Source organism: Shewanella frigidimarina (genome assembly GCF_003797125.1).
In the GTDB taxonomy this organism is placed as follows: Bacteria; Pseudomonadota; Gammaproteobacteria; order Enterobacterales; family Shewanellaceae; genus Shewanella; species Shewanella frigidimarina.
The window spans coordinates 57672-109889 of sequence record NZ_RKKE01000008.1; the positions used below are offsets into that span (position 1 = coordinate 57672).

General features: G+C 41.4%; 45 protein-coding genes and 8 tRNA genes (1 of these 53 cut by a window edge). 27 read left to right on the top strand and 26 right to left on the bottom strand.

Annotation, left to right across the window (positions count from 1 at the left end; translation table 11 throughout):
* Positions 1-1920, top strand: partial view of an EAL domain-containing protein gene (locus tag EGC86_RS18610; protein WP_123778540.1) — the end only. It extends 2430 nt beyond the left edge of the window; only the last 1920 of its 4350 coding nucleotides appear in the window; the start codon falls outside the window, past its left edge; the stop codon is at positions 1918-1920.
* A 110-nt stretch (positions 1921-2030) separates the two neighbouring features.
* Positions 2031-2669, top strand: a complete 639-nt coding sequence (locus EGC86_RS18615) for a hypothetical protein (RefSeq protein ID WP_123778541.1) — start codon at positions 2031-2033, stop codon at positions 2667-2669.
* A 236-nt stretch (positions 2670-2905) separates the two neighbouring features.
* On the opposite strand, the gene EGC86_RS18625 is transcribed toward EGC86_RS18615, so the two are convergent.
* From EGC86_RS18625 to fadI, 3 genes are all read right to left on the bottom strand, one after another.
* Entirely contained in the window at positions 2906-3118 is a 213-nt protein-coding gene (locus EGC86_RS18625) for a hypothetical protein (protein WP_011638124.1), read from the bottom strand.
* Positions 3119-3433: 315 nt separating this feature from the next.
* Complete coding sequence (gene fadJ / locus EGC86_RS18630; RefSeq protein ID WP_123778543.1) at positions 3434-5560, bottom strand: fatty acid oxidation complex subunit alpha FadJ; 2127 nt, start codon at positions 5558-5560, stop codon at positions 3434-3436.
* 5 nt (positions 5561-5565) lie between these two features.
* The gene (fadI, locus tag EGC86_RS18635) at positions 5566-6876 is read right to left on the bottom strand and encodes an acetyl-CoA C-acyltransferase FadI (RefSeq protein WP_011638126.1); all 1311 of its coding nucleotides are present in this window, start codon (positions 6874-6876) and stop codon (positions 5566-5568) included.
* Positions 6877-7125: 249 nt separating this feature from the next.
* Between fadI and EGC86_RS18640 the strand changes: the two genes are divergently transcribed.
* From EGC86_RS18640 to EGC86_RS18710, 15 genes are all read left to right on the top strand, one after another.
* Positions 7126-8082 carry an AAA family ATPase gene (locus tag EGC86_RS18640; RefSeq protein WP_123778544.1) on the top strand — a complete coding sequence of 319 codons (957 nt, stop codon included), beginning with the start codon at positions 7126-7128 and terminating at the stop codon, positions 8080-8082.
* A gap of 41 nt (positions 8083-8123) precedes the next feature.
* Positions 8124-9059 (top strand): DUF58 domain-containing protein, encoded by a 936-nt coding sequence (locus tag EGC86_RS18645; protein ID WP_123778545.1) that lies wholly within the window; start codon positions 8124-8126, stop codon positions 9057-9059.
* Positions 9060-9608 carry a DUF4381 domain-containing protein gene (locus tag EGC86_RS18650; RefSeq protein ID WP_102036149.1) on the top strand — a complete coding sequence of 183 codons (549 nt, stop codon included), beginning with the start codon at positions 9060-9062 and terminating at the stop codon, positions 9606-9608. It begins immediately after the preceding gene.
* Complete coding sequence (locus EGC86_RS18655) at positions 9602-10621, top strand: vWA domain-containing protein (protein ID WP_123778546.1); 1020 nt, start codon at positions 9602-9604, stop codon at positions 10619-10621. The genes EGC86_RS18650 and EGC86_RS18655 overlap by 7 nt, the downstream gene beginning before the upstream one ends.
* On the top strand, positions 10621-12726 hold the full coding sequence (locus EGC86_RS18660) for a VWA domain-containing protein (protein ID WP_123778547.1): 2106 nt from the start codon (positions 10621-10623) through the stop codon (positions 12724-12726). The genes EGC86_RS18655 and EGC86_RS18660 overlap by 1 nt, the downstream gene beginning before the upstream one ends.
* The gene (locus EGC86_RS18665) at positions 12720-14354 is read left to right on the top strand and encodes a BatD family protein (RefSeq protein WP_123778548.1); all 1635 of its coding nucleotides are present in this window, start codon (positions 12720-12722) and stop codon (positions 14352-14354) included. Before EGC86_RS18660 ends, EGC86_RS18665 begins: the two co-directional genes overlap by 7 nt.
* Positions 14355-14478: 124 nt before the next feature.
* Positions 14479-15042, top strand: a complete 564-nt coding sequence (locus EGC86_RS18670) for a sigma-70 family RNA polymerase sigma factor (protein ID WP_011638133.1) — start codon at positions 14479-14481, stop codon at positions 15040-15042.
* Complete coding sequence (locus EGC86_RS18675) at positions 15035-15742, top strand: DUF3379 domain-containing protein (RefSeq protein ID WP_011638134.1); 708 nt, start codon at positions 15035-15037, stop codon at positions 15740-15742. Before EGC86_RS18670 ends, EGC86_RS18675 begins: the two co-directional genes overlap by 8 nt.
* A 133-nt stretch (positions 15743-15875) precedes the next feature.
* Entirely contained in the window at positions 15876-17336 is a 1461-nt protein-coding gene (gene putP / locus EGC86_RS18680) for a sodium/proline symporter PutP (RefSeq protein ID WP_123778549.1), read from the top strand.
* 421 nt (positions 17337-17757) lie between these two features.
* Complete coding sequence (locus EGC86_RS18685; RefSeq protein ID WP_011638136.1) at positions 17758-19041, top strand: OmpP1/FadL family transporter; 1284 nt, start codon at positions 17758-17760, stop codon at positions 19039-19041.
* 200 nt (positions 19042-19241) lie between these two features.
* Positions 19242-20303 (top strand): efflux RND transporter periplasmic adaptor subunit, encoded by a 1062-nt coding sequence (locus tag EGC86_RS18690; RefSeq protein ID WP_123778550.1) that lies wholly within the window; start codon positions 19242-19244, stop codon positions 20301-20303.
* 5 nt (positions 20304-20308) lie between these two features.
* Positions 20309-23569, top strand: a complete 3261-nt coding sequence (locus EGC86_RS18695; RefSeq protein WP_123778552.1) for an efflux RND transporter permease subunit — start codon at positions 20309-20311, stop codon at positions 23567-23569.
* Positions 23570-23613: 44 nt separating this feature from the next.
* On the top strand, positions 23614-23826 hold the full coding sequence (locus EGC86_RS18700) for a YgaP family membrane protein (protein ID WP_011638139.1): 213 nt from the start codon (positions 23614-23616) through the stop codon (positions 23824-23826).
* Between the two features lie 13 nt (positions 23827-23839).
* Positions 23840-24217, top strand: coding sequence for a rhodanese-like domain-containing protein (locus tag EGC86_RS18705; protein WP_123778553.1), 378 nt, complete (start codon positions 23840-23842; stop codon positions 24215-24217).
* A 476-nt stretch (positions 24218-24693) separates the two neighbouring features.
* Positions 24694-27138: a S8 family serine peptidase gene (locus EGC86_RS18710; RefSeq protein ID WP_123778556.1), complete on the top strand. Its 2445-nt coding sequence runs from the start codon at positions 24694-24696 to the stop codon at positions 27136-27138.
* Positions 27139-27220: 82 nt separating this feature from the next.
* On the opposite strand, the gene EGC86_RS18715 is transcribed toward EGC86_RS18710, so the two are convergent.
* The 5 genes from EGC86_RS18715 to EGC86_RS18735 form a co-directional block, all read right to left on the bottom strand.
* On the bottom strand, positions 27221-27823 hold the full coding sequence (locus EGC86_RS18715; protein ID WP_165872456.1) for a CBS domain-containing protein: 603 nt from the start codon (positions 27821-27823) through the stop codon (positions 27221-27223).
* A gap of 232 nt (positions 27824-28055) precedes the next feature.
* On the bottom strand, positions 28056-28592 hold the full coding sequence (locus EGC86_RS18720; RefSeq protein ID WP_123778560.1) for a YaeQ family protein: 537 nt from the start codon (positions 28590-28592) through the stop codon (positions 28056-28058).
* A 79-nt stretch (positions 28593-28671) separates the two neighbouring features.
* A complete protein-coding gene (locus EGC86_RS18725) occupies positions 28672-29583 on the bottom strand; it encodes a precorrin-2 dehydrogenase/sirohydrochlorin ferrochelatase family protein (RefSeq protein ID WP_123778562.1) in 912 nt (303 codons plus the stop codon).
* Between the two features lie 8 nt (positions 29584-29591).
* Complete coding sequence (locus tag EGC86_RS18730) at positions 29592-29951, bottom strand: rhodanese-like domain-containing protein (RefSeq protein WP_059744424.1); 360 nt, start codon at positions 29949-29951, stop codon at positions 29592-29594.
* A 389-nt stretch (positions 29952-30340) separates the two neighbouring features.
* A complete protein-coding gene (locus EGC86_RS18735; RefSeq protein ID WP_011638146.1) occupies positions 30341-30661 on the bottom strand; it encodes a putative signal transducing protein in 321 nt (106 codons plus the stop codon).
* Positions 30662-30867: 206 nt separating this feature from the next.
* Here EGC86_RS18735 and EGC86_RS18740 point away from each other — a divergent pair, with 206 nt between their 5' ends.
* Both EGC86_RS18740 and EGC86_RS18745 read left to right on the top strand, forming a co-directional pair.
* On the top strand, positions 30868-31269 hold the full coding sequence (locus tag EGC86_RS18740) for a DUF3224 domain-containing protein (RefSeq protein WP_123778563.1): 402 nt from the start codon (positions 30868-30870) through the stop codon (positions 31267-31269).
* The gene (locus EGC86_RS18745) at positions 31262-31474 is read left to right on the top strand and encodes a hypothetical protein (protein ID WP_123778565.1); all 213 of its coding nucleotides are present in this window, start codon (positions 31262-31264) and stop codon (positions 31472-31474) included. The genes EGC86_RS18740 and EGC86_RS18745 overlap by 8 nt, the downstream gene beginning before the upstream one ends.
* A gap of 62 nt (positions 31475-31536) precedes the next feature.
* Here the strand turns inward: EGC86_RS18745 and secF are convergent, their stop codons facing one another.
* The 6 genes from secF to EGC86_RS18775 all read right to left on the bottom strand — a co-directional run bounded on the left by secF (position 31537) and on the right by EGC86_RS18775 (position 37289).
* Positions 31537-32484, bottom strand: a complete 948-nt coding sequence (secF, locus tag EGC86_RS18750; RefSeq protein ID WP_123778567.1) for a protein translocase subunit SecF — start codon at positions 32482-32484, stop codon at positions 31537-31539.
* A 14-nt stretch (positions 32485-32498) separates the two neighbouring features.
* Positions 32499-34349, bottom strand: a complete 1851-nt coding sequence (gene secD / locus EGC86_RS18755; RefSeq protein WP_011638149.1) for a protein translocase subunit SecD — start codon at positions 34347-34349, stop codon at positions 32499-32501.
* Positions 34350-34366: 17 nt separating this feature from the next.
* Positions 34367-34699, bottom strand: coding sequence for a preprotein translocase subunit YajC (gene yajC / locus EGC86_RS18760; protein WP_011638150.1), 333 nt, complete (start codon positions 34697-34699; stop codon positions 34367-34369).
* 25 nt (positions 34700-34724) lie between these two features.
* A complete protein-coding gene (gene tgt / locus EGC86_RS18765; protein WP_011638151.1) occupies positions 34725-35849 on the bottom strand; it encodes a tRNA guanosine(34) transglycosylase Tgt in 1125 nt (374 codons plus the stop codon).
* A 142-nt stretch (positions 35850-35991) separates the two neighbouring features.
* Complete coding sequence (gene queA, locus EGC86_RS18770; protein ID WP_123778569.1) at positions 35992-37032, bottom strand: tRNA preQ1(34) S-adenosylmethionine ribosyltransferase-isomerase QueA; 1041 nt, start codon at positions 37030-37032, stop codon at positions 35992-35994.
* A 68-nt stretch (positions 37033-37100) separates the two neighbouring features.
* Complete coding sequence (locus EGC86_RS18775; RefSeq protein WP_123778570.1) at positions 37101-37289, bottom strand: hypothetical protein; 189 nt, start codon at positions 37287-37289, stop codon at positions 37101-37103.
* Positions 37290-37483: 194 nt separating this feature from the next.
* Between EGC86_RS18775 and EGC86_RS18780 the strand changes: the two genes are divergently transcribed.
* From EGC86_RS18780 to EGC86_RS18790, 3 genes are all read left to right on the top strand, one after another.
* Complete coding sequence (locus EGC86_RS18780; RefSeq protein WP_123778572.1) at positions 37484-38080, top strand: acyl carrier protein phosphodiesterase; 597 nt, start codon at positions 37484-37486, stop codon at positions 38078-38080.
* A 29-nt stretch (positions 38081-38109) separates the two neighbouring features.
* On the top strand, positions 38110-38691 hold the full coding sequence (locus EGC86_RS18785) for a protein disulfide oxidoreductase (RefSeq protein WP_123778574.1): 582 nt from the start codon (positions 38110-38112) through the stop codon (positions 38689-38691).
* Between the two features lie 151 nt (positions 38692-38842).
* Positions 38843-39496: a pseudouridine synthase gene (locus EGC86_RS18790; RefSeq protein WP_123778575.1), complete on the top strand. Its 654-nt coding sequence runs from the start codon at positions 38843-38845 to the stop codon at positions 39494-39496.
* Between the two features lie 457 nt (positions 39497-39953).
* On the opposite strand, the gene sstT is transcribed toward EGC86_RS18790, so the two are convergent.
* The 6 genes from sstT to EGC86_RS18820 form a co-directional block, all read right to left on the bottom strand.
* The gene (gene sstT / locus EGC86_RS18795; RefSeq protein WP_011638156.1) at positions 39954-41195 is read right to left on the bottom strand and encodes a serine/threonine transporter SstT; all 1242 of its coding nucleotides are present in this window, start codon (positions 41193-41195) and stop codon (positions 39954-39956) included.
* Between the two features lie 504 nt (positions 41196-41699).
* Positions 41700-42590: a chemotaxis protein CheV gene (locus tag EGC86_RS18800; protein ID WP_041413640.1), complete on the bottom strand. Its 891-nt coding sequence runs from the start codon at positions 42588-42590 to the stop codon at positions 41700-41702.
* A gap of 510 nt (positions 42591-43100) precedes the next feature.
* Complete coding sequence (locus EGC86_RS18805; protein ID WP_011638158.1) at positions 43101-43580, bottom strand: protein-tyrosine phosphatase family protein; 480 nt, start codon at positions 43578-43580, stop codon at positions 43101-43103.
* 11 nt (positions 43581-43591) lie between these two features.
* The gene (locus EGC86_RS18810; RefSeq protein ID WP_011638159.1) at positions 43592-44878 is read right to left on the bottom strand and encodes a DEAD/DEAH box helicase; all 1287 of its coding nucleotides are present in this window, start codon (positions 44876-44878) and stop codon (positions 43592-43594) included.
* 72 nt (positions 44879-44950) lie between these two features.
* Complete coding sequence (locus tag EGC86_RS18815; RefSeq protein ID WP_123778577.1) at positions 44951-45502, bottom strand: methylated-DNA--[protein]-cysteine S-methyltransferase; 552 nt, start codon at positions 45500-45502, stop codon at positions 44951-44953.
* Positions 45503-45506: 4 nt separating this feature from the next.
* Positions 45507-47042 carry an AlkA N-terminal domain-containing protein gene (locus tag EGC86_RS18820; protein ID WP_123778579.1) on the bottom strand — a complete coding sequence of 512 codons (1536 nt, stop codon included), beginning with the start codon at positions 47040-47042 and terminating at the stop codon, positions 45507-45509.
* Positions 47043-47254: 212 nt separating this feature from the next.
* Here EGC86_RS18820 and EGC86_RS18825 point away from each other — a divergent pair, with 212 nt between their 5' ends.
* Positions 47255-49084, top strand: a complete 1830-nt coding sequence (locus EGC86_RS18825; protein ID WP_123778581.1) for an ABC transporter ATP-binding protein — start codon at positions 47255-47257, stop codon at positions 49082-49084.
* Positions 49085-49127: 43 nt separating this feature from the next.
* Positions 49128-49322, top strand: coding sequence for a hypothetical protein (locus tag EGC86_RS20920; protein WP_165872457.1), 195 nt, complete (start codon positions 49128-49130; stop codon positions 49320-49322).
* A gap of 41 nt (positions 49323-49363) precedes the next feature.
* Here the strand turns inward: EGC86_RS20920 and EGC86_RS18830 are convergent.
* From EGC86_RS18830 to EGC86_RS18855, 6 genes are all read right to left on the bottom strand, one after another.
* Positions 49364-49439 (bottom strand) — tRNA-Val (locus tag EGC86_RS18830).
* Between the two features lie 34 nt (positions 49440-49473).
* Positions 49474-49549 (bottom strand) — tRNA-Val (locus EGC86_RS18835).
* A 27-nt stretch (positions 49550-49576) separates the two neighbouring features.
* Positions 49577-49652 (bottom strand) — tRNA-Val (locus tag EGC86_RS18840).
* Positions 49653-49693: 41 nt separating this feature from the next.
* Positions 49694-49769: transfer RNA gene (locus EGC86_RS18845), tRNA-Val, on the bottom strand.
* Between the two features lie 32 nt (positions 49770-49801).
* Positions 49802-49877, bottom strand: a tRNA-Val gene (locus tag EGC86_RS18850).
* Between the two features lie 39 nt (positions 49878-49916).
* Positions 49917-49992: transfer RNA gene (locus EGC86_RS18855), tRNA-Val, on the bottom strand.
* A 256-nt stretch (positions 49993-50248) separates the two neighbouring features.
* On the opposite strand from EGC86_RS18855, the gene gltX reads away from it, so the two are divergent.
* The 3 genes from gltX (at position 50249) to EGC86_RS18870 (ending at position 52189) form a co-directional block, all read left to right on the top strand.
* The gene (gene gltX / locus EGC86_RS18860) at positions 50249-51658 is read left to right on the top strand and encodes a glutamate--tRNA ligase (protein WP_011638163.1); all 1410 of its coding nucleotides are present in this window, start codon (positions 50249-50251) and stop codon (positions 51656-51658) included.
* Between the two features lie 104 nt (positions 51659-51762).
* A tRNA-Ala gene (locus EGC86_RS18865) sits at positions 51763-51838 on the top strand.
* A 275-nt stretch (positions 51839-52113) separates the two neighbouring features.
* Positions 52114-52189 (top strand) — tRNA-Glu (locus EGC86_RS18870).
* The last annotated feature ends 29 nt before the right edge of the window (positions 52190-52218 follow it).

Here is a 52218-nt window from a genome sequence, read left to right on the forward strand (position 1 = left end):
CCTGATGAAGAAAGTAATATCCACCCTCTTGATAGAGAGCGAGTGACAAGGGCGTTAAATGATCATTTTAATGCGCTAACCGATCACTTCGAAATTGCTTATCGCGTTAAAGCACGTAATCAACAGTGGGTTTGGATTTTAGACAGAGCCAAGATAGTTGAACGCGATCAAAAAGATGTCCCACTTCGAATGACTGGCACCATTAAAGACATCAATAATATTAAGCAAGCAGAGGAACAATTGCGCTTATTCGCTAGAGCAATTGAAAATATTTCTGAAGGGATGTTTATTCTCAATGAGAAATATCAGTTTGTTGAAGTTAATAATGCCTGTTGCGAACTCGCAGCTTCAACAAAAGAAAAATTTGCTAATGAAATACTCCATTTCAGTCGTTATCCCGCCAGTTATTCTGAACAAATAAGAAACTTGTTAAAGCAGCAAGGTCGTTGGAGCGGTGAAATTGAAGCGAGTAAAGGTAAAGACAGCTATTTCTTAATGGAACTGACCATTGACGCTATATACAATGAACAAGGTGAAACCAGTCATTATGTTGGCGTATTTTCCGATATAACCCGTCGTAAGCAGCAAGAGGAAGAGCTCAGAAAACTCACCAATAATGACTTACTTACTGGTTTACCCAATAGGTCTAGTTTGCAAGTTACACTGAGTAACTTGGTTAAAAAAGATGTTCATCACACCCTAATGGTGCTTGATTTAGATAATTTCAAACGCATTAATGACTCCTTAGGCCATCAAATTGGTGATGACTTATTAATTGGTGTTGCTGAACGTATTAAGTTAGCAATTCCAAAACATGCCAGCTTATACCGTCTAGGCGGTGATGAATTCGCTTTACTCGTCGATCAACACCCTGACATAGGGTCATGTGCAGCCATTGCTACACAAGTAATAAATTGTCTAAAACCAGCTTTCACTCTTAATAATGACTCACTCGTACTCGGTATTAGTATCGGCATTGTGCTTTATCCTGAAGATGAACAAAACGAGCAAGCATTGTTACGCAAAGCGGATATTGCTATGTATCACGCTAAATCTGGTGGTGGTAACCGTTATCAGTTCTATTCAGAGTCATTAAACCAAAATGCTTTACGTCAACTCGAAATAGAAAGCTTAATCAGAGAAGCACTCAAAGACGATTTGTTTGAAGTTTATTACCAACCCAAAATCGACGTTAAGAAAGACCGACTCAACGGAATGGAAGCATTAGTGAGGTTAAATCATCCTAAATTAGGCCTGATTGGACCGAATGAATTTATTCCTCTTGCCGAAGAAAATGGTTTGATCGTTGAAATTGGTGATGTCGTCTTGCGAAAAGCGTGCTTTGCTGCGCAGAAATGGCTCGAACTAGGATTGTTTACAGGCCGTGTAGCTGTCAATTTATCGTCAAGACAATTTGCTCTGCCCGATTTACAGCAACGAATAGAGTCAATTTTACGACTCACAAAATTACCGGCTAAACACTTAGAGCTTGAAATCACTGAAGGGACTGTCATTAAAGATCCCGAACAAGCCATTAAAGTGATGCAACAATTGGCGAAAATGGGCGTCAGCCTTGCTCTTGACGACTTTGGGACAGGTTATTCCTCTTTATCGTATTTAAAACGATTCCCAATTAATTGCTTAAAAATTGATAAAACTTTCGTTGATGACATAGATAAATCTGATCGAGATCTGAAGATGGTCGATTCTATTATTACTATAGCCCACAATATGGGATTGACAGTGGTAGGTGAAGGTGTTGAACAAACTGCACAACTCAATATATTAAAAGCACTTAATTGTGAGGAAATTCAAGGTTATATTTATAGCAAACCGATTAGAGAAGCTGACTTTGAGCTAATGCTTACAGCAGACAAAGTTAAATTTGAAGCATTAAACAGTACCTTAATGAAAAAATAAATATACACCACTTATATTTGGCATGACAAATGCTAATACAAGTCCAGTTGTCAAAATAATATTGTTATTTAACCCTGAACTTGAATTACCAAATATAAGAGAGATAAGAAATGATTAAAGGAATAATTACTGTAGCGGTTTTATCGGCTTTATCTATTGGTAACTATGCAATAGAAGATCCTACCATTACAGAAACAACCAGAGTTCCTGGCGTTAGAGTCCTTGATACCCAAACAGCCAGAGTTCCTGGCGTTAAAGTCCTTGATACCCAAACAGCCAGAGTTCCTGGCGTTAAAGTCCTTGATACCCAAACAGCCAGAGTTCCTGGCGTTAAAGTCCTTGATACCCAAACAGCCAGAGTTCCTGGCGTTAAAGTCCTTGATACCCAAACAGCCAGAGTTCCTGGCGTTAAAGTCCTTGATACCCAAACAGCCAGAGTTCCTGGCGTTAAAGTCCTTGATACCCAAACAGCCAGAGTTCCTGGCGTTAAAGTCCTTGATACCCAAACAGCCAGAGTTCCTGGCGTTAAAGTCCTTGATACCCAAACAGCCAGAGTTCCTGGCGTTAAAGTCCTTGATACCCAAACAGCCAGAGTTCCTGGCGTTAAAGTCCTTGATACCCAAACAGCCAGAGTTCCTGGCGTTAAAGTCCTTGATACCCAAACAGCCAGAGTTCCTGGCGTTAAAGTCCTTGATACCCAAACAGCCAGAGTTCCTGGCGTTAGAGTCTTAGACCCCCAAACAGCTTAAGGAGTACCCTATGTTTACTTCTCTAAAAATAGCACTTGGTTTAGCAAAACCAGTTCGTAAAAAAGTAAAATTGCCTGAAGGTTTAAATCACCTTGAAGTCATCCAAGCTAGAGCTTGGTGGAAGTAATTATTGAGATACTGATGATTAACCATCAGTCATAAAAAAAGGAGCATAAGCTCCTTTTTTGTTGTTTTGAATTTGAATTTGAATTTTGATATAGCAAACTAAAATGAATTTAGCCTTCTATTCTAAAACGGCCATGTCGCCGTACTTTCATATCAGCCAAGCGTTTGTGAGTACTAAACAATGGGTAAGTCAGTGGACCTAATATACAACCGACACATCCCCACCGCTTTACTGCTAATCCATGCTTATAAGCTGCGAAACCAAATAAAAAACCACTACTAATACTCAATAAAACAAGCATGAATAACCAACTGAACTGCATTATCGTTGACTCCAAATAACTCAGCTAACGTAATCCCTACCTATACATCATTACGACTCATCTTTGACTCGCAACTAATCATGTTAACGCCATAAGATCGAAACTATTACAGTTTAATAGCGAAATATCATCCTCATCGTTTACGCTATCATCCTTAACTTATCATACTAAACAACGGGTATTATACCGTAAGGAAGCATATATCTGATTAAAAACCAGGCAAAAGTATACCTTCATTAAATAAAAAAGCGGCAATATATTGCCGCTTTTTTTACAACTTGATAACCTTTTAGTTATCAATAATAAACACTAGGTTTACTTTTTATAAAATTGGCTGCCATCGCTAGCCATTTTGACTAACGTATCGCACGGTGCGAAACGGTCTCCGTACAGTGATTGATAACCTTGCAAAGTCGCGACTAAATTACTTGCACCTAAGGTGTCGATATAACGGAACGGACCACCTAAGAATGGCGGGAAGCCAATACCGAATATAGCACCGATGTCACCATCTCTTGCCGAGGCAATAATGCCCTCTTCAAGACAACGAACAGCCTCATTGAGCATCTGAATCGTACAACGCTCTGCCACACCTTTTGCTTCTTTATCTGAAGCGATTAAGATATCGAGAACCTTGTAAACGGATTCATCAACTAATTTGGCTTTTTTAGCTTTAGGTCCGTATTGATAGAAACCTTTGCCATTTTTACGACCCTTACGGTCATCGGCTAATAACTTGTCAAAAGCTGCAGGCGCTTTAAAACGATCGCCAAGTTCTTTTTCTAAAATCGGCGAAATTTTAGCTCCTACGTCAATGCCCACTTCATCAAGCAAAGTCATCGGTCCCACAGGGAAACCAAACTTCACTAATGCGCGATCTAGATGCTCAATACGCTGACCTTCTAGTAATAATTGCGCAGCTTCGTTCATATACAGGGCAAGAATACGGTTAACATAAAAACCAGCACCGTCTTGAACCACAATAGGTGTCTTACCTTGCTTGCGTGCAAACGCCACTGTGGTAGCAATCGTTTCTGGTGATGTGGTTTTATGGGCAATCACTTCAACTAATGGCATTTTTTCTACCGGAGAGAAGTAATGTAAACCAATCACATTTTCAGGACGACTTGCCGCAGCAGCAATCTGACCAATAGGTAATGAAGACGTATTAGAAGCAAAAATGGTGTTCTCACCACATTCACGCTCAACATCTTGAACCATTTTATGTTTAAGCGCTAAATCTTCAAATACCGCTTCAACAACGATATCGGCATCTTTAATGCCAGTATATTCTGTCGTCGTTGTCATTAATGCCATAATATTGTCACGCGCTATAGGTGTCATATGACGACGCTTAACGCCTTTATCTAGCAGCTTGTAAGCATATGATAGTGCGTTACTTAATCCCTGCTCTGAAATGTCTTTTACACGCGCTGGAATTTTAGCTTTAGTGGTTGTTACAGACGCAATACCACCGCCCATTAAGCCACCGCCTAATACCATTACTTTTTTAACTTTACGTGGCACAGCGCCTTCAGCACCAGTTTCTTTTTTCATTTCCGTGGTGGCAAAAAACAAGCTACGTAATGCTGCCGACTCTTTCGACATCACCAAATTAGCAAAATGAGTCGCTTCAACCTCAAGCCCTTTCACCATGCCTTTATTCATACCTTGACGAACACAATCGATGATTTTAGCCGGTGCAGGATAATTACCTTGGGTTTTCTTTAATACTTGCTTACGCGCTTGATCAAAAATAATATCGCGAGTAAACGAAGTTGATTCTAAAAATTGATTAATTTTAGATTGCACGACAGGCTTTGCGGCCTGTTTACCTTTTTTCGCTAGCTCAACCGCAGTTTCAAGCAAAATAGAGTTAGGCACAACATCATTCACTAAACCCATTTTTAACGCTTGCTTAGGACGAATTTGTTTACCCGTTAACATCATATCAAGAGCAGTTGTAATACCCACTAAACGAGGCAAACGTTGAGTACCGCCACCACCAGGCAATAAACCCAGTTGCACTTCTGGCACACCTAGCATGGTTTTTTTATCGTCACTGCATACGCGTAAATGACACGCTAGCGCTAACTCTAAACCACCACCTAAACAAGCACCGTTGATCGCGGCAACAACTGGAATAGATAATCCTTCAAGCTCAGAAAAAACCACATGCCCTTGTTGTGACAATGCTTTGGCTTGCTCTTCATTCTTACAAGCAGCTAACATGGTAATGTCGGCACCGGCAACAAACGAATCTGCTTTACCTGAAATAACAACGAGACCTTTGATACTGCTGTCAGCTTTGATTTCAGTTAATATTTCACTGATTTCAGGGCCAAATTGCTCTTTTAAGGTGTTCATGGTTTCGCCAGGAACGTCCATTGTTAAAATGGCAATACCATCGTCACGACGAGCTAAATTAAATGTTTTTTCCATGCTCATTACTCCACCTCCAAAATCATTGCTGCACCTAAACCACCTGCAGCACAAGCAGTTGCTAAACCAGTACCACCACCACGACGCTTAAGTTCATTACACACTTGGGTAATCAAACGCGTACCGGTTGCTGCAAAAGGATGACCATAAGCCAATGAACCACCCAGTACGTTAAACTTACTCATGTCGATTTCGCCAATTGCGCGGTTACGACCTAATTTTTCTTCAGCAAACTTTTTAGAACCAAACATCTGCATATTTGCCAATGTTTGTGCAGCAAATGCTTCGTGCATTTCAATCAGCGTTAAATCTTCTAATTCCATTCCAGCACGTTTCAATGCTAATGGCGTAGCATACGAAGGCCCCATTAACATGTCTTGCCATACATCGATAGCCGTAAACGCATAACTCTTGATGTAACCAATAGGTTGATAACCTAGAGCTTTAGCGCGACCTTCACTCATTAAAATAATGGCTGAAGCACCATCAGTTAATGGCGTACTGTTGGCGGCAGTAACAGTACCGTGCTTGCGATCAAATGCGGGACGCAATTTGGCGTAAGACTCTAATACTGAGTTTTCACGGATATTGTTGTCACGGTCAATGAATTGTTTATATGGCGGAATATGAGCTGTCATGACTTCATTGCGAAGATGACCTGAGTTCCATGTTTCGGTCGCCAATGTATGCGAACGGTGTGCTAACGCATCTTGATCTGCACGGCTAATATTGTATGTCTTAGCCATTTGTTCGGCGGTTTGTCCCATAGACAAACCGGTTGAATACTCAGCAACCGCAGGCGGTACTGGCATTAAGTCTTTTAAGCCTAAACGACGTGCAATCGCAAATTTCTGCTTAAAAGTACGTGCTTTATTTAAATCGACTAAAGCATGTGCAAGCTTTTTGGATACTCCAATAGGTAATACTGAAGACGAATCTGAACCACCCGCTAGGCCGATTTCAATATTGCCGGTCATAATTGATTCAGCTACGTTAACCGCCGACTGAAAACTGGTTGCACAGGCGCGGGTAACAGAATAAGCATCTGTTGATACATTCATGCCAGTGCCAAGTACAATTTCACGGGCAATATTGGGTGCCGCAGGCATTTGTACAACTTGGCCGTAAACAAGTTGTTCAATTAACTGAGGGTCGATTTCAGAGCGAGACAGCAACTCATTAACCACCATTTTGCCCATATCTAGCGCGGATACGCCATGAAAGGCTGTTGCTTGTTTTGCAAATGGTGTTCTTAAACCGGCAACAATCGCAATGCGCTCACCCCGGGAATTTGTTACTTGTTGTCTATCACTCATGTGTCACCCTCTATTATTGTTAGCTTATCTCGGCACCGCCGGTAAGTTTCTATTTTTGCCAGATAATCTGGTCAGACCATCAAAGTGTGATCTGATTCTAACTTTTTATTGAATAGTTTTAAACAGGCGTTTACAACTATCTACTTCATAAAGAGTTAAATTGTGTTAATCCTACTAGCCAAAAACTAATAGAATTCATAACATAGGGTGTAATAATCCCAATGCCAACTAAATAAATTGAGTACAGCTATGCCGTTAAGTCGTTTCCACTCACTACGCACCTATTTAGATAATGTTGTCTTAGGTCAACCCGTATTAACTGAAAACTTGCTGATAGCACTTATCGCAAACGGACATTTATTGGTTGAAGGTCCTCCTGGTTTAGCCAAAACCCGTGCAGTGAAAGCATTATGTGATGGAGTGGAAGGCGAGTTTCATCGTATTCAATTCACTCCCGATTTACTGCCAGCCGATTTAACCGGTACTGATATTTATCGTCAGCAAACGGGGACATTCGAATTTGAAGCAGGGCCAATTTTCCATAATCTAATCCTAGCAGATGAAATTAACCGTGCCCCAGCTAAGGTTCAGTCAGCGCTTTTAGAAGCAATGGCTGAAGGCCAAGTTACCGTGGGTAAAAATAGTTATCCTTTACCGCCACTATTTTTAGTGATGGCAACACAGAATCCGCTAGAAAACGAAGGGACTTACCCACTGCCAGAGGCGCAATTAGATCGTTTTTTAATGCACTTAAACCTCGATTATCCTAGCGCAGAAACCGAAGTCGAAATCTTACGACAATCGCGTAAAGAGGCCAAAACACATCAGTTGCCCACGATAGACCCCGTCGCACAAGCCGATGTGTTTGCAGCAAGAGAGCAGGCATTAGATATTTACTTAGCTGAACCGTTAGAGAAATACATCGTTGAAATTGTGATGGCGACTCGACAACCTGCTCGCTACAGTGCTGATTTAGCTAAATGGCTTGAATATGGTGTAAGTCCTCGCGCCACGATTTCATTAGAACGCTGCGCCAGAGCTCGTGCTTGGTTATATGAGCGCGACTTTGTATCACCAGAAGACATTCAAGCTGTTGCGCCTAATGTGTTACGTCACCGTTTGTTACTCAGTTATCAAGCGCAAGCGGAAGGCGTTACGGCAGATCAGGTGATTGATCACATTCTTAGTCAAGTGGCCGTACCGTAAATGTTGCAGCGCCAGCACCTATTATTAAGCATGATTAGATTATGATGAACCCAACTAATTCATTACCACTTTACAGTGATGGTGTGAGCTTGAATGAGCAAGAACTTATTGCTTGTCAAAGCTTATCCCGTGCCATACCCGATCGCCAATCGCGAGCGAAAGCGGCATTGTCTGGTCACCGAAGCAGCCAAATAAAAGGCCGCGGTATGGAGTTTGCTGAAGTTCGTCATTACCAAAATGGGGATGATGTTCGTACTATAGACTGGCGAGTTACTGCGCGAACAGGTGTTGCGCATACTAAGTTGTTTGTTGAAGAACGCGAACGCCCTATCCTGCTATTGATAGACTTAAGCCACAGCTTATACTTTGGCTCCCAGCTATTATTACAATCAGTGCAAGTGGCTCATTTAGCCACCACGTTAGGTTGGAATGCCATTAACCATGGCGATAGACTTGGGGCATTAATTGCTAGTGAAAGCAATCATTTAGAGCTAAAACCACGTAGTCGCCGCCAAGGTATTTTACAATTGACCTCAGGATTAATTGATGTCCATCAACAGCAATTAAACCAAATAAATCAATTATCACCCGATCCCGGCCATATGTTTAAAGCCTGCCAACGACTACAGCGTATTGCTAAGCCAGGGTCACTTATTTGGATTATTACTGACGGCCAGCATATCAACCAGCAATGTTTAGCGCCTTTAACCGAGTTGTCGCGTCACTGTGATATTGGTGCCTTTGTGGTAACAGATCCATTAAGACAGGGAACCTTAGCGTTACCCAAACAATTTTCTCTACCCGTACGAGATGGCCAACAACAACTGACCCTAACCCGTCAAAGTTATGAAGCCTGGTTAAGTACCCAGCAACAGCAGTTGCAGCAATTCGTCTCATTAATGAATATGATAAAAGTACAACCTAAATTCATCGATGCCGCTAAACCGCTCAGTGCACAATTGGATATTTTACGTTAAATGACCACAGCTAATTTACCAACACAGCCATTGCCGATTGACGCCAAAGCCTCCGCTTTAGCGCAAATGCAAGATATTGTATTACCAGAGCCAATTAGTGCAGTGCCTATCGCACCAGGATATTGGATAATTGCAGCTGTATTAATAACCTTAGCAATCTGGTTAATTAAGCGTTTATATAAACAACATCAATATCATGCACCACGAAAAATAGCGCTGACGTTACTAGATAGCTATGATATTGAAGATGATACCTTTGCGGCACAGGTTAACAGCTTACTCAAACGCACCGCACTTACCTATTTACCGCGTGAACACCTCGCTAAACTCAACGGTCAGCCTTGGTTTGATTGGTTAGATACTCGCCTCGCCTCTGGCCAGCAACATAAAATTGGTCAACTATTAGTCAAGCGACATCAAGCAAGTGGTTTAGATCAAACCGAAAAAGCCCAATTAAAATCTTTAGCAAAAGCCTGGCTAAGCAATAAACGTCCTTTTAGTGATGCAACGTTATCATCCAACAACTCACATCTGGAGGCCAAATGCTAGCATTTTACTGGCCATGGTTATTAATCTTACTGCCGCTTCCGTTGTTGATAAAACGCATCAACATACATAATGTCGGCGGACATTTACAGCTACCCGGCATCGCTACAACGGTTACAGTGTCCAGCTCAGTAAACCGAAAAAGCAGCAGAAAACGTTACTGGCTAATGTGGATATTGTTGTTGTTAGCAATAGCTCGACCACAGTGGCTTGGCGATCCCATAGAATTACCGGCAAAAGGCCGTGATTTAATGATTGCGGTGGATTTATCCGGCAGTATGCAAATTGAAGACATGGTAATAAATGGACAAACTGTTAACAGGTTTACCCTAATACAACATGTACTTAGTGACTTTATCGAACGTCGTAAAGGTGACAGACTCGGACTTATTTTATTTGCTGATCATGCTTATTTACAAGCACCACTCACTTTAGACCGCCGCTCAGTTGCCACATTTTTAGATGATGCGCAGATAGGTTTAGTCGGCAAGCAAACCGCTATCGGTGAAGCTATTGCCCTGGCGGTTAAGCGCTTTGATAAAGTTGACGAAAGTAACCGAGTACTCATTCTGTTAACGGATGGCTCTAATAATGCGGGTAATATTGAACCAGAAGTCGCCGCTCAAATTGCCGCGAAACGAAACATCACCATTTACACTATTGGGGTTGGAGCCGAAATATTAGAACGTCGAACTATTTTTGGAAAAGAGCGCATTAATCCATCAATGGACTTAGACGAAGACCAACTCAAAAAATTAGCCGCCATGACTAAAGGCCGTTATTTTAGAGCGCGAAATAGTGAAGAGTTAGCCAGCATTTATCAAGAAATAGACAAGTTAGAACCGGTGAGTCGAGATCAATTGAGTTATCGTCCCAAAAGTGAGTTATTTTATTGGCCATTATTAATGTCATTATTGCTCAGTTTTCTAATCAGTTTGCAACAACAATGGCCTGCTCAGTTATTGGCTAAAACCAACCAGACTAAAACTAACCAAACCAAAGAGGCGAATCAATAATGATCCATTTCATTCGCCCTGAATGGCTATTAGGGTTCATCCCGGTATTAATATTAAGTGCATTATTTTGGCGTAAACATAGCCAGCAATCAGCATGGAAACAATATATCGCCCCACATTTAAGTCAGTTGCTTATCAGCCAAACGGTTGAGAAAAGTCATCAGCTCGAATGGCTATTAATTGCCAGTTGGATCATCGCCGTTATTGCGCTTTCAGGGCCGGCATTAAACAAACAAAATCTGCCAGTATTTGCAACCGAACAAGGTCGAGTGCTCATTATGGATATGTCTCAGTCCATGTATGCCACCGACTTAAGTCCAAATCGTTTGTCCTACGCTAAATTTAGAGCGACCGACTTATTAAATGAATTAAAAGAAGGCGAAACAGGGTTGATTGCCTATGCTGGTGATGCTTATACCATTAGCCCGTTAACCCGCGACCGTGACACTATTTTAAACTTACTGCCAACATTATCACCCGATATTATGCCTACTAAAGGATCTAACTTAACAGCGGCGTTATCTCTAGCAGAAAAACTATTGGCTCAAGGTGGCCATGTCAGTGGCGATATTATTGTCATGACAGATGGCATTTCTGCACAACAATTTAATCAAGCAAGCAGTGCACTTAACAGCCGTTACCGTTTATCGATCATGGCTTTTGGCAGTAAACAAGGTGCGCCAATTCGCTTAGCTGATGGTCAATTACTGCGTGATAGTAGTAATGAAGTTGTCGTCGCTAAAACCGATTACGGTCTATTACAAAAACTAACCCAACAACATCAAGGGATCCTAGTACCGGCCCAAACCGATGGCAGCGATGTGTCCACTCTAACAAACTGGCTGGCAACTGATGGCAAGGCAACAGAAACTGAGCTTGCTGGCGAGACTTGGCAAGATCTGGGTCCATATTTAGCCATGTTATTAATTATCCCGATGTTAATGAGTTTTAGGCAAGGATTATTAACCCTTATGCTTAGCCCTAGCATACTATTCGCTACGGCAATGACATTTAGTCTAGCCAACAGTCAACCAGCACAAGCCTCTGTGTGGCAGGACTTATGGAAAACTAAAGACCAACAAGCACAGTCTGCATTTGAACAAGGTGAATTTTCACAAGCAGCGGAAACATTCGAAAACCAACAATGGCAAGCCTCTGCGCAATACAAAGCCGGTAATTATCAACAAGCGCTAGAAGGCTATGAACAAGACAGCAGCGCCCAAGGTTTATATAACCAAGGGAATGCCCTAATGCAGCTTAAAGATTATCAAGAGGCCATTAAGCGTTATCAACAAGCTATTGCGGCTCAATCACCGTTTACTGAAGCAAAACAGAATTTGACCTTAGCCCAGCAATTGCTTGAACAACAAAAAGAGTCATCAGATCAGCAATCTGATAAATCAGAGCAAGATCCATCTAACTCAAATGATGGCAACTCAACATCAGAACAATCTTCTGATAACAATGAATCTCAACAAGCAGATTCCGACGAATCACAGTCTGGTGAACAGGAAAACCAACAAGGTCAACAAGACCAATCTGGCCAACAAAACCAACAACAGAACGCTGAAAACCAATCTGACAATAAAAATGATCGTTCATCTGATAATAATAAACCGCAATCACAAAGTGATCAGCCATCAGACCGTGATGAACAACAAGATGATAAACAATCCGAATCGTCACAAAACGAAGCACAACAGCAAAATGGTCAGCAACAAAATAGTTCGGATCAACAATCATCAACCTCTGAAGATAACAACACTTCACAGCAAGATGATTCAACGCAGGATTCTCCAGCTAGTAACGAATCTAGCATGCAGGCCAGTGCGACTAAAAATGGAGACCAACAAAATGATGGCAACCAAAAAATGGGGACTGCACAGTCTTCAACAGAGCCAAGTGCAGAAGACATAAAAGATGGTAAACCATCAGAAATGATCTCGGCTTCACAAATTAATCAAGATGATTTGCCTGCAGATATGCAACGTGCCCTTCGCGCCATAAATGAAGATCCACAAGTATTAATCCGCAATAAAATGCAGCTTGAATATCAAAAACGTCGTCAAAATAGTCAACCGCCTAAGGAAAATGAACAGTGGTAATCAGAACTTTTTTTAGCCTATTGCTATTCATCATTGCAGCACCGGTATTTGCACTTAGCCAAGTACAAGCTACCATCGACCGAAACCCAATTGTTACAGGCGAGTATTTCGTACTCGATATTATTGCCGATGATGATCTAAATGCGGGTGCATTAGATACCTCTGTATTACTCGATGACTTTATTGTTGGAAGAACCAGTGTTGGCCGTAGCACTAAAATGGTTAATTTTGACACCACCAAAGAAACTCGTTGGCAGGTATTATTGTCACCTAAGTCAGTGGGCAATGTCACCATACCGGCGTTTAACATCAAAGGAATTAGCTCAAACCCAATTACCTTAAAAGTTATTCCACAAGGTTCAACTGCCGACGAAGTACAAAACGTATTTATTAACATCAACACTAGTGCCTCAGAAGCTTATGTCGGCCAATTAATCACTTATAAAGTAAAACTATACCTTGCAGTAGAATTACAACGAGGAGTATTAAGTGCTCCCGTTATTGAAGGCGCGCAAATCAAGCAAATAGGTGAAGACAAAGATGGCAGTGAGATTATTGATGGCCGTCGCTTTAGAGTAATTGAACGCACTTACGGTATTATTGCCGATCTGCCAGGGGAATTAGTTATCAATGGCGCCAGTTTCTCAGGCGATGTACTTGTTGAAGCCCCTAGACGCGGAGGTATGTTTGGCTTTAATGAAAGTCGGCCAATGCAAACAGAAGCGGAAAGAGAAGTCATTCAAATCAATTCAACACCGCCAAGTTACCAAGGAAAATGGTTAGTCAGCGATATTGCGGTATTAAAAGAGACGTGGCCAGACGATATCAACGAATTTGAAGTTGGCAGCCCGATCACCCGCACAATTAGTTTAATTGCATCAAATACCGATGACACTAGTTTACCCGACATCGATATTCCACTGGCCGACGGCTTAAAAGCCTATCCAGAAAAACCGTTAAGACAAACTTTTGTCCGCGATAATCAAGTGGTATCACAATACAGTATCACTACTGCTATTGTGCCAACAAAACCAGGCACTTACACTCTACCAGAGATAAATGTACCTTGGTGGAACCCACATCTTAAAAAGCAACAATTTGCCACATTACCCGCCCGCACGATTAACGTGGTAGGCAGCACAACGGCTACGACAGATATTCCACCTGCAGATACTTTTAGTGCCGTTCAAGACAGCGGATATTGGCCGTTACTGAGTGCGGTTCTGGCGGTATTATGGCTCATCACTTTAGTCTTATGGCGTAAAGCTGCATCGATAAACCGCACGTTGCCGCAATCTAATCAAGACAATAAAAACCTCAAAACACCTAGAAAAACAGCAACTACCGGACTCAATGCAATTATTCATGCATGCGATCGTAACGACAGCAGTGCTGCTATTATTGCGGTACAAGCCTACTTTAGCGAGCGTTTAGGCAAATTGATGACCTTGACTCAAATTAGCGGTTTATCTGAACAATTGGCGTTTGCAATGAATAAGCTACAAGCAGACAAATACAGTAATAAGCCACAAGCGATTGATAAAAAATCGCTAATGGATGCTATTTTGGCTTATCAACAACCCCCTCTCGACAATAAAAAATCAATAATCGCGGAGCTAAATCCATAGCATTAAAAGGCTAAAATAGTAGCATTAAAAGGCTAAAATAGTAGGTAGATTCTGCTATTTAGCTTGCTATTAATCCTCCTCCTTTTTAAGCTGTTACATATTATTAACTCAAAAAAGTTAAAAAATGTTTGATTCATTGCGAAAGAAAAAGTCCGAACCCGCGGTCTTATCTGAGATGCTAACAAAACAACGACGATACGATAGCCTTGTCAGGGCTCTTCACACCGACATATTTCGCTACGCCTTTTGGTTATGTGGTGATAAGCATGTTGCTGAAGATATTACTCAAGAAACGTTCTTAAGGGCCTGGCGTTCATTGGACTCATTAAATGACGAAAAAGCGGCTAAAGCCTGGCTAATTACCATTTTAAGACGGGAAAATGCCAGACGTTTTGAGCGTAAACAATTTGACTATAGCGACGTAGAACAAGATTTACTTGAAGATGTACTATCGACTAGTCATGAAGAAGATACCGAGCAGTATTGGTTACGTCGTCAAATAGGTAAACTCGATATCGAATATCGAGAGCCTTTGTTATTGCAGCTGATTGGCGGGTTTAGCGGTGAAGAGATTGCCACGATGCTCGAACTCAATCGAAATACGGTAATGACCCGTTTATTTAGAGCCAGAAACCAGTTAAAAGACGCTCTCGAAGCACCAGAGGTAAGAGGTCAATCAAATGGATGATCTACAGTTCCGTCGCCATGCATACGGTGACCCCAATAATCAAGCCGACGATTTTTTAGCTCATTTAGCTGAAAATGAAGACGATGCTAAATTTGTCAAAGATCTACAAGCATTTGACCATAAACTCACTCAAGCACTCAATATTAGTGTGCCTGATGGACTTGCTGATAAGTTAATTTTACGACAGCAATTGAGTCAGCATCAAAAGAGTAAAAAACAGACCCGTTACTTAATGGCCATGGCCGCTTCAGTTGCCTTTATTGTGGGAGTTAGCTTTAGTCTATTACGCTTCACGCCAGTAAACTTAGGTGAAAACTCGTTGGCTCATGTTCACCATGAAACCAAAGCATTAGTGATGGAACAGGATATTGGTTTTAACGACGTAAACTTTAAACTCGCCAGTTTAGAAGGATTAAGTGATTCGAAATTTATCCAACAACCAGGCCGTGTTTTTTACACTTCTTATTGCGACTTCCAAGGTGTTAAATCATTGCATTTAGTGATGGCCGACGAGAACGGAAACAAAGTCACGTTATTTATTGTGCCCGTCGAAAGTCGTATTGTGTTAGAAGAAGCTTTTGCTGATAACCAATATAAAGGCCAAAGTTTTCAAACAGCCGACGCCTATATGGTGTTAGTGGGCGAACCCGCTTCTGACCTTGAATTTGTCAAAAAAGAAGTTGAAAACACCTTTATCTAATTTATAAATTAATGATTAAAAATCCGCTACTTCATTGGAATAGCGGATTTTTTTCATTTTAAAAAATCAAAGTGTGAACTAGATCGAACTTCTGCTAGCATGTCGACCATAAAAATAATCACTTGGAAGCAATATGGAAATTCAAACACCAATCATCATTACCTTTATTGGATACCTTGCCTTAATGATGGGCATTGGTTACTGGGCTTATCGTAAAACAGACACGGTTGATGATTACATTCTCGGTGGTCGCAAAATGGGGCCCGCAGTAACAGCGTTAAGTGTTGGCGCATCAGATATGTCTGGTTGGTTGTTATTAGGCTTACCTGGTGCGGTGTATTTAAGTGGTTTAGGTGAAGCCTGGATTGGATTTGGATTAGTTTTTGGTGCGTGGCTTAATTGGTTATTTGTTGCAAAACGACTGCGAATTTATACCCAAGTTGCTAATAATTCTTTGACGTTACCAGATTTTTTTGAAAACCGTTTTAATGACTCTCATGGACTATTAAAATTGGTTTCGGCATTAACGATACTGATCTTTTTCACTTTCTATGCTTCTTCAGGCATGGTGGGCGGCGCGATATTATTTGAAAAAGTATTCGGCCTCGATTACAACCTCGCCTTACTGATCGGTTCATTCATTATTGTGTCTTATACCTTCGTAGGTGGATTCTTTGCCGTCAGCTGGACCGATTTTTTTCAAGGCTGCTTAATGTTAATTGCATTATTAATTGTACCCATTGCAATTTTCAGCCAACCCGACACTCAAGCAAGTTTTGAACAAATTGATCCTGTCATGTTGTCATTTATAAACGAAAATACTACCGTCATTGGACTCGTGTCTCTCTTGGCGTGGGGATTAGGCTATTTCGGTCAACCGCATATTTTGTCTCGTTTTATGGCTATCGGCAGCCCAAAAGATTTAGTACTGTCCCGTCGAATAGCCATGAGCTGGATGATAGTGTCGTTAGTCGGCGCCTTAGCCACCGGTATTGCCGGTAGCCTTTATTTTGCTGCTGAGCCACTTGAGAACTCAGAAACAGTATTTATTCATTTAGCCCATGCCGCTTTTAATCCATGGATTGGTGGTTTGCTGATTGCCGCTATTTTGTCTGCCATCATGAGTACTATTGATTCACAATTACTGGTTTGTTCTAGTGTCATCACGGAAGACTTTTACCTTAAATGGTTACGTCCACAAGCCAGTAGCAAAGAACTGATGTTAGTAGGCCGTATTGGCGTTATTGCCATTGCCCTAGTCGCAGGCGTTGTTGCGCTTAATCCTGAAAGCAGCGTGTTAGGACTCGTCAGTTATGCATGGGCTGGGTTTGGCGCTGCGTTTGGTCCCGTGGTGTTATTGTCACTATTTTGGCAAGGTTATAGCCGTAATGGTGCAATATCAACCATTCTAGTGGGTGCTTTAACCGTTGTCGTTTGGAAACAACTGACTGGCGGTATTTTTGAATTATATGAAATCGTCCCTGGATTTGTTTTCGCAATGTTAGTGGGGGTAATCGTCAGTAAAATGTCACCACCAACACCGAAAACTATCGGCGACTTTGCTGATTTCCGTGAATCTTTAAAAACACAATAAACTCAAATAAAAGGCTATATTTGTCATTTTAATAGCTCAACCGCTGTAATTGTAGAGGTTGAGTTATTAATCTTATAATCGAATTTAAAACAATCGAGTGTTAAAACAATCGAATTACCTAACAAGCTTCGATAATCCTCATGTTGTTAGTGTCTTAAATCCACTATGAATAAACTTTAACTTAAACTAACTGCACAGTAATGGTTGTCTAGAACTGATCATAAATTTACATATACTGCCATGCTATCAAACACCTACTTCACCATTAAAAATAGGAATTAACTTAATATTAACAACAACTAACATCTGGTCGGAGTTGTTACATTAGTCACACTTACCTAATATGCCTAAAATTTTGGCCGTCAAATGCTTAAAGTGAATAAACTTTGTGCAAAACGGTAATAATAAATGAGACATAATAATGAATAAATTCCACAAGACCCTCATTGCTACCGCGGTAGGCTTACTCAGTGCACAAGCATCCGCTGCTGGTTTTCAGTTAAACAGCCAATCTGCTACTGGTATTGGTCGTGCAATGGCGGGGGATGCCGTTATTGCTGACAACGCATCGGTTCTATCTCGTAACCCTGCAGCTATGGCTCTTTTTGATGAAACAGCGCTATCTTTAGGTGTTGTTTATGCAGATATTGATGTATCAGTATCTGATGTAGAAGGCAATTTTGCCGGACAAGACGTTGCTTTTGGTAGTGAGCATAAGGCTGCAGAAGCAAAAGTTATCCCCAATTTTTATTACATCAATCCAATTAACGACAAAATGGCGTTTGGTGTTGCGGTATTTAGTAACTACGGCACTGGCACCGATTTAGGTGACTTGGCAAACAGAACCCCTACCATTAGTGGCAATGCTGTACCTCTTCCGCCTCCAGTAGATTTATTAGGTAACACAGAAGTTGTTACGATCAATTTCAATACCAGTATGTCTTACCGTGTGAATGATCAGTTTAGTTTTGGTTTTGGTGTTGATGCCGTTTACGGTAGTGGAACCCTGACACGTACTAGCGATAACCCACAAATTGGCAGCCTAGTAGATGTTGATGCTGATGGTTGGGCTTTAGGTGGGATTGTTGGTGTTGTGTATGAAGTTAATCCAGATAATCGCTTTGGTTTAAGTTATCGTATTAGCCCAAAACTTACCGCCAAAGGTGATGTAAATTATCTTTACACTGAATACAATGAAATTGATATTCCTATCGCTGATATTGCTCAGTTTGCCGGTTTCCACCAACTAACGGATAAGTTTGCTGTGCATTACACAGCACAGTGGACCAATTGGAGTGCATTCGACAAAATCGTGGTTAAAGATGGTGCCAATGGTGTCGACCAAGCAGATTTAAAAGAATACCACTGGAAAGATTCGTGGTTCTTAAGCCTAGGCGCTACTTATAACCTCACTCAAGACTGGACTTTACGCGCAGGTGTCGCAACCGATCAGGGCGTAGTTAATCAGCATTCATCATTATCAATACCTGATTCTGATCGTACTTGGTACACCGCGGGTGTGAGTTACGATTTAAATGCAAAATCAAGCGTTGATTTAGGTATCGCTTTTGTACGCGGAGAAGATGTTACTGTACTAGAAAATAGTAACCTTCTTGCTCAAGTGCCTGGCTACAACAGTGAGATTTCAGCACAAACGCGTTCAAATGCTGTTTACTACTCAGTACAATATAACTACAGTTTTTAATTAGCAGTATTTGCCCTTTTTTAATCCGCTCACCACGGGCTAAAATTTTCCAACCAAGCCGCCTTTTATCGTTAATTGGCGGTTTTTTTATGCCATTTATATCATAGGGTTCTAATCTATACGATTTTACAATATATCGGTTGCTTAACAGTGCAAAGTCCATTAGAATTTTCTTATAGACTTCAACTTAGGCTATCACTATGTCTCGCTTATCTAATAATTTATTCTTCGGCACCATTCTCGCAACAACAGTACTAGCCGCAATAGTATCCTATACAGCGCAAGCCTCTGATGTTGCTACATTAAAACTAGAGTATTCAGATCAATATCAGCCGCATATTTATGATGCAAAAATTGAAGCTATTAAAGCGGCAACAATTTCTGCACAAACCTCAGGGCGAATAATCAATATTCATTTTGATGTGAATGATCTCGTCCCACAAGGCGCTGCATTATTGGAAATCACCAATAAAGAGCAAGGCGCAGGATACGCGGGGGCAGAAGCGGAGCTAGCCAAAGCAGAGGCGCTAAACAGTGAAGCTCAAGCACAGTATGCACGCTATAAAGCGTTGTTTCCTAAGGGCGCCATATCAAAAGGTGCTATGGACGAAGCCACTGCCAAAGCAAAATCCAGCAAGCAAGCAGTCAGTGCTGCTCAAGCGCAGTTAATAAAAGCCAAAGAGAGTTTGAATTACACTGTCGTGAGTGCGCCTTTTAGTGGCCGAATGACCAAACGATTTATCGAACAAGGTGAAACCATATCTTACGGCCAAGCGTTGTTCTCTGGCTACGACACTCAACACCTTAGAGCTGTATTTCAAATTCCTCAGCAAGATGTGGCTCAGGTGCAAAAACAAGAACAAGTAAGCGTTCAATTGTTCAATGGCGATGAAATCATTTCTAATGATATTAACGTCTATCAATTTGCCGACCCGTTAACTCATCAACATCAAGTTAGAGTAAACATTGATGCCAGTAACATTGAAGACGTCATAGTAGGTCAATGGATAAAAGTCATCGTTAACTTCCCTAGTCGAACGAGTTTAATGATCCCATTATCGGCCATACATCAAGTCAGTGACTTAACGTCGGTATATCGTCAAATGGCAGATAAAATAGTGCTTAACCAAGTGCGTATCGGCCGAGTAGATCATCAGAATAATACCGCAGAGGTATTATCTGGGTTAATGGAAGGCGATGAAATTGTTATCGACGCTGGACGTTATTTAATACAATCCTCTGCAACAAAAGGTCAGGAGTAAACCTGATGACAACACCTAATGAATCGATAAAACTTGGCCTTTCAGGCTCAATAGCAAAAGCATTTCAACACAGTGCCATTACCCCATTACTGGCTATTCTAGGTTTATTACTCGGCCTTTTTGCGGTGATTATTACCCCCAAAGAAGAAGAACCTCAAATTGATGTGACTTTTGCTGATGTGTTTATCCCCTACCCTGGAGCCACACCGACGGAAGTTGAAAATCAGGTCACCTTACCTGCAGAACGGATAATTTCTCAAATAAAAGGCATTGATACCCTGTACTCATTTTCCCAGCCCGATGGCGCGCTCATTATCGCTATTTTTGACGTTGGTGTCCCACGAGATGAAGCTGTGGTTAATTTGTACAATCAACTGTATTCAAACAGCGATAAGTTTAACCATGCAGCAGGCATTGGTGAGCCGTTAATCAAACCTAGAGGTATTGACGACGTACCTATAGTAGGGTTGACGCTCTGGTCTCAAGATCCAAACATCACTGCAGAGCAGCTTACCTTGGTCGCATCGGGCCTAGAAACAGAGCTAAAACGGATACCGGGTACTCGAGAAATTTATAGCCAAGGTGGCCACGAGATGGTGTTAAATGTGCGTATTGATCCTGTCAAGATGAACAGTTTCGGCGTAACGTTCAACGATATTAGTGCCACATTACAAGATAATAACCAACTGTCTACAGTCGGCTCGATGACGCAGTTTAATCAAGAAATAAAACTGCAAGCGGGGCAGTTTTTACGCACGCCAGATGATGTTAATAATCTGCTGATTAAAGTTAATCAACCCGAGTCTATAACGGAGAAAAGTCCATTTCCTCGTGCAGTTTATTTATCTGATGTCGCCGATGTGAGCCTTAAAAGTGATATTCCTAAACAACATGTTTGGCACGTAACAGATAAGGGGACTTACCCGGCTATAACCATCGCGATTGGTAAACAGGCGGGGCAAAATGCCGTCGACATTGCAGATGCCGTATTAGCTAAAATCGATGCTGTCGATAACGTATTAATTCCCAATAATGTCAATGTCGCTATCTCTCGCAACTACGGTAAAACCGCTGGAGATAAATCTAATACACTTATTTTCAAATTGATTTTTGCCACATCTGCGGTAGTACTACTGGTATTTTTCACCATGGGACTTCGTGAGTCTGCCGTCGTTGGTGTAGCCATTATCATTACTCTCGCCATAACCTTATTTGCATCTTGGGCATGGGGATTCACTCTAAACCGAATTTCATTGTTCGCACTTATATTCTCCATTGGTATCTTGGTCGATGACGCCATCGTAGTAGTAGAGAATATTCATCGGCATATGGCCATGAGTAATAAACCGATAAGCGAGCTTATTCCTCATGCTGTAGATGAAGTCGGCGGGCCAACCATATTAGCCACATTTACTGTTATCGCCGCCCTATTGCCGATGGCATTCGTATCCGGACTAATGGGCCCATACATGAGCCCAATTCCGATTAATGCCAGTATGGGAATGATTATTTCGTTATTAATCGCGTTTATTATGACCCCGTGGTTGAGCCGAATATTGTTAAAGCCTCATAAAAAATCACATAGTTCAAACAATAAAGCGCCTGACACAGGTATCCCAGTAGAAGAAGACAATCGATTAACCCGTCTATTTACGCGAATAATGAGTCCTTTTTTACTCGGCGAACATGCGCCAAAAGCGCGAAAAGGCTTGGCTTTAGGGATCGTATTATTGATTGCCTTCGCTATCGCCTTACCTGTAATGCAAGCTGTAGTACTAAAAATGCTGCCTTTTGATAATAAGTCTGAGTTTCAGGTAATGGTTGATATGCCTGAAGGCACCCCTGTGGAACAAACTCAAAGAGTATTACAAGATCTCAGTCAATATCTCAGCAGTGTGGAAGAAGTTGAGCATTTACAGTTGTACGCGGGCACCCATGCACCTATGAATTTTAATGGCTTAGTACGACATTATTTTTTACGCAGCAGCCAAGAACTCGGTGAAATTCAGGTCAATCTAGTGGATAAAAAACATCGAGACCGCGACAGTCATACCATTGCATCATCTGTACGCGAGCCGTTGCAAAAAATTGGTCTACGTTATCAAGCCAATATCAAAATTGTTGAGGTACCACCAGGGCCACCGGTTTGGTCGCCTATAGTTGCTGAGGTTTATGCGCCTAACACCGAATTACGTGAACAAGCAGCCAATGACTTATTGCAACGTTTCAGAGATACCGAATACGTCGTTGATATGGATATATATTTGCCAGCGCAACAACAAAAGTGGCAAGTATTAATTGATCGGAATAAAGCCAGCTTAATGGGGGTTTCTTACGCCAGTATTGTCGATGCGATCAGCACTGCTGTTGACGGAAAGGATGTCAGTTACTTGCATCAAGCACAGCTAGCTCACCCCACACCGATTAGGTTACAGCTTGATGAAGCCGCTAAAGTAGACCTAAAGCAAGTGTTGTTATTACGCCTACCTACTCAGTCGGGTGAAACTGTAGCACTGGCAGAATTAGTTAAGGTGCAACAACAAGTCATTAATGCACCCATTATTCATAAAAATATGGTGCCAATGATCATGGTTATTGCAGACATGGCAGGGCCAACTGGCAGTCCGCTGTATGGCATGTTCGATATGGTCAGCCAAATTAATCAGCAAAATGAGCAAGGTGACTCAAGTTATCCAATTCAACAAAATTTGGTTAATCAGCCTGATGGATTAACCGACGTGTCGATTCTGTGGGACGGTGAATGGAAAATCACATATGAAACGTTCCGCGATATGGGCATTGCTTATGCCGTTGGCATGATTGCAATTTACTTACTTGTAGTCGGTCAGTTTAAATCTTATATCGTGCCGTTAATCATCATGGCGCCCATTCCGTTGACCATCATAGGTGTTATGCCTGGGCACGCTTTACTAGGCGCTCAATTCACGGCTCCGTCTATGATAGGCATGATAGCGCTGGCAGGCATTATTGTCCGAAATTCAATTTTGCTGGTCGATTTCATTAATCAACAAATAGCCGCAGGAGTTCCCTTAGAGCAGGCGGTTATCCATTCAGGCGCAGTAAGAGCAAAGCCAATTATGTTGACAGCATTAGCGGCAATAATAGGGGCATTATTCATTATTGATGACCCTATTTTTAACGGATTAGCCATCAGTTTAATATTTGGTATTTTTATCTCAACCATTTTAACCTTGGTGGTGATTCCGGTGTTGTATTTTTCAGTAATGAAACATAAGCATCTGTAAAAACATTATTTATTCACTGGGCTACGCCCAATAAGGAGCTAAACATGTCAGTAGAACGAAGTATTATGGCCTTTGCTGGCTTTATGGTTTTATTATCTCTTGTGTTAACCGCAACAGTTAGCCCGCATTTTGTCTGGCTTACTGTATTTGTAGGCGCTAATCTATTTCAGAGTGCTTTTACAGGCTTTTGTCCTGCAGCGATGATAATGAAAAAATTAGGCGTCAAAACTGCAGCTGAAATAGCCTTAAATAAATAACAAGGAAATTATCGTGTTTAAAAAATCTATGCCGTTGTCTGTTCAATCTATTTTGGCGCTATTGGTCTTATTCGCGGCATCTCTTATGCCGACTTGGGCTGCAGAGCATGAGCCTAGCGTTGCTTGGGAAAAAATAGACCGCGGTGTCACGTTAATTGATGTGCGCACTGCTGAAGAGTTTGCTGCTGGACATATTGACGGTGCTATTAATATTCCATTTGAGAATATCGTCCCAGAGTTGGCAAAGCGCAATATCACTAAAGACACCGAAATAGTCCTTTACTGCCGCAGCGGTAACCGAAGTGGTATGGCGCAGGAATCATTAGTTAAGCAGGGTTACAGCAACACCTATAATGCGGGTGGTTTTGATAGCTTAATATCAGCACGATAACCTCTATAACAATCTAAAACCACAGGTCTATAACTGTGGTTTTATTAAACATATCAAATAGTTCATCGTATTGATATCTTCCTCATATCAATACGATGAACGTTGCTACTTTCAGCCCCCCTATATTTTGCCTGCAAAAATATCTTTACACATAATATTAGATAATTATTTATTAGCATAAAGCGTATCCATTTATGCACTTTCTAGTTAAGCGCTTTCATTAAGTTAACTCCATTAAAGCTCGAAAGATACCCTTCTACCAGCTCGAGACCCAGCTGAATTTTAATTCAACAATTATAGGTAAAAATTCAAATAAATCCGTTCTATAAGACCAGTTACTTGACAATAAACATTAACAACTTGTTTACACCACGCTGAAATATGGTTACCTTTTAGACAGATAGGCAAAATAGCTTATCAGTAAAACATAATTATAAAAGACATTACGTCCCACCCTGATTAACATGGAAGATAATATGAAAAAGCATAAAAACCCAACGGTCGTGCTTAGCATGACCGCACTCGCTTTGGCCATTTCAACGCAAGTAAACGCAGCACCAGCCCCTTCTCAACTCTCTGCAACGAATCAACAAATTGAACAACAATCACCTTTACCGAAACGGTATATCGTTAAGTTCAGAAATGATAACGCTGCACAGATACTCAATAGCAGTTCCGCTGTACAAAATGTAAATGCTGAAACGGACAACAGTATGGCTTACGAGCCTCGTTCAAACGAAGTATTTACTCAATTTAGAGCCTTGAATAGCGTAAAAGCACGAGAAATGAAGCGCGTAGGTCGCAGTAATAGTTACTCGGTAAAGCTCGACTCGTCTTCTATTAAAGCATTACGTTTGCGTCAAGATGTTGAATACGTGGAAGAGGATTTACCCCGTAGACTGCTTGCAGAGACGACACCTTGGGGGCAAACCTTTGTTGGTGCAACCGTATTAAGCGACAGCCAAACAGGTAATCGTACAATCTGTATTATTGATTCTGGTTATGACCGTAGCCACAATGATTTAAGTGGTAACAATGCAACAGGAACCAATAATTCAGGCACAGGCAATTGGTATCAACCAGGTAATAATAATGCCCATGGTACTCACGTAGCGGGTACCATTGCGGCAATAGCGAATAATGAAGGTGTGGTTGGGGTGATGCCTAACCAAAATGCCAATATTCATGTCGTAAAAGTGTTTAACGAAGCAGGATGGGGTTACTCATCATCATTGGTCGCTGCTATTGATACCTGTGTTAGTTCAGGTGGTGCAAACGTAGTAACAATGAGTTTAGGTGGTAGTGGTTCCACCACAACTGAACGTAATGCATTAAATACTCATTATAACAATGGGGTGTTATTAATTGCAGCTGCTGGTAATGCTGGCGACAGTAGTTATAGCTACCCAGCATCTTACGATAGCGTCATGTCTGTTGCAGCAGTTGACAGTAATCTCGATCATGCCGCTTTTTCACAATATACAGACCAAGTTGAAATCTCAGGGCCTGGCGAGGCAATTCTATCGACGGTTACCGTTGGTGAAGGTCGTTTAGCCGATATAACCATTGGCGGTCAGTCTTACTTTAACAATGGTGTAGTGCCGCACAATCGTTTAACCCCATCTGGTACTAGCTACACTGCGGCACCGATTAACGCAAGTGCAACGGGAACCCTAGCGGAATGTACTGTCAATGGAACCAGTTTTAATTGCGGTAGCATGACCAATAAAATCTGTCTTGTTGAGCGTGTAGGTAACCAAGGGGCCAGTTACCCTGAAATAAACTCAGTTAAAGCCTGTAAAACAGCTGGTGCTAAAGGTGTCATTGTTTACAGTAACACTGCACTACCAGGACTACAAAATCCATTCGTCGTTGATGCTAACAGTGAAATTCTGATCCCTTCTATGTCTGTTGACCGAGCAACTGGGCTTGCACTTAAAGCTAAGTTGGGACAATCAGCCACTGTGAGTAATCAAGGAAATCGAGATTATGCTTATTACAATGGCACCTCAATGGCAACACCGCATGTGTCAGGTGTGGCAACATTAGTGTGGAGTTATCATCCAGAATGTAGCGCTAGCCAAGTGCGTGCTGCATTAAATGCAACAGCAGATGACTTAAGCGTTGCCGGTCGTGATAACCAAACAGGTTTCGGGATGGTTAATGCCACTGCAGCAAAAGCTTACCTAGATGAATCATGTAATGGTCCAACCGATCCAGGTACAGGCTCTGGTGACAGCGTACTTGAAAAAGGCGTGGCAAAAACAGGCTTAGCTGGCGCTAAAAACGATGAATTATATTTCTCGTTAGACGTTCCTGCAGGCGCGACAGACATAAGCTTCACTATGAGTGGTGGAACTGGCGATGCTGACTTATATGTGCAGTATGGCGCATCACCTACCAGCAGCAGTTACGACTGTCGTCCATGGAAAGGTGGTAATGCAGAGTCTTGCCCAATTGCGACGCCTCAATCTGGTACTTATTATGTGATGGTACAAGGTTATAGTGCATTTAGTGGTGTAAGTTTAGTGGCTAACTACACCGCAGGTAGCACTGGTGGCAGCAACACAGGCGGCCCAGCAAGCTACACTAATACCGGCAATTATACGATCCCAGACAACAACACTAGTGGTATTACTAGCCCTATTACTGTTAGCCGTACTGGCGATTCAGGAACGGTATCGGTGTCAATTGGGATTATTCATACTTATATTGGTGATTTAAAAATCCAGTTAGTTAGCCCTACCGGCCAAACGGTTGTACTGCATAACAACACTGGTGGTGGTACCGATAATCTAACCCAGACTTACACCGCTAATATGGCAGGTGTCGAATCAAGTGGTGTATGGACATTAAAAGCTGTTGATAATGCGAGACAAGATACTGGATATATTGATACTTGGAGCTTAAGCTTCCAGTAATATTATTTAGTTGATTACAAAAATAGCCACATTATGTGGCTATTTTTATTTCTGATGGATTAACTTTTTAACAGTTAACAGACTAATAGTGAGATTGTGTTGTTTGCAACACGGCAGGCTGCTGAATATTGGCAATCACTTCAAATATAGATGCAAATGAGTTTGGCGTACTCACATCGACAGCTAGCTTTAATCGACGAGCAATATCATTAGCAGATAACACACCACGGATGGCATGATTTGAACGGTCAACCACTAAACAATGTTGCTGTCCTGCTGATTGTAATGTCTCAATAACATCACCAATACGAGCATAACTTAAATCTTCAAAATCAATCGCTTTCAGATCCTCTTTAGGGATCATAAAATCTGCAACACTTAAATGATCACGCTGATGCCCAGCGGCAACACGTTTCAATATCTCTTGATTATGTAAAGACTCAAAGCTGATTAGGCCAATAAACCGATCTTTATCATCTATTACTAATTTAAGACGTACATGCGACTTCTGCATTAAGTGCTCGACCTTAACCGCCGACGTACTCGATTCTATCACCATCGGTGTCACTTTCTTAAAATCAGTAAACACGTTTAATGCTGAGGATAACACTGAGATATCTTCATGAGCTTCTGGTGACGTTAATTCATCAATTTTTTCTACTGGGTATAGGGCTAATTTCTTCACAATAACATCCTTAATCAACAACCATCGCGAAACGTGAAACATCATATTTATTAATTAGTTATAATTTATTGTGATGCTCACTACATGATTTGATTATCTGCCTGTGATTTTATTAGTACAAGACCCATTTGATTAAACTTAATTAATTTCTACAAAGTTAAGGTTAAATTCACTTTACTGTGATCTAAATTATGATAGATGCTGTGATTGTAGCCAAACAACCTGAACGCCACTACTTTAACGTTTCAGGCTCTATTAATGCGCTATTATTTGCATCTGATAACCACACTTGCCCTTCGCTAAGACTAACTTGTAACGCCATATTACGATTAACAAAAACTTCCATTTGTTTCACCGCATCTTCAGGAAAATTAATCACCGTTAAATTTTCGTAGCGAGCAAACGCTTGCTGATTCTGCTGCCACCAAATTGGTACACTTCGGCCGCCATAAGTATAAAGAATAACCTGTTTTGACCGACCACATGCTTTTCTAAGCCACTTCTCATCAGCTTGGCCAAACTCAACCCAAAGATCGATTTCACCACTGAGGTTTTTATCCCAAAGTTCCGCTTCATCATCAACACATAAACCTTTACTGAACACTAACGTTTCTGATGCATTAATGGCAAATGCCAGTAAACGCACCATCATCCGCGTATCGGTTTCGGACGGATGTTGGGCTAAGGTAAACTGATGATCGGCATAATAATGACGGTCCATATCTGCAATCTGCAACGAAACTTTAAAAACGGTAGCTTTAGCGGCCATAAAAGGCTCCTACGAGGATAAAAAAAACCGAGTCTACTACAAAGTAGACTCGGCATAATAGAACATCGTACATCTTGGGTTAAATAGCACCAGGGCGTAGATGTTTTGCCATTGGAAAATGCGCGCTGAACTGGGCGACTTTAGCAGCAGAAGACACGATTAACATACGAGATCCGTGTTCATATTGATGAGTGATATCACTTAACAATGGCACAGCTTCTCTATTTGCGTCTCGCCTTAATAATTCATTAATGTCACTATCAAGTGCACCATCACTGTAAACCACGTCTAATGTCTGTAACAACGGCATGGCGGCAATAGGGAGTAAATGTGCCGGCGTATCCTCCATTAACAAAAGAATCTCACCTTTAACACTAAAGTCTTCAAAAGCCTCAAGATAGCGTTGTTCTGTTAATGTATCGAATTTATCTTGGTTCGTGGTAAAAAATCGTTCCCAAAATAAACGTCTATCTTTACCTGCTAATAATTTATGTTGTACTTCCTCGCGCTTACTGGCAACAAAATCAAATAAAGGCGCTAATGATGACGGTAGCATGGTTTCGAGACGTGAACGGATAGTTCGAGCGAAAACAGGTGCGGCACCAGCTGTACTGATCGCAACCACTAACCTGCCTCGATCTACTATCGAAGGCGTAATAAATCGACAAAATTTAGGATTATCGACCACATTCACCCAAATCCCCCGCTCCGTGGCCAACTGTGCAAAATCCATATTCAATTGCTCATCGGCAGTGGCAAGGTAAATGATATCGACATTGGCAATATCATCTGCACAGACTTCACGACGAGACAGCTGGATCCGACCTTGTGCATGATAGTTTTCAATATCATTGGCAACCGTTGGTGCGATTACATGAATATGAGCATCAGTACGAGACAACAGATCGAGTTTACGTGTGGCAACCTCACCAGCCCCCACCAATAAAACCTGTAAACCTTGAGTATCAACAAACAAAGGGAAATATTGCATTAATCTACTCAGTCTTCAACGATAGGGAATTGATGTTGTATCCAAGCACGGTATCCGCCAATCATTGAGGCTACTTGCGTATAACCCATGAGCTGTAAATTATAGGCAGATAATGCAGCACGTTGACCCGCTCCACAATAAAGTAATATTGGGGTGCTTTTATCAGGAAAGCGATGCTCTATATCACGCTCAATAATGCCACGACTGAGGTGTTTTGCATTAGGTAAATGCCCTTGTAACCACTCGTTATCTTCTCGCACATCGATTAATTGCCATTGATCTTGTTGTTGATATTGCTCAATGGTTAATAAGTTGACATGAGGCATAACAGAATCGACCAAACTGGCAAATGCTGGAGAGGGTTGCATAGTGTTTCCTTAAGTTAGTTAAGTCACTCATTTGTGACAAATTAGCACTACATACGTCATAAACCTAAAAGTAGTTTAATCATAGAGTCTATTGGATTTTTGAAAACAATTTTGCAGCAGTTTGTGGCAATTTACTACAAAGAGGGGTTTATGATGGTGTCATTTATAGATGAATAAGCGCTAACTGCGTCACAATAAGCCACAAATGGACACTAGTGGCTCAGTTAAACGGGACGCTTATTTATAAGCTAGGTGCAATATTGCAAAACATAAATCGGCTTAGGGACTTTGCCCAAAAAATTTACGTCATGATTAACCCCGTTTATCTCCAACAACATTTGGTGGTAAAAGATGGACTTCAACGCTAAAAAACCATCTTATACTCAGGCTTATTCGTTATGCATTTCACTTCTTTGCGAACTACATTGCCAACACAATTCAAAACTGCCTTCGTTTATTTCATGGCATTGGACACATTGCCATTGAGGCTGTTCAATATCGAGTGCATCCAGTAACGTTTGCGCAGCGGCAAGTTGATTATCTGCTACCCATAACTCAACCGTTTGCATTTCAATCGGCAAACCGCCTACGCCACCAATGAGTGCTTCACCTTTAAGATCAACTTCGATCCCACTCGTTTCCAGTAGCCCTTTCCATGTATGAGCCTGCAGTAAATTACCACCGGCCAATAATACTTTTCGTTGTTCCATGCGTTATCCTACTGCATTGCTCTTGCTGGCAAATTTGTTTCATCCTACTGCCTCTACCAAAATCTGTCGAGTCTTGTTTGTGAATTGGACATTTGCCATAGACATGGTTAAGTTAACTTTATATAAGGGCCTGTTGATCTTTCAAGCACGAAAAGTCAACTGGCCCTAGCGATTAGAACTTATTAACATCACAAATAGGGCTCTACATGACAAAAATAGTCTTAAAAGGTGTATTTCAAATCACCGCTTGGAATGAATCGGCTTATGCTGAACACGACAATAACAACAAACAAACCATTGCCGAAATTACCCAAACGTATTCAGGTGATATTAATGGTTCTGCTCAAATTCGCTATGTGATGTCATATCAAAATGGGGAAGCTGCGGTATTTGTTGGAATGGAGCACTTAACCATAAATACACCAGAAATATCAGGCACTATAGTGTTACAACATAATGGCGTCTTTTCACAAGGTGTTGCCCAAAGCCAATTCAATGTAATAGCTGACTCGGGTACCGATAACTTGAAGCAATTCATCGGTCATGGTGAGTTTACCTCAACCGAAAACGGCCAAGCAGATTACCTCATCACTTTACATCATGACTAAGATAACCATTTCTCGTATAGAGACGAATATCGGTACATTTAGAGTATCTGGCACTATGACGTTAACTTCACTGATGTTTAACAGTGTCGAAATACTCGGTAGTGATGGATGGGAAGCTCTGATAGTTGATCCACAAACTCAATGGCACAAAACGTTAATGGCTGCCTGTGAAGTGCATTTAGCAGAACAAAAGATCATAAGTTAGGCATAAAAAGAAACCCCAGCAAGCTGGGGTTTCTTTTTAGCGATTAAGATTAATAATACTTATTAAGGCATCATTGAAGGCTGATCAGCACCTTCTTTCTCAATCTCTACCGGTAACATATGTTCACGATTGATACCCAATTTAATGGCTAAATAACTTGCCACGTAAATCGATGAGTATGTACCCACAAAAATACCGAGTAATAATGCAGTCGCAAAACCATGGATCATTGTGCCGCCTTTTAAAAACAGCGCAATAACGGTAATTAATGTTGTACCTGTGGTAATAACAGTACGACTCATGGTCTGAGTGATTGAGGTATTCACAATCTCTACAGGAGTGCCTTTGCGCATTTTAAGGAAGTTTTCACGGATACGGTCATACACTACGATGGTATCGTTAAGTGAGTAACCCACAACCGTCAATAAACCTGCCAATACGGTCAAGTCAAACTCAAGCTGTAATACCGAAAAGACCCCTAAGGTCACAATAACGTCATGGGCTAGCGCCGCTACAGAACCTGCAGCTAAACGCCATTCAAAACGAAATGATACATAGATAAGAATACAGATTAAGGCAACAATAACTGCTAAGCCCCCCTGCTCTGCTAATTCCTTACCTACTTGTGGCCCAACAAACTCAACACGCTTTTGAATCACGCCTGAATCAATTGACTGCGCAGCAGTTAATACTGCTGCAACCTGGACATCACTTTTTAACTCATTTCTTACCGGTAAACGAACTAAAATGTCGCGGCTTGAACCAAAGTTTTGTACCACGGCTCCTTCAGCTTCATCAGTCGTCATGGTTGCACGTAGAGCATTTAAGTCAACAGGAGCAGAAAACTCCATTTCAACAACCGTACCGCCGGTAAAGTCTAAGCCCCAGTTAATGCCTTGTACGCCTAGCGATACAAAAGAAGCAATAACTAAGATCAACGACATTACACTAATAGGAAGTGCATGACGAAGGAAGTCGACTGTATTCTTTACTGAAAATATCTGAAACATGTTCAACTTCTCCCTTAGATAGACAATGACTTAACGCGCTTACCACCCCAAACCGCATTCACGATTGAGCGTGTGCCAACAATGGCTGTAAACATCGAAGTCGCGATACCTATCATTAAGGTAACAGCAAAACCTTTCACCGCACCGGTACCGACAGCAAACAAGATTAACGCTGTCATAAAGGTAGTGATGTTAGCATCTGCAATGGTTGAAAAAGCATTACCATAACCTTCATGGATAGCTTGTTGCACGCTGCGGCCACCAAGAAGTTCTTCACGGATACGTTCAAAAATAAGTACGTTACCGTCAACCGCCATGCCCACCGTTAATACCATGCCCGCAATACCTGGTAAGGTTAATACCGCACCTGGGATCATAGACATCACACCAACAACCATAATTAGGTTTGCCAGCAATGCAAGGTTGGCAATAAAACCAAATGCACGGTAGTAAACCATCATAAATACAAGAACAACAACCATGCCCCAAATCATCGCTTGAACACCGTTTTGGATGTTCTCAGCACCTAGGCTTGGGCCAATAGTTCTTTCTTCCACAATGGTCACTGGCGCAATCAACGCACCTGCACGTAATAATAACGCTAGGCTTTGTGCTTCAGTGTGCTCAAGACCGGTAATCACAAAATTACGGCCTAAACGAGCCTGAATCGTCGCAACTGAAATAACCTCTTCAATACGAGTCATTTTCACTGTGCCATCAGGATTACGTGTACCACTGTCTTTATATTCGATAAATAATGTTGCCATTGGTTTACCGATATTGTCTTTGGTCACGTTAGAGAAAATCGAGCCGCCTTTTGCGTCAAGATTAATCGCTACCTGTGGACGACTGTATTCATCAAAAGTAGGTTGTGCACCAGTGATATGATCACCCGTTAGCATCACTTCTTTTTTCAATACTGCAATCCCGCCTTCACGGCGTTGGTACACTTCTGCGCCTGCAGGAACACGACCATTTGCAGCTGCGCTTACGTCAGCCTTATCATCAACCATACGAAATTCAATTGATGCCGTAGCACCTAAAATTTCTTTTGCTCGAGCAGTGTCTTGTACACCTGGCAGTTCAACAATAATGCGCTCGGCGCCTTGACGTTGTACTACTGGCTCAGCAACACCCAGCTCGTTAACACGGTTACGAATAGTGGTAATGTTTTGCTGCAGTGCTTCTTCCTTAATTTGCTTAAGGTAAGCATCACTCATGGTGGCAAGAAGCATAAACTCATTACCGCTACTCGCATCGGTATAGGTCATGTCATTGCTGCGGGTTTTTAAATAAGTCTCTGCTTGGTCAACCGTTTCAGCATCTCGAAACTTAATCGCAATCCCTTTAGGGGTTTTACGAATACCAGCATAACGAATTTTCTCTTCACGAAGCTGGCTTCGGAAATCAGCTATCTTAGCTTCTTCCATTTTACGAATAGCTTCGCCCATATCCACTTCCATTAGGAAGTGAACACCACCACGTAAATCTAAACCTAATTTCATCGGTGACCCACCAACAGCTTCAAGCCATTCAGGGGTTGCCGGAGCTAAGTTTAGCGCAACGGTATATTTCTGGCCAAGCAGTTCAGCGATAGCTTCTTTAGCGACTAACTGTTGCTCAGGATTTTGCACTCGGACTAATAACTGACCATTTTCTAGCTCGGCACGCTTTACCGCAATACCCTGACTATCTAATAAATCAACCACAGTCGTTTGTGTCGATGCAGTAACTTCTGCGCCGCGAGTCGCGACAATCTGCACTGCATGATCTTCACCAAACAAATTTGGAATTGCATAAAAACTACCAATGGCAATGACAAGCATCACCATGATGTTTTTCCACATTGGGTATTTATTTAACACACCATAGCCCTCTTGGCTTATAACGACTGGATAGAACCTTTAGGCAATACCGCTGCGATGTAATCCTTTTTAATCGTGATTTGGTTGTTATCATTAATCGCTAATAACACATAATCACTTTCTTCACCAATTTTGGTCACTTTACCGAGAATGCCACCGCTGGTTAACACTTCATCACCTTTTGAAATCGACGCCATTAGGTTTTTGTGCTCTTTCACACGCTTTGACTGTGGACGGAAAATCATGAAGTAAAAGATTAATCCAAACATGACTAGCATGAAAATTAACTGCATGGTTTCGCCACCGGCTACACCACTGATTGGGCTTGCATATGCATTTGAAATAAACATAGTTCTCTCTTCTTATTAGCTAAAATTAAACGATTAACTCAGGTACTTCACGACCAAAACTGGTATAGAACTCCTTAACAAAGGCGTCTAATGTACCTGTCTCAATTGCGCCGCGCAAACCTTCCATCAACATTTGGTAATAACGTAAATTATGGATGGTGTTTAAACGCGCACCTAGAATTTCATTACAACGATCTAAATGGTATAAATAAGCACGTGAATAGTTTTTACAAGTGTAACAATCACACTTAGGATCTAATGTTGCTGTGTCGTCACGGTGACGTGCATTACGAATTTTAATCACACCTTCACTGGTAAATAAATGGCCATTACGGGCATTACGTGTTGGCATAACACAGTCAAACATATCCACACCACGACGAACGCCTTCGACTAAATCTTCAGGTTTGCCCACGCCCATTAAATAACGAGGCTTGTCAGCAGGAATTTGCGGACAAACATGTTCTAAAATACGGTGCATGTCTGCTTTAGGCTCGCCAACAGCTAAACCACCTACTGCATAACCATCAAAACCTATGTCTAAAAGACCCTTTACACTTTCGTCGCGTAAATCTTCAAACACACCACCTTGAATAATGCCAAACAAAGAGTTCGGGTTTTCTAAGCGGTCAAACTCATCACGTGAACGCTTAGCCCAACGCAGTGACATTTGCATCGACTTACGTGCTTCATCATGAGTTGCTGGATACGGGGTACATTCATCAAAAATCATCACCACATCAGATCCTAAAGAATCCTGAATCTGCATTGATTTTTCTGGGTCCAAGAAAATCTTTTCACCATTTATCGGTGAACGAAAATGCACACCCTCTTCAGTGATTTTACGAATATCACCTAAACTAAACACTTGGAATCCACCTGAGTCCGTTAGAATAGGACGTTGCCAATTCATAAAGTCGTGCAAATCACCGTGTTTACGCATGATCTCTTCGCCAGGACGTAACCATAAATGAAAGGTGTTGCCCAATAAAATGTCGGCACCGGTAGCGCGTACTTCTTCAGGCGTCATACCTTTTACCGTACCGTAAGTCCCCACAGGCATAAATGCTGGCGTTTCTACTGTACCGCGGTCAAAAATAAGACGTCCGCGACGTGCACGACCATCAGTTGTATCTAATTCAAATTTCATAAATCACCTTGCCAGATAAACAGTCTGACTCGTTTAGTTTCTATAGTAATGAGGGCAAATTTTAATGCTTCAAGGTTACTGACACATTAAATCAAAAAAACGCCCACTATTGTGGGCGAGTATTTTAAATCAAATTCATTGCTTACGGGGCTTTTTTCGTCACAAACATCGCATCACCATAGCTAAAAAAGCGATATTTTTGCGTAATCGCATGTTGATAAGCTTTCATTACCGCTTCATAACCAGCAAAAGCACTCAGCAGCATGATTAATGTTGATTCTGGCAAATGAAAATTAGTGACCATGGCATCAACAACTTTAAATTGAAAACCTGGGTAAATAAAGATATCGGTATCACCACTAAAGGCTTCAAGAGGACGATCTCCACTTGCACGCGCTGCACTTTCTAATGAACGAACTGAGGTTGTGCCGACGGCAACAACGCGATTTCCAGCCGCTTTAGTTTGCGCAATTAGGTCAACAACCTCTTGTGACACATTAGCCCATTCTGAATGCATCTTGTGTTCAAGCACATTATCGACTCGTACTGGCTGGAATGTACCAGCACCGACATGCAAAGTCACAAAGGCAATATTAACCCCTTTGGCTTTTAAATCGGCTAACATGGCATCGTCAAAGTGTAACCCTGCAGTTGGTGCAGCTACTGCACCTGGTGTTTGGTTATACACTGTTTGATAACGTTCTTTATCAGTATCCTCATCAGGACGATCAATGTAAGGAGGAAGTGGCATATGACCGACGTCTTCAAGTACTTCTAATATGGTTTTATCAGACAGTAATTCAAGCTCGAACAATGCATCGTGACGGGCCAACATTATCATTTGGTAGCCGCCGTCTAAGTCAATAAGTGTATCGACTTTAGGAGATTTTGAACTGCGAACGTGGGCTAGAATGCGTTTATCGTCGAGCATACGCTCAACGAGAATCTCAAGCTTACCGCCAGTCGACTTCTGGCCAAATAAACGTGCTGGTATAACTCGGGTGTTATTAAACACCATCAAGTCTCCAGGATTGACTAGATTGAATAAATCAGTAAATTTTTTGTCTGCAAGCTCACTGTTTTCGCCACTTAATGTGAGTAAACGCGAAGCATTGCGTTGTGCTGTCGGATAGCGAGCAATCAGCTCATCAGGTAGGTCGAATGAAAAATCTGCAACACGCATAGTATGATCTCAACAGTAAAAACGGCCGCTAGTCTATGGCGACTGCGGGTTAAGATCAAGTTTGGTGATTATTTTCTCAGCTTTTGTTCTATCGACTCGGTGTCGATATCGTCCAGTTCAATAGTATCTGACTTGGCAGAGTCAAAGGTTTGGTCCGATTTATATGAATGTTCTTCATAACGCATGTCGATGTGTACTTTATTTCTTTTTGGTGCAGCTGGCTTACCCAATAACTTTTTAATCCAGTCTTTCATCATCCTTGATCCCTAAATTAATCCTATAACCTTTAAAAAGCAGTTACATATACGCATCACAACAATACGAAGTTCAATACTCCATGACATTTATCTATAAAACGTTATGATTAACACCACTCACTTGCCACTTTGTAACGCTTTGTTACAAACGGCTTGTATCATACTGTAAAATAATAAAATTAGAAGTACAATTTATGAACTTTTTAGCTCACTTACATTTAGCCGACATCAGCGATACTCACCTAGTAGCTAATTTGTCGGGTGATTTCGCGAAAGGTAACATAGAGCAACATCCAAAACATCTGCAACAAGGGATATGGCTTCATCGTCAGATAGACCAAATTACTGACAATCATGAAATTATTATCGACCTGCTCAAGCTGTTCCCTAAAACTTCACGTCGCGTAGCACCTATATTAGTTGACTTAGTATTCGATCATTATTTAGCGTTTTATTGGGAAGAGTATCATCACCAGCCATTAGATGAATTTTGCCAAAAAGCATACCACCAGCTTAGTACTACACTTGAACTACCTCCGACGTTACAGGCCATTGCGCCACAAATTATCCAGCAAGATTGGCTAAGTAGTTACCAAACAAGACAAGGATTAGATCAAGCGATTAAAGGCGTCAGTCGTCGTTTATCAAAACCAGAACTTTTTGACCATGCCATTAAAGATATCGATAAGATTTATATTGATATCGAGATTGCATTTAGAACCTTTTATCCGCAGTTAATGGCCTATAGTAGGCTTTATAGTCGTAAGACTCCGGCAGCATATTTACCTTAATACAGGGTATTTATAGGAATTAATGTCGTATGCCGTCATGGTTACTTAATCTAAAATACACACTCAAAACCAAACGATTTTGGCTAACGAGTCTACGCGATATCATCGTTATTGCGGTGGTGTTGTTCGCTATCGCGAGTTATCTACAGCGAGATATGCGAACAGGCGTAGCGATGCCAATAAACGCGTATACTATCGCCAATAAACCAATATCATTATTTACTGCACCATCAATTAACGCCCAGCAACATATTAGAGAGAACAGTACCCAACATAAACCCACCTTGGTCTATTTTTGGGGCACTTGGTGTCCGGTGTGTAAAGTGACCTCTCCTATGGTGAACTCAGTTAGTCTAAATCCAGATTATCAGGTTGTTTCCATTGCAGTAGCTTCAGGTTCTGACGACGACATCAGCACCTTTATGCAACATCATCATTATCATTTTGATGTCATCAATCAGCATCAAACAATGTTATTAAGCCAAGAATGGGGCGCCATGGCATTGCCTGCTATTTATATCGTTGATGCTGAAAACAATATTCGCTTTGTTACCTCTGGCGTAACAAGCAGTTGGGGAATGTCATTACGGTTGTGGCTAGCGACCTGGTAAAGCGGCGATAACCAAACAGTATTATTCAGCCGAATAATTGGTTTTTGGTTATCAGTAAAACTTTGTTAGTATCCGCAACATGAGTACTCGCGAGATTAACGTTTCGCCACATCAATACCTGAATCAGACACAATTAGAGAGACAATTTATAATGCACATCTTTACTTATCAACCACCATCAATTCCGTGGTTGGACATACGCTATAAAGACCGTGACATTATCGTCATCAATAAGCCTTCAGGCCTATTATCAAATCCAGGACGTTCACCAGACACACACGATACGGCCATAACCCGTTTGCAACGATGTTATCCTGAAGCGATTTTGATCCATCGTTTAGATTGTGATACTTCTGGGATCATGATTTTTGCTCGTACTAAAAAAGCAGAATCACATTTAAAAATTCAGTTTCAAAATCGACAAGCTAAAAAGGTGTACATTGCCGAAGTGATTGGCCATGTGGGTGAACAGCAAGGTAAAGTGAACTTTGCGCTAGGACCTAACCCTGATTCACCACCATTCCAAATGCTTACAGATTCAGGCAAAACTGCGTTAACCTACTTCCAGGTACTTGAACATAGGACGCAGTCAACGCTGATGGAACTAAAACCCCACACGGGTCGCACTCATCAGCTTAGGGTTCATATGTTGGCGCTTGGCCATGCAATTTTAGGCGATGAGTTTTATGGCGATAACGAGACAATTAGTGCCAGTAAACGGTTAAACTTGCATGCGCAATCGCTCACAATTACCCATCCTTATAGCCAAGTCGAGATGACGTTTTTTAGCCAGCATCCATTTTAATGCCGTCATTACTTAACCTGAACTCGGGATAAGGGATGAACTTAGCTATTTAAAATCAGCATGTTAACCCAACTCACTTTCAAGCTTGTCATTTGTTATGCTAATAAGGCGAATTGACGCGTCAATAGCTAGCCTATTGTAAGTCGATTCAACACAGTTAGCAGGACAAAGGGCTGTTTGAAAGGCGTTTATTATCCCGAGCTCAGGTTACTTATGCTCAATTAGACAAAAAAATGCCGACACAATCGCGTCGGCATTTTTTAATGAATATACATAACCTCAATTCGAGTTATGAGATGGGATAAGTAAGGTAAAATGGCAACATTTGGCCTATTTCATATCAAACTTGTCATTTGTTTTGCTAATAAAGCGTATTGACGCATCGATACAACACAGTTAGCGGGATAAAGGCTGTTTGATAACTGTTTATTATCCCGAACTGAAGTTACATACAATATTAACTCACTTGAGCGGCTTGCTTGGCCTCTTTAGCTTCAGCAGCTTCACATGCTGCTGCAGTAAAGATAACATCTGTAGAGCTATTTAGTGCTGTTTCGGCTGAATCTTGAATCACACCAATAATAAAACCAACTGCCACAACTTGCATGGCAACATCATTAGAAATCCCAAACAAACTACACGCTAATGGGATTAATAATAATGAACCACCGGCAACACCTGAAGCACCACAAGCGGAAACCGACGCTATCACGCTCAATAACAGAGCTGTCATAAAGTCCACTTGAATACCCAAAGTATGAGCTGCTGCTAATGTTAATACCGTAATGGTAATCGCAGCACCGCCCATATTAATGGTGGCACCTAATGGAATAGACACTGAATAAGTGTCTTTATGCAGTTTTAATTCTTCACACAAAGCCATGTTGACCGGAATATTGGCCGCACTTGAACGGGTGAAAAAGGCTGTTACACCACTTTCACGTAAACACTTAAATACTAATGGATAAGGATTACGCTTAATTTTGACATAAACGATAATAGGGTTAATCACCAAAGCAATGAATAACATAGATCCCACAAGTACCATCAATAATTGGCCGTAACCCGCTAGAGCGTCGAAACCTGTTTCAGCAAATGTAGCCGCAACTAAACCAAAAATACCGATAGGCGCTAAACGAATCACAAAGCGAACAATATTTGACACCGCATCACTGACATCTGAGAGCATTCGTTTAGTGCTGTCGCTGGCATGATGCATGGTTATTCCAAGACCAGCCCCCCACACCAAAATACCAATGTAATTGCCCGTTAATAGTGCGTTAACTGGGTTATCGACAATTTTGAACAATAAGGTATTGATAACTTCACTAATCCCTTGAGGAGGATTGGTGCCCTCTATCCCAGTGGTTAGCAATAAAGTGGTTGGAAACGCAAAACTGAATAATACTGCGGTTAATGCAGCAACAAATGTACCCAGAAGATATAGCCCAATGATAGGACGCATATTGGTTTGGCTATTTTTCTTTTGATTGGCAATCGATGATGCAACCAAAACAAAAACCAGGATTGGCGCAATAGCTTTTAAAGCACCCACAAAAAGTGAGCCCAAAAAAGCCACATTGTTGGCACCTGTTGTTGAAATACTTGCCAGAATCACGCCCAAAATGATTCCGCTGATAATTTGTAGCACGAGGCTACCGTTAGCGATACGAGCTAACAGTGATGTTTTTTGATTCATTGCTTAACCTATGATTATTATATTTATGACTTTTTATGATCAAGGTTTTGCTTATCTTTAGAAAAGGAAACATCACAATACTCGTCATACCAACGTATTCATCACCTTACAACTCATAGTGATACAATATCTAGGTTACGACTTTCATGACATCTCGATAATATCAATGCTATTACTGAAAACACCCAGCTCTTCTTACTCATTGAGCGTAATTAACTCACACCACTCAATTTGCACACTTCAATCAATCCGTTTTCAGGGATAGCACTCCCTCATTAAAGTTAAGCATTACCTTGTGCCCAGCGAATATACTGAACACTGTAAAAGCCTTGTAGCTATATATCAGGATGCCATGCAATAAGTCTAGTGTTGATGCCAAATGAGTAAAAAAATTCAATCATTGCTCATAAAGAAAGCACTAATTTGACGGTTACAGGTTACTTGCTGTTAAATTGTTAACGATGTTAAAAGCTGAAAATACCATAAAAAAACCAACAGCAATCATCAAGCAGGCTGCAGTGCTTGAGCACCTCTAAGCATCGCTTCAATCAACTCTTTAGCATCAAATTTTGTTAATGCCTCATTGGCTCCGACTTGTTTAGCTTGGCTAACACTGATTTCGCTGGATAAGGACGTATGTAAAATAATGTACGCGTGTTCAATCGCTGGATTATTTTTAACCTCAAAGGCTAATTCGTATCCATCAAGTCCTGGCATTTCAATATCACTCACCAGTAAATCAATAGGCTTTCGTTCTTCCGCGGCTTGTTGCATCATCTGCAGTGCATCACGACCATCGGCCGTCACTTGATAAGCAATGTTAATCGAATCTAATGCATCAGATAATTGCTTGCGGGCAACTTTTGAATCATCCACCAGTAAAATACGTAACGGAGTTAATTTCTCACGTTGTACATCGGTTAATATCGCTCGATTATTAATCGGATCATCCGGGAATATTTTCGACAGTAATAACTCAACATCTAATAACTGAACGAGCTGATCATTAAAACGGGTTACACCTGTTAAAAATGCATTTTTGCCTAAGTTACCTGAAGGTGCTTCAATATTACGCCAATTACATTCAATGATTTTATCGATTGAGCGCACAAGAAAACCTATCACCATTCTCTGACAATCAGTAATAATGATGTAGCTGTCTTTAAGCTCTGCTTCGGTAACGGGCCTATAACCAATACCTGCAGCCATATCGATAATAGGAATAGTCATACCACGAATGGTTGCAGCCCCCAAAATGGCTGGGTGAGAGTGCGGGATTTTAGTTAAAGGAGTAAACGGCACGAGTTCACGAATTTTTAAAGTACCTAAAGCAAACACTTGTGTTTGATTTAGCTTAAAAAGCAATAAACCCTGCGATTGATTCGCTTTGCTCATTTTCGGACTCATCATTACCCCTTCATCTAAAGACTGAAACCTATTTCACTATAGCATTTATCGTCAGTCTTTAGACTAGCTTAAGTGGTCTATTTTATCTGCAAACATCATTACAAATCACAAAATTAGCTATTCATCCGATAAGAGCCAACTCGATAAATCATTTCGATTACAATTACGTTTCAATAAATAGTGAATATTTGAGGAGAAGACTCTGGTTGATAACAAGAAATAGCAAACTACATTAATACCTTTCCGACAACAACTAGTCGACATTTTATACAAAAAAATTCAACGATTAAATCGCTCTTAGCCTTCTTAACGCAATTTATAAAAGCTAGGGAGAAAAACTTAATCGGCTATATACACATATAAGCTAGAACAGAGTGCAAGTTAAAACCGAATACAACCCAATAAAAACAACAAAGGGAAACAATGATAATTAAACCAGCTACTGATTTAATTATCATTGTTTCCCTCATTATTATGATGCTTTAAATTGACATAAAATCAGTTCGAAGCAGATTGCAGCTCGTAAAGCACATCATAAACAAATTGATCCCAACCCTCGGCATCGAACGCTAAGCCACTGGCATTGCGAACTTGACTAACTGCATGCAAAGGCGCCGCACCGTTTTCCATCATATAATAAGCCATCACCATTTCTGTACGATTAATCCCAGAGCGACAATGGAGTAACACTGGTAACTGATCGGCTTCACATTCACGAATAAATGTTAAAACCTGAGGGAGTATTTCAGCACAAATGGCTAGGTCATGCGATTTAGGTGGAATATTATCAGGTAAATTAAACACTTTATGACGAAGACCTAATTCAGCCATAGCGTCGGTATCACAACCTTCAGCATTATTTAATGATGCGATTGCACCGAAACCAGCCTGCTTAAACTCAGCTAAATCCCACGCATCTTTGTTTGGACCACTACGGCCTGCAATTTGTCCATCAACTAACCAAAAAATATGTTTCATATTACCTACTACTAATCTGGTTTTTTAGCCCAAATATCAACATTAACTGAGGACAACTTCTTACGTTTTTTCTTGCCGCTACCTTCTGGCTTAGCCATTGGCTTAGGTTGTTCCAGTACGCTTTCAGGCACTACATCATCAGCCTCAAATCCGTTAACTTGTTCACGTTCAAGGCGAATTTGATTCTTTTTCTCAATAACAGAGAAGTGATGATACTCATCATGCGACAACAAGGTCAACGCTAAACCGACCTCTCCCGCACGCCCGCTGCGACCAATTCGATGCATATAATCTGCTGGACTGCGCGGTAAGTCAAAATTTATTACTACAGGTAATTTTTCAATATCAAGGCCACGAGCAGCAATATCTGTTGCAATGAGCACTTGAATATCACCCGCCTTAAAACCTTCCAATACACGACTTCTCGCGCCTTGGGCTTTATCACCGTGAAACACCTCTGCAGTGATACCACGTTTAGCCAGTTTTTGAGCTAAATGATTGCAACTATTTTTAGCGCCAACAAAAATCAACACTTGGCGCCATTGATGCTGTTGTAGTAAATGTGCAAGTAAAGCGGTCTTTTTTTCACGATTAACCGTCATTACCCGTTGTACTAACGTACTCGCCTCAGCGCTTTGTAATTGTATCTCAAGCGGGTTAACGAGCAACGCTTGCGTTAGTTGGCGAACTTCATCTGGGAAAGTCGCTGAAAACAATAACGTTTGTTTTTGCTTAGGAAGTAAATTGAGTACTTGAGTCAGCTCTTCAGTAAAACCAAGGCTTAACATTCGATCTGCTTCATCAAGTACTAGCGTTGTCACTTGGGACAGCTTTAATGCATTTGACGATACTAAATCGAGTAAACGACCTGGCGTCGCGACGACTACATCCGCACCGCCACGCAATGCTAGCATCTGAGTATTAACAGATACACCGCCAAATGCAGCAACCACTTTAATGTCGCCATTTAAATGAACCGCATAAGATTTAAAGCTGTCGGCAACTTGCTTAGCAAGTTCTCGCGTTGGTACCAAGACTAACGCACTAACAAAATTACCTTTGGCAGATGTTGCTGCCCGACGACTCACCAATTGATGTAATATCGGCAATGCAAAAGCCGCTGTTTTACCTGAGCCAGTATTGGCACCTGCCAGTAAGTCTTTACCAGTTAATGTGCTAGGAATGGTTTCAGCTTGGATTGGTGTAGGCTGAAGGTATTTAAGCTCGGTTAATCTAGCCAACAATGGAGTATGCAGGCCAAATTCAGCGAAAGTCGTAGCTAAAGAAGCTTGGGTCATGTATCAAATGCGCTCAAGAAAATGGTTATCAATCGCACATTTTAACGTACTTTGGCACAGCAGTCAGATAAATTAGTTAATTTCTTCAATCCCTTCCAAGTCCAGTAGCCACTGCTTCATATCGAGCCCATAAGCATAACCGGTTAACTTACCGCCTTTACCTATCACCCGATGACACGGAACGATAATAGCAATTGGGTTTGCACCATTTGCAGCCCCAACAGCCCTGACAGCTTTAGGTCGCCCAATAGTATTGGCGATATCACTGTAACTGCAGCGCTGGCCGAATATTAATTGACTCAGAGCATGCCAAACTTCATGTTGAAAAACAGTCCCCTTAGGCGCTAAAGGTACACTAAAATGCTGCCTTTGATTTGCGAAGTACTCTGTTAATTGAATGACTGTTGTATCAATGTGCTGTTGGGCTTGTACCAATAAATCTTGAGTTGTCTCAGTCGTGCTTTGTTGGAGTCTAAACTGAGTTTGAATCTCTACACGCGAGCTCGTTTGGGCAAGGTCTTCAACCTGCAAATGGGTTAATCCATGCTCAGATGCTTTAAGCGAGAGTAAACCAACTGGACTTGTGACTAAAGCATGACACTTGGGCGAAGTAAAATGGGTCATAATATTATCCGTTTTTTGCAGCGACAGGATCGTTATCCCAAAGCTGGAAGGTTAAGTAGCTGCCCCAAGGTGATGCTTGTGTTGCAATGTCGGCAGCAATGCTTATGTACGATTTAGGGGTTTCAATGGGTTTACCCGATTGCTCATATAATGCATGAAGACGATTTTTGATAACTAAATCAGAACTCAAAAACACATCAGGATCACTCAAACCTCGCATATTCGCGTAGGCAACAGTCCATGGACCAATACCTTTTACAGACAACCAATCGTCAGGTGTTGAGTCAGCATGCTGATATACAAATTGCCCCAAGGCATTTAATGCTAATTTTCGAGCTCCTGGCATTTTAAGTTCATCTAATGAAGCGTTAGCAATAGCTTGTGCCGTAGGAAATAACTGCCAAGTCTTACCATCGATGAACAGCGTTTCACCATAAGATTCAACCAATAAATTTAATAGTTTAGTGGCTTGCACTACACTGACTTGTTGCCCTAATACGGCACGGCAAGCGGCCTCAAAAACGCTGCCAGCCGCTGGTATACGTAAGCCACTATCAATTTTGGCGCCTAATTTAATGATGGGAGATAATGCCTGCTGGATTATCTCCATGTCAGCATCTAAATCAAACATACGGCGTAATTGCAGAGTAATATAATGCAAGGATTTAATATCATTAGCATCAGCTAAGTAAATACTCACATCAAGTTGAGGTTTATCGGCATTAGGTGAAATGTAGAAAAAGCCTTCTACACCATTAAACGAAAAGGTTCGACCATAACGTCCCGAAATATCATCAATGACCTCCATATTATCAACTTGACGAAATGCATAAAAAGCCAGCATTTTTACCCAATTGAGAGGCGGACGGTAAGATAATGCTAATGTTATTGGTTTAATCTCAGTACTCACTTGATTATCTTTATAAGGATGAGTTACATCAGTTGAATGTCGGCTCTTTTGGCGTAAATCGCTAGGTGTTAACAATAGTTCTTGCTTAAAAATTTCATTAAACCGCCTGATACTATTGAAGCCTGCAGCCATGGCGACGTCTGTCATTGATAATTGTGTTTGGTGTAATAACTGCTTAGCAAACATCAATTGCTGATATAACGCAAAACGTTTAGGCGAAGTCCCCAAACCTTGGTTAAAGAGTTTATTTAAATACCGACTGGTAATACCTAACTTATCAGCTAATTTGACGATCGTTCCTGCATTCTCACCAGTTAAATAGCCTTGCTCAATTAACGTAATCGCTCGCATTAATGTTGTTTGAGTACCTAACCACGCAAATGAACTTGGCGCACTATCTGGCCGGCATCGAAGACAAGGCCTAAGCCCTGCATTAGCCGCTTTAATCGCAGAATCAAAGTAACGGACATTTTTTTCATAGGGTGCAGGAGCGGGACAAATTGATCGGCAATAAATACCAGTAGTGATAACTCCGGTAAAAAATTGACCATCAAAGCGAGCATCACGACTAAGTCTTGCTTGCTGGCAGATCTGTGCTGCAATATTACAATCACTGTTAATCTGGACCATTCGTTTATTTAGCCTTATATCACTCAATGAAAAACTGAACTATTTTCTACTTATAGCGTATTTAAGAGATTACTTTACCGAAATACAACAACCACGACTAGCGGAAAACGGAACTCAATCGTTTCGTATATGGTAACAATTTAACCCATTACATTTGGCCTTTTTGCGTTATCCTAGTCAGCAGAATTTTCACCATTAAGTTAGAGCATTAGATGTTTAAATTTTTTGAATCATTGACCCAAGCTTTACCGCAAGAAGAACCGACTCAGCCACCCAATACTTTGTACGCATTTTGTCGTCATTATACCCGCGGGTTTGGTTTGCCTTTAATTATCATGTCAGTACTAACAGCCATAATGGCAATGTTGGAAGTGTCACTGTTTGGCTTTATGGGCCAACTGGTAGATTGGTTAGTCACCAAAAATCCGCAAACATTATGGCAAGATGAAAGCACTACCTTGATTACCATGTCAGTGATTGTCTTAGTCGTCATACCGCTGGTTGTCTGGTTACATGCTTCTATCGTGCACCAAACGCTTTTGGGTAACTATCCCATGGCTATTCGTTGGCAAGCACATCGCTATTTACTCAAACAAAGTATTTCATTTTATCAAGATGACTTTGCAGGACGGATCGCCACAAAGGTAATGCAAACTTCGCTTGCTGTACGTGAAACGGTCATGAAATTACTGGATGTACTGATGTACATTTTAGTGTATTTCACCTCTATGTTGGTCATGATTGCCAATGCAGACGTACGTTTAATGCTACCCATGCTCGTTTGGTTAGCGGCTTATGTGTTGATCCAATGGAAACTCGTTCCAAAGCTGAAAGCAATATCGACAGAACAAGCTGATGCTCGCTCGACAATGACGGGCCGTATTGTCGACAGTTACACCAACATATCAACCGTAAAGCTGTTCTCGCATACAACACAAGAAGCTGACTACGCCCAAGATAGTATGACGCGTTTCTTAAAAACCGTTTATGGCCAAATGCGTCTGGTTACGATCATTAATGTATTAGTGCAAATCATTAATTACTTATTAGCGTTCACCATTGCGGCTGTGTCTATTTGGTTATGGGCAGACAATGCGATTACGGTTGGTGCCATTGCGATTGCGGTGAGTTTAGCATTGCGTTTAAATGGCATGTCACAATGGATCATGTGGGAAATCAGTTCACTATTTGAAAATATTGGTACCGTTACCGATGGTATGAATACGTTATCAAAACCCATTGCTATCCAAGATAAAATGGATGCAAAAGACATTGTTGTTGACCATGGAAAAATCGATTTCAACCAGGTTTGCTTTCACTATGGTGAAAAAACTGGCGTTATTGAGCAACTAAACCTGAATATTAAAGCAGGTGAGAAAGTCGGCTTAGTGGGACGGTCTGGTGCAGGGAAATCGACTTTAGTAAACTTATTGATGCGTTTTCATGATGTTGAAAAAGGCCAAATACTGATTGATGATCAACCTATAACGGATATTACCCAAGACTCATTACGGGCAAATATTGGTATGGTGACTCAGGATACGTCGTTATTACACCGTTCGATCCGTGAAAACATTCTGTATGGTGATCCACATGCCAGTGATGAAAAATTAATGGCGGCGATAACTCAAGCACAAGCTGCAGAGTTTATTGACAATTTAACGGATCCCTTTGGCAACACGGGACTCGATGCTCAGGTGGGTGAGCGCGGCGTCAAACTGTCTGGCGGCCAACGTCAACGAATTGCCATTGCAAGAGTATTACTTAAGAATGCGCCAATTCTATTGCTTGATGAAGCCACTTCAGCTTTAGACTCTGAAGTCGAAGCTGCGATTCAAGAGTCTCTTTATGAATTGATGGAAGGTAAAACAGTAATAGCGATAGCGCATCGACTTTCAACGATTGCAGCTATGGATAGACTCATTGTATTAGATAAAGGCTGTGTTGTTGAACAAGGTACTCATCAAGAGCTGATTAATGCCAAAGGGATATACGCACAACTGTGGGCCCATCAAACTGGCGGTTTTTTAGGATTAGATTAATCAAAACTTGAACCATTAACATTAGTTAGCCACTCAAATTTGAGTGGCTTTTTTATGCACAGGAATAAAAAATAGGCACAAAAAGGTAAGTAGAATATTAATTGCTTGGATTGCTTGGATTGCTTGGATTGCTTGGATTGCTTGGATTGCTTGGATTGCTTGGATTGCTTGGATTGCTTGGATTGCTTGGATTGCTTGGATTGCTTGGATTGCTTGGATTGCTTGGATTGCTTGGTAAAACTTTGCAAGATGTAAGAGGAATAGTACAGAAATAAAATATGGTGGTCGCTACTGGGCTCGAACCAGTGACCCCCTCCTTGTAAGGGAGGTGCTCTCCCAGCTGAGCTAAGCGACCTGGGATAAAACGTAAATGTAAGCTTAAATTGATATGGTGGTCGCTACTGGGCTCGAACCAGTGACCCCCTCCTTGTAAGGGAGGTGCTCTCCCAGCTGAGCTAAGCGACCTGGGAATATCAATCTTTTTGTAAAATATGGTGGTCGCTACTGGGCTCGAACCAGTGACCCCCTCCTTGTAAGGGAGGTGCTCTCCCAGCTGAGCTAAGCGACCTGGGATATTTTACTTTTGAGTCCACCACTCTATTTGAGAAATGGTGGTCGCTACTGGGCTCGAACCAGTGACCCCCTCCTTGTAAGGGAGGTGCTCTCCCAGCTGAGCTAAGCGACCTGGGACTCTACACAACAGTTTAGTTAATTATATGGTGGTCGCTACTGGGCTCGAACCAGTGACCCCCTCCTTGTAAGGGAGGTGCTCTCCCAGCTGAGCTAAGCGACCTGGGATATAATTAACAGTTATAATCCATAAATAAAAATATGGTGGTCGATACTGGGCTCGAACCAGTGACCCCCTCCTTGTAAGGGAGGTGCTCTCCCAGCTGAGCTAATCGACCTCGCTGTGTGGGGCCGTATTATAGGGGGCAAGCAAAACCTGTCAACGCTTTTTATTTAAAATAATGTCAGTCGGACTAAAATTGTTCGCTTTGATGCTTTGTTGAACAAGGGATTGTGATCAAAAATAAAGAAAATCCAAAAACCTCCCTAGGTTTGAAAGTCCGCCATTTCAACTGCTGGGTTTGACTGTTAGAATAGCGGCACATTTTTTTGTTTGTCTTCTTTAGACGTTTATAAATAGGTTAGTGTCCGATTATGACTACTAAGACGCGTTTTGCTCCAAGTCCAACTGGTTTTCTTCATGTAGGTGGTGCTCGTACAGCACTTTATTCATGGTTGCACGCACGTGCTAACAATGGTGAATTTGTACTTCGTATTGAAGACACTGATATTGAACGTTCAACTCAAGAAGCATGTGATGCCATTCTTGACGGTATGAACTGGTTAGGTTTGACTTGGGATGAAGGTCCTTATTACCAAACTAAACGTTTTGATCGTTACAATGAAATTATTGAGCAAATGCTTGACAAAGGCACTGCATACAAATGCTATTGCTCGCGTGAACGCATTGAGAGCATGCGTGAAGACCAAGCTGCGCAAGGTTTGCAACAGAAATACGACGGTTGTTGTCGTAACCTTGCACCTCGTGACACTGACGAACCTTTTGTCATTCGCTTTAAAAACCCAATTGAAGGCAGTGTTATATTTGATGATCACGTTCGTGGTCGAATCGAAATTTCTAACGATATGCTTGATGATTTAATCATTAAGCGTACCGATGGTGTACCAACCTATAATTTCTGTGTTGTAGTAGATGACTGGGACATGGGTATTACCTGCGTTGTACGCGGTGAAGATCATATCAATAATACGCCACGCCAAATCAACATACTTAAAGCATTAGGCGCACCGATCCCTGAATATGCACATGTGTCGATGATTTTAGGTGACGATGGCGCCAAGCTATCTAAACGTCATGGTGCTGTGGGCGTTATGCAATACCGTGATGACGGGTATCTACCAGAAGCACTATTAAACTATCTTGTTCGCTTAGGTTGGTCTCATGGCGATCAAGAAATATTTTCAATGGAAGAGTTGAAAACGCTGTTTAAGTTAGATGATATCAATAAAGCTGCTTCAGCTTTTAATACTGATAAGCTTATTTGGTTAAACCAACATTATATCAAGTCTCTCGATCCTGTTTATGTCGCATCACATTTACAATGGCATATGGATGATCAGAAAATTGATACTAGTAATGGTCCAGCGTTAACTGAAATTGTTACAGCATTATCAGAACGAGCGAAAACATTAAAAGAATTAGCCGCTTCAAGCCGTTACTTCTATGAAGATTTTGATAACTTCGATGAAGCCCAAGCTAAGAAGCATCTACGTGGCGTGGCACTAGAGCCTTTAACATTGTTCAATCAAAAGTTATCTGAACTAAATGATTGGAGCGTAGAGAATATTCACAACGTTATTGAAGCCACAGCGACAGAACTTGATGTCGGCATGGGTAAAGTAGGTATGCCTTTACGCGTTGCGGTTACTGGCGCAGGACAGTCTCCTGCATTAGATTTAACCTTGTTCTTAATCGGAAAAGAAAGATCTGCACAAAGAATATCCAAAGCGATTGAATTTGTAGCAGATAGAATAAATTCCTAAAAAACGAGTTGACACTTTTGGGTATGCTGCATAGAATGCGCCTCGCAGTTGAGACATGATGTTAGATTTTTTCTAGTAGCATATTCAAAAGCATTAAGTAAGACGGGGTTATAGCTCAGCTGGGAGAGCGCTTCGCTGGCAGTGAAGAGGTCCACGGTTCGATCCCGTGTAGCTCCACCACTTACTTAACAATCTTTAAGTAGATAATTAGCATTGATGTTTAGCCTACAGACACCAATGAGTATTCACTCGATGCAGAGTATAACGTATCAAATGTGTCCCATTCGTCTAGAAATAGAGCTTAGGACATCGCCCACTTTGGTTTATAAAGAGTCGGCGGTAACAGGGGTTCGAATCTTAGGGTTTTGTTCTTCATTATAGGTAATTAGCACTGGTGTTTAGCCTACAGGCACCAATGAGTATTCACTCGATGCAGAGTATAACGTATCAAATGTGTCCCATTCGTCTAGAGGCCTAGGACACCGCCCTTTCACGGCGGTAACAGGGGTTCGAATCCCCTATGGGATACCATATTTAAGATGGTTGAACATGATTCGAAA

Coding starts and splice junctions, on each gene's coding strand:
- EGC86_RS18700 (WP_011638139.1), top strand. CDS start 23,614: ATGTCAGTAGAACGAAGTATTATGGCCTTTGCTGGCTTTATGGTTTTA.
- yajC (WP_011638150.1), bottom strand. CDS start 34,699: ATGTTTATTTCAAATGCATATGCAAGCCCAATCAGTGGTGTAGCCGGT.
- EGC86_RS18730 (WP_059744424.1), bottom strand. CDS start 29,951: ATGCAACCCTCTCCAGCATTTGCCAGTTTGGTCGATTCTGTTATGCCT.
- EGC86_RS18720 (WP_123778560.1), bottom strand. CDS start 28,592: ATGGCCGCTAAAGCTACCGTTTTTAAAGTTTCGTTGCAGATTGCAGAT.
- EGC86_RS18790 (WP_123778575.1), top strand. CDS start 38,843: ATGCACATCTTTACTTATCAACCACCATCAATTCCGTGGTTGGACATA.
- EGC86_RS18740 (WP_123778563.1), top strand. CDS start 30,868: ATGACAAAAATAGTCTTAAAAGGTGTATTTCAAATCACCGCTTGGAAT.
- putP (WP_123778549.1), top strand. CDS start 15,876: ATGGAAATTCAAACACCAATCATCATTACCTTTATTGGATACCTTGCC.
- EGC86_RS18670 (WP_011638133.1), top strand. CDS start 14,479: ATGTTTGATTCATTGCGAAAGAAAAAGTCCGAACCCGCGGTCTTATCT.
- EGC86_RS18710 (WP_123778556.1), top strand. CDS start 24,694: ATGAAAAAGCATAAAAACCCAACGGTCGTGCTTAGCATGACCGCACTC.
- EGC86_RS18640 (WP_123778544.1), top strand. CDS start 7,126: ATGCCGTTAAGTCGTTTCCACTCACTACGCACCTATTTAGATAATGTT.
- EGC86_RS18735 (WP_011638146.1), bottom strand. CDS start 30,661: ATGGAACAACGAAAAGTATTATTGGCCGGTGGTAATTTACTGCAGGCT.
- EGC86_RS18655 (WP_123778546.1), top strand. CDS start 9,602: ATGCTAGCATTTTACTGGCCATGGTTATTAATCTTACTGCCGCTTCCG.
- queA (WP_123778569.1), bottom strand. CDS start 37,032: ATGCGTGTTGCAGATTTTTCATTCGACCTACCTGATGAGCTGATTGCT.
- EGC86_RS18685 (WP_011638136.1), top strand. CDS start 17,758: ATGAATAAATTCCACAAGACCCTCATTGCTACCGCGGTAGGCTTACTC.
- EGC86_RS18660 (WP_123778547.1), top strand. CDS start 10,621: ATGATCCATTTCATTCGCCCTGAATGGCTATTAGGGTTCATCCCGGTA.
- EGC86_RS18780 (WP_123778572.1), top strand. CDS start 37,484: ATGAACTTTTTAGCTCACTTACATTTAGCCGACATCAGCGATACTCAC.
- EGC86_RS18745 (WP_123778565.1), top strand. CDS start 31,262: ATGACTAAGATAACCATTTCTCGTATAGAGACGAATATCGGTACATTT.
- EGC86_RS18825 (WP_123778581.1), top strand. CDS start 47,255: ATGTTTAAATTTTTTGAATCATTGACCCAAGCTTTACCGCAAGAAGAA.
- EGC86_RS18725 (WP_123778562.1), bottom strand. CDS start 29,583: ATGCAATATTTCCCTTTGTTTGTTGATACTCAAGGTTTACAGGTTTTA.
- EGC86_RS18625 (WP_011638124.1), bottom strand. CDS start 3,118: ATGCAGTTCAGTTGGTTATTCATGCTTGTTTTATTGAGTATTAGTAGT.
- fadI (WP_011638126.1), bottom strand. CDS start 6,876: ATGAGTGATAGACAACAAGTAACAAATTCCCGGGGTGAGCGCATTGCG.
- sstT (WP_011638156.1), bottom strand. CDS start 41,195: ATGAATCAAAAAACATCACTGTTAGCTCGTATCGCTAACGGTAGCCTC.
- EGC86_RS18695 (WP_123778552.1), top strand. CDS start 20,309: ATGACAACACCTAATGAATCGATAAAACTTGGCCTTTCAGGCTCAATA.
- EGC86_RS18810 (WP_011638159.1), bottom strand. CDS start 44,878: ATGACCCAAGCTTCTTTAGCTACGACTTTCGCTGAATTTGGCCTGCAT.
- EGC86_RS18645 (WP_123778545.1), top strand. CDS start 8,124: ATGATGAACCCAACTAATTCATTACCACTTTACAGTGATGGTGTGAGC.
- EGC86_RS18675 (WP_011638134.1), top strand. CDS start 15,035: ATGGATGATCTACAGTTCCGTCGCCATGCATACGGTGACCCCAATAAT.
- EGC86_RS18785 (WP_123778574.1), top strand. CDS start 38,110: ATGCCGTCATGGTTACTTAATCTAAAATACACACTCAAAACCAAACGA.
- gltX (WP_011638163.1), top strand. CDS start 50,249: ATGACTACTAAGACGCGTTTTGCTCCAAGTCCAACTGGTTTTCTTCAT.
- EGC86_RS18805 (WP_011638158.1), bottom strand. CDS start 43,580: ATGAAACATATTTTTTGGTTAGTTGATGGACAAATTGCAGGCCGTAGT.
- tgt (WP_011638151.1), bottom strand. CDS start 35,849: ATGAAATTTGAATTAGATACAACTGATGGTCGTGCACGTCGCGGACGT.
- secF (WP_123778567.1), bottom strand. CDS start 32,484: ATGTTTCAGATATTTTCAGTAAAGAATACAGTCGACTTCCTTCGTCAT.
- EGC86_RS18820 (WP_123778579.1), bottom strand. CDS start 47,042: ATGGTCCAGATTAACAGTGATTGTAATATTGCAGCACAGATCTGCCAG.
- fadJ (WP_123778543.1), bottom strand. CDS start 5,560: ATGGAAAAAACATTTAATTTAGCTCGTCGTGACGATGGTATTGCCATT.
- EGC86_RS18650 (WP_102036149.1), top strand. CDS start 9,060: ATGACCACAGCTAATTTACCAACACAGCCATTGCCGATTGACGCCAAA.
- EGC86_RS18615 (WP_123778541.1), top strand. CDS start 2,031: ATGATTAAAGGAATAATTACTGTAGCGGTTTTATCGGCTTTATCTATT.
- EGC86_RS18690 (WP_123778550.1), top strand. CDS start 19,242: ATGTCTCGCTTATCTAATAATTTATTCTTCGGCACCATTCTCGCAACA.
- EGC86_RS18815 (WP_123778577.1), bottom strand. CDS start 45,502: ATGACCCATTTTACTTCGCCCAAGTGTCATGCTTTAGTCACAAGTCCA.
- EGC86_RS18775 (WP_123778570.1), bottom strand. CDS start 37,289: ATGATGAAAGACTGGATTAAAAAGTTATTGGGTAAGCCAGCTGCACCA.
- EGC86_RS18800 (WP_041413640.1), bottom strand. CDS start 42,590: ATGAGCAAAGCGAATCAATCGCAGGGTTTATTGCTTTTTAAGCTAAAT.